The sequence below is a fragment of the Ruegeria sp. BE9 genome (assembly GCF_056538765.1).
In genome coordinates, this window is the sequence record NZ_JBQFTS010000012.1 from 1 (window position 1) to 52667 (window position 52667).

Genomic DNA, 52667 nt, shown 5'->3' on the forward strand with positions numbered 1-52667 from the left:
CGGCAGTGAACGCATAAAGACCCTCGCCAACCTCGGTGAACGAAATCTTCTTTTCCGACATGTCCCCTTGGGACGCGAATGCCTTGGCCATTTCGTGTTCCTTATCGTGCGAATGGGTTTTCAAGAGCAGGAAGGACCGTACCGACGCAATCGCCAAAACCGATTGTGTAGCCGTTTCCTTTGGCCTTGCCGCTTAGTGTCAGAGTGTCACCATCTTCGATGAAGCTGCGGGTTTCGCCGTCATCCAGTGTCAGAGGTTCTTTCCCACCCCAGCTGAGTTCCAGCAGCGACCCTCGTTCAGGTTTGGTCGGGCCCGAAATAGTACCCGAGCCTAACAGATCGCCTGTATTCATTGGGCAGCCCGAAGTGGTGTGGTGCGCAAGTTGTTGAGCCGCCGAATAGTACATTGCGTTATAGTTCGTTCGGGCAATCGTAGTGGCATCCTTGCCATCTGGAGCCATCGTAACCTCAAGGTCGATGTCATACAGCATTGGGCCACAGTCCTTCAGGTGGTCCAACAGTTCGAACTCACGTGCTGGGGTATCACACCGGAACGGTTCCAAAGCGGCTTTGGTGACGATCCAGGGGCTGATTGACGTTGCCGTTGCCTTGGCCTGAAACGGGCCGAGCGGTTGGTATTCCCACGCCTGAATGTCGCGCGCCGACCAATCGTTCAAAAGAACATATCCAAAGATATTGTCGTCTGCCTCTTGTACAGAAATTGGTCCGTCAGACGGTGTGCCGACAATGGCCCCCATCTCCAGTTCGATGTCGAAGCGACGGCTGGGCAGGAAAGCGGGCAACTCTTGATCCGGCGCTTTAAGCTGCCCCCATGGGCGGCGGATATCCGTGCCCGACACGACGACCGACGATGCCCGGCCATTGTACCCTATTGGAATGTGCAGCCAGTTGGGCGGCAGGGCGTTTTCCGGGCCTCGGAACATGGTGCCGACATTCTGGGCGTGATGCCTGCCCGCGTAAAAGTCGGTATACTCACTGACGGCGAAAGGCATATGCATTTCGGCATCGGCTTGTGCGACAAGCAATGGCTCAACTTTGTCCTGTTCTTCGCTGCCCTCGGCCAGCAAGTCAGTCAAACGCTCGCGCAGCGCAGCCCAGACAGCTGGACCTTGCTCCATCAATGGGTTCCAAAAGGGCAGGTCGAACAGCGGTTCGTCGGACAGGGCAATCAGGCCTTTGGCCTCAGCCGCCGTGATGTCTAGGATCATGTCCCCAATCGCAACGCCACAATGCGGGTCAGAACCTTCGGTCGAAAACACTCCGTAGGGCAGGTTGTTCAGGGGAAAAGGGTGATTGGCATCGTTGGCAGAAGCCACCCAGGATTTCATCAAAGGCATCTGTGATCCTTGTGTGTTTGGGTCGTGATTATTGAGCAGACCGAATTGATTTCAATCCCAGCAGAATGGCAGCCAGGATCATGAAACTTCCACCGATCCGATCCAGCCAAAGTCGTGCCGGGCCTTTCAACCGCGACGCCAGCCAGCAGGCGCTGCCGCCATAGGCGGTCAGAAACAAGCCGTCGATGATCAGGTAAGTCGCCGAAAGGATTGCGAATTGCGGCCAGAACGGAAGAGCACCGTCAATGAACAGCGGGAACAGAGCGGCAAAGAAAACGACCGCCTTGGGGTTCGCTGCAGACGTGATAAATCCCTGCGTCCAAAGCGCCCGGGCGCTGGTTTGCGTTGCAGTTCGTTGAGCTTTGCTTTCTGCCTTCAGGATGGTTCGAAGCCCCAAAAAAACCAGATACGCCACACCCAGCCATTTGATAACCGTCAGCGCTGTGCCCGATGCGGCTATGATCGCCGCAAGACCCAATCCCGCGGCCAGCATCTGAAGGAAATTGGCGGTCAGGTCGCCCGCAGCCGTGAACAACCCGCGCTTTAGGCCGTTTGCGGCCGAGTTGGAAAGCATGAGCAACTGGCTGGGGCCGGGTGTACTCATCAACAACAACACGGTTGCGACATAAGTTATCCAGGTTTCTAAGCTCATCTGTCCTCACTTTTTGCCGGGCGTGCCATCGAACTTTTTCTCAAGCGAGGTCCAGCAGTCAATGTAGTCGTCCTGCAGTGGGGCTTCGATTGCAGCAAACGAAGTCAAATGCTGTGGGAACCGTGTTTCGAACATGAAGGACATTGTGTTTTCCAACTTGTCCGGACCGAGATTGGAGTTTGATGCTTTTTCAAAGGCTTCTTTGTCTGGCCCATGAGGCAACATCATGTTGTGAAGGCTCATGCCCCCAGGAACAAAGCCCTGAGGTTTGGCGTCATACTGGCCGTAAATGTTGCCCATCAGTTCAGACATGATGTTCTTGTGGTACCAGGGCGGGCGGAACGTGTCCTCCATCACCATCCAGCGTTCACGGAACAGGACAAAGTCGATATTGGCCGTGCCCGGCTGCCCTGAAGGTGCGGTCAGCACGGTAAAGATCGACGGATCAGGGTGGTCGAACAGGATCGCACCCACAGGGCAATAGGTACGCAGATCGTATTTGTATGGCGCGTAGTTGCCGTGCCACGCCACCACGTCCAGAGGGCTTTGGTCGATCTGCGTGGTGTGGAATTGCCCGCACCATTTCACGGTCACTGTCGACGGCACCTCGCGGTCTTCAAACGCGGCAATCGGCGCCTTGAAGTCGCGTGGGTTGGCCATGCAGTTCGCACCGATCGGGCCGCGCCCGGGTAGTTCAAATTTCTGGCCGTAATTTTCGCAGACAAACCCGCGTGCCGGACCTTCCAGAACTTCGACGCGATATACCAGACCACGCGGAATGATGGCGATTTCCTTGGGTTCCAGATCGATGATTCCCAGTTCGGTCGCAAAGCGCAGGCGGCCTTCCTGAGGCACGACAAGCAATTCGGAATCGGCTGAGTAGAAATAGTCATCCACCATCGAGTCGGTGACCAGATAGATGTGGCTGGCCATTCCGACTTGTGTGTTGACGTCGCCTGCAGTCGTCATCGTCCGCATACCGGTCAACCAAGTTAGCCCCTCTTGCGAATGCGGTATCGCGTCCCATCGGTATTGACCTAAACTGATAACGTCAGGATCAACGCAAGGGGCAGACTTCCAATAGGGAAGGTCGATTTTCTCGTAACGATGTGAATGCTTTACCGAGGGGCGAATGCGATAGCACCATGTCCTTTCAGGTGGGTTGGCTGTAAAGGCCGTGCCGCTGAGCTGTTCGCCATAAAGACCGTAGTTACATTTCTGAGGGCTGTTCATCCCTTGCGGCAAGGCACCCGGTAGGGCCTCGGTTTCAAAGTCATTGCCAAAGCCGGGCATGTATCCTGCGTGGGTGCCCACCGGAGTGCCGGCTTGCGTCATCGTGTGCGGATCCGTCGGATGATTCATTCCGTGTTCCTCCGTTTGTTTCTTGTCGGATAATAGTTGATTTTGTAACTAACAAGAATGACTCAGTATAATTCCACCAAAAATGATGACTTTGATTTGCAGGATTTCCTTCCGTACCTGTTAAACCGTGCGGCCGAGGAAAGCTCGTTGGAGTTTCAGCAGATCTACAAGGACCGCTATGGCCTGCTTCGAACGGAATGGCGGGTGCTGTTCCACTTGGGTAATTATGGCGAAATGACTGCCAAGGAGATTGGCGATCGCGCAAAGATCCACAAGACCAAGATCAGTCGCGCCGTTAGCAAGCTGGAAAAGCGTCGGTTCCTTGAGCGTACTCGAAGCGAAACGGACCGTCGGGTTGAACAATTGACCCTGACCGCTGCGGGCCAGTCAGTTTATCAAGAGCTTCAGGGTATCGCACGGCAATACGACGCGAAACTTGCGCGCCAATTCGAAGAAGAAGATGTCGCGCTTTTACGCAGCATGTTAAGGCGGCTGGCACATATGGGCTAAGCTCTGGTAATTCTTTGCGATAGCCCCCAAATGACATCCACCAATGGACACAGGAATAGCAAATGACGGCCCCGAGCTCCGCCGCAGCGAAATCAAACGATCTGATAGAATGGCTTGTAACGCGCGGCCTTGAAGGGGCAGACAAAGAAGAACTTTTGGATGGGTATTGCAAAAGGTTGATCGACCTTGGTGTGCCATTGATGCGGTTTCATGCAGCGCAATCGGCGTTGCACCCGGTTTACGGTGGCACTGGATACAGCTGGTACAATGGGCAGGGGGGCGAGATTGAAACCTTTGCGTATTCAGAAGAAGCCAGCGAGATGTGGGTGCAAAGCCCGCTTTATGCGTTACTGAACTACGACTTGGACGTCATTCACGAACGTCTTGTCGGAAAGAACGAGCCCAGCCAGTACCCTCTGATCAACGATCTCCGTGAGAACGGCGCCACTGAGTATTATGCAACGGGAGTGTCTTTTGAGACGCCTTCCCACAGCGGGCCCAAAGACGCGAAAAAGGCGGTGGACGGTGTGCTGCTATCTTGGACCAGTGATGCGCCTGACGGGTTTCAGGACACTGACCTTGAGCTAATCAACACGGCATTGCCACATCTTGGGCTCGCGCTGAAATCAGCGGCAAGCACCCGCGTTGCACAGGATCTGATGCGAGTTTATCTGGGCCGCGATGCTGGTCGCCGTGTTTTGTCTGGCGAAATCCGGCGGGGATCGCTGCAGCAGATTGATGCGGTCATCTGGAACTTTGATCTGGAAGGTTTCACCAGCCTGTCCGAGGAATTGCCGGGCACCGAGATCATAGACATGTTGAACGATTATTTGGCGGTCGCTGTTGGTGTTGTGCATGAACACGGAGGCAACATCCTCAAGTTTATGGGTGACGGGCTTATGGCCATGTTCGATGTTGGGGAAATCGATGAGGACGCGCGTGCAGCACTGAAAGCTGTTCCAGCGCTACAAAGTCAGATGAGCAAGCTCAACGAGGACCGAACAGCGGCAGGGTTGCCCGTCGCCAATTTTACTCTGGCTCTGCATTCGGGCGAGATTCTCTATGGCAATATCGGGTCTGATGCCCGGCTGGATTTCACGGTCATCGGGCCAGCGGTCAATCAGGCTGCGCGCATTGCCGGAATGCACCGTTCGCTGGGTCAGCGAATTCTGATCTCGGACGACGTGGCGCGTGCGGCGCAGCCCTGCGGTCAGGATCTTGTTTCCGTCGGGCGATACATGCTGCGCGGTGTACCCGAACCGAAAGAGCTGTTTACGGTGTACAATGAGGCGGGCTCATAACGGAGCTATTTCGACTAACGGCTGTGAGGGTTTCTAAGTCGTTGCTGAGCTTACGGTCGGCAACACTTTGGTTCATTTTTAGCTATTCACGGGTGCCGAAGACCTCTGCCCGCTATAGCATCATCTCGGATTTCTAAACCTCGATGGCTTGGACGATGTTAAGAACAACTACTCGGGTTTTTCTCTACGTGGCTTTGACGGCAATGGCCGTGCCGGCGCAGGCCGATCCTCGTATCAATGTCTTTTTTGGCTTTGATTTCATTTTACATCCCATCGCCATCAAATGGGCTTGCGGCGGAGAGCGAAGTCAGGATTTGGCCGCGATTGAGACGTTGATAGCTGCATTTCCACAAGATGCGGAAAGCGCCGATTTGCAGGGGGCTGTCGACAGAATGCTGCAGGTTTCAGACAGCGAAGCCGCCCTTGCTGAAACTCTTGGGGGAGAGCTGCCTAAAAGACAGACGGAGGAACTATGTGCTGCTGCGCGGCCTCTCAGCATTGTTTGGGCAACGCCGGAGCACCTGACCAACGGCAACGAAGACGAAGTTCCGTCTGACCGAAGTGCGGCATGGGCAGAATTTTACAGGGTCGTTGAAAATTTGCAGTGAATGCTGCTCGAGTCCTGCGATCCGACTAATAAGAACCGAATTAGACGTCTGCCAACCGCTCGCTGCCCGTCATACGAGCGATCCCTTAAAAGTCGATCTCGACGCCCGGCAGGTTCAGCTCTTTCATCATATCACGCAGCTCTTGCCGCGCGGCGATGTTAGAGATGTTAAGCTGTTTGACCCCAATATCCTTGAGGTCCAAAAGCGTCAGCCCGCGCGGGAACAGCTCACGGAAGATAACCCGTTCGGAAAAGCCCGAGGCGACGCGGAAACCGATGCGTTGTGACAGCATCTCAATCGCGCGCTGCATCTTTTCTTTGTTGACCATGCGCTGAGTACCGACACGGTTACGCACAACAACCCAATCGATCGGCTTTAGCCCGGCCTGCGCCCGCAGCTGGCGCGCGTTCCAGACCATTTCGGAGTAAACAGACGGCCCAAGAATTTTCTCACCCTTTGAATCAATTCGCGCCAGCAGATCGAAATCGATAAAGCTGTCGTTCAGAGGTGTGATTAGGGTGTCGGCCAGTGAATGCGCCACTTGGCTAAGGCGGGTGTGTGAGCCAGGGCAGTCGATCAGAATAAAGTCGCTGTCGCTTTCCAGTTCAGCTACAGCTGCCGACAGACGGTGGTCATAGATATTCTCACCGGGCTTCAGCTTGCTTGCGTCGATCTCGGGCAGATCATGATGGCGCGGACTGGGCAGGCTAGCTTCCGAGCCATTAAGGAAATTGCCACGATTTTCAAAGTAACGTCCAAGGCTGCGCTGCCGCAGGTCAAGGTCCAGCGTGCTGACCTTGTGGCCCAGACGCGCCAGTGCGGTGGCCACATGCATCGACACGGTCGATTTGCCTGCGCCGCCCTTCTCGTTCCCCACTACGATGATATGTGCCATGCCTGTATTCCCATGTCCCGCCGTGCTTTCCCACACGTTGTTGTGAGCCACTATATGTTGTGGAAGCCGGGAATGGAAGAACCTCTGAGGGTGATAGCAGGCTCTAATTTGGAAAACCAAGGCATGATCAAGGGTTAAGTTGCAAGCTTGTCAAACAATGCGGCCTGTTTCACTGTTCGATGCAGGGAATTGCGATAGGGGCCACATTTGGACCATCTGTTTTTGAACGTTCTGAACGTGGTCCTGCCCGTACTGATTTGTGCCGGGATCGGCTATATTTTGGCCCTGAGCAAAGCGCCTTTCGACAATAAGGTAATTGGAGGGATTGTATCGCGCGTAGGGTATCCGACGCTGATTATTTCTCATCTGTCGACCACGAAAATAGCTGTAAGCACATTCTTGGATGTAATGGCCGCCGCGGCGCTGGCCATCGCAGGATTTGGCATTTTAGGGTTTGTTGCTCTTAGAGCCATGCGGTTGCCGGTGCGGGCATTTTTAACCCCGCTAATGCATGGCAATGTTGGCAATATCGGATTACCGATCACTCTGCTTGCGCTGGGTGATGCCGGTATGGCCTATACGATGGGCTTTGTGGTCGTCGTCCTTGTCAGTATCTTTACATTGGGCATGTGGATTCCGGCAGGAGAGTTCTCGCCCAAGAAACTTGCGACCTCACCGATTATCTATGCGGTGGTTATTTCGCTGATCCTGATGGCGACCGGGTATAGTCTGCCTCAACCCATCGCCAAGTCCTTTGACATTCTAGGCGGCTTGTCGATCCCACTGATGTTGCTGACCCTGGGCCATACACTGGCAACGCTGCAGATCCAAAGCCTAGGCCGGGCGCTGATGCTGACTGCGCTTCATCTGGCGATGGCAATTGTAATTGCGAGTAGTTTGGTTTGGATTTTCGGATTCACCGGGGCTGAACGCGGTGCCGTGATCCTGTGCTGCCTGATGCCGTCTTCAGTGGCGACGTATCTCTTTATTGACCAACACGTGCCGGAATATGGGCCGGATGTGGCCGGGTTTATTTTGGTGTCGACACTCAGCACGATTTTCGTTTTGCCGATTGCTCTGTCCTACTGGCTCTGACGCGCACCCTATGCTCAGAGGCAAAAATCGCTAAACTGCTGAATAATTGAGTTAAACAACCATAGTTTGAGGGCAAATTGATGGGTGACACGACCTCGGTAGAAGTAACTCCGCAGGCCCGTGCCCGCGTAGTCTTGGCGATGACAGCGATCTGCATGATGGTCGTGGGTTTCAATACAACAGCCGTGGCAACCATCCTGCCTAACCTAAAGGCTGAGTTCGATCTGACACCATCTGGTTTACAGTGGGTGATGGCGACCTACACCGTGGCAAGTGCAACGCTTGTAACGATCGTCAGCCGCTTGGGGGACATCACCGGCAAGATGGGTGTGTTCTTTTTCGGGATGATCGTTTTCGCCATAGGCTCAGCGTCAGTCATGCTGGCGCAGGATGGGGCAATGCTATTGTTCGGTCGCGGTGCACAAGGGGCAGGCGCTGCGGCATTGTTCGGAACCTCTCTATCTTTGTTGACGGCGGCAACACCTGAGGAGCAGCGCGCGAGTGTCACCGGAGCCTGGGGTGCAATCGTTGGTCTGGCCATCGGCGTGGGGCCGATTGTGGGTGGCGCGTTTGGCCACTATGTCAGCTGGCGGGCGGTTTTCGCCGCCGACTTGTTGTTACTGGCTGTCGCCTTCGCAATCGGATTGCACGTTAGCAAGCGGAACTACGTGCCTGATACGCGCCTTGCTGGTGCGAAATTTGATTACACGGGTGCCGTTGCCATCCTGTTGTTTCTGGGACCGCTTTCCTTTGCCCTTAGTAACGGTGAAAGCGGCGGATGGGCTACGCCGCTAACGCTGGTGCCGCTGGCCGTCGCTGCGATGGCAACTGTCGCGTTGGTCGTCGTCTCGCGCCGCGCCGAAGATCCCTTGATCGAGCTACGCTATTTTCGCCATCCACGCTACTTCATGGCAGCAGCAGGGATGTTCTTTACCGGTTTCACGCTCTTCTGCTTCTTTGTCTATTTCAACACCTTCGTTCAGTCGCCCGATGCCTTTGGATATTCATCGATCGGTGCAGGTTTGGCGATCATGCCGCTTAGCCTCAGCATGTTTGTGATCTCGGTCACCGCACCGCGATTTCTGGCCCCCTATAGCTTTCAATGGCCTATTGCGATTGGGCTTGGGGCGATGGGGTGTGGCTTTTTGTTGTTGATGACGACCACGAACACCACGCAATACGCCGAAATCTGGTGGAAGCTGATGATCGTCGGGGTCGGCATGGGCACTTGTTTCTCGCTTTTGCCCCGCCTTGGCTTGCGCCTGCTGCCCGAAGAGCACGTAGGGCAGGGCTCGGGCGTGATAAACGCTTGCCTCTATTTCGGAGCGACCTTGGGTGCCGTGGTAGGCGGGCTGGCCGAATCCATCACTACCCGCCGAGGTTTGTCCGAGGTAATCGATGCGCTGCCGGCCGGATCGACCCAACGCGAAGATTTGGCCCATGCACTGACACACGGGACACCCAGCCAAATTCAGCAACAGATTGCAGGGATGGATCCGTCTACGGGAACTGCTTTGGCCAAAGCATTACGAGACTTGCAGGACAACGCTTTTGACAGCGCCATGTTGGTCGCTGCGGTCGCGGCGCTGGTCGGAATGGCGTTGGCGCTGATGTTGTTGCGTGGACCGGTGCCGCCTTTGCATAGCGCGGCTGATCTGACACGAAAGCCGCAGTGATAAGCTGCGCCTTTTCAGTGAGATCAAACAGAGCTTAACCCCCAAGATAGACCCCTTCTTTGGGGCGATAAAAGACCTTTTGATCGTGCAGTTTACCCAGAAGGTCGTGGATACGACGCAGGGTGTCTTCGCGGTTTGCTTGGCCATCCTCACCCTCTTCCAAAGTGGCCTGAGACAAAGACGCGACCGAGCCGCGCAACGCCGTTTCGATCAGGTCCATGTCCTCTACCGAAAGCTCGATCATGTCATTGTACTGGGGCATTTTCTGAATCTCCGTGGGTTTTTAGCCGGCGTTGGGAGAAGTGTAGCACCTGCTGGTGTCAGACGAAATTGTCTTAAGCGCGCCGCCGCAGGGATGTTATTGATTGAAGGGTCAGAGAAGGGTGGGCAATAGGCGGCTTGGATTGATTGTGGGCCGTCAGACCCGTCGGGTTCATCAGTCACCCGTTTCATTGCTGACAGCCCTTTAAGCAAGGACAGCAGTAATTGGTTTCTATTTTGCAGAAACGAAAAAGACCGCCCCGAGGGACGGCCTTTCGAAATCGAAAAGGGTAAGACTTAGAAGCCCAGACCTTCGTATTTCTTCTTGAACTTCGACACGCGGCCGCCGGCGTCCATCAGGCGCGACGAACCACCGGTCCACGCGGGGTGCGAGGAGGGGTCGATTTCCAGAGCCAGCTGGTCGCCCTCGGCGCCCCAGGTGGATTTCATCTGAACCACGGTGCCATCGGTCATTTTGACGTTGATGACGTGATAATCGGGATGGATGTCTTTTTTCATCTTTCCGCTCCTTACGCCTCGGCGCCAGCCTTGGGCTTGTAGTTGGTGACTTCTGCGATACGCGCGGATTTACCACGGCGCGAGCGCAGGTAGTACAGTTTGGCGCGACGAACGCGACCACGGCGGACAACGGTGATGCTGTCGATGTTGGTCGAATGCAGCGGGAACACACGCTCCACGCCTTCGCCAAACGAAATCTTGCGAACGGTGAACGAACCGGCGATGCCGTCGCCGTTTTTGCGCGCAATGCAGACACCTTCGTAGTTCTGCACACGGGTGCGCGAGCCTTCGGTCACTTTAAAGCCGACACGGATAGTGTCACCGGCTTTGAAATCGGGGATGTCTTTCCCCAGGGCGGCAATCTGTTCCGCCTCAAGCTGTGCGATCAGGTCCATCGCAGTTACTCCTATCTGCTCGTGGTTGTTCCACGAAGTTAAGCACGGCCTGAGAGCTCTTGGTCTTCACCGGGTCCTGCGTACAGCCCGCCAGAGGTCAGATCGAATGTTCCTTTGGTCTGGTTCGCCCTGACACGCCGTGACTGAAGAAAGTCGAGCGTAGCGCCACGATGCAAACCAAAACACCGGAGTCGCGTCACGCGGCACCGGATTGCGCTGCTTTACGGGGTTTGTAATCAGGGATCAAGCTAAAATGCCATATTTTTCAGTGTCGGGCGGTGGGTTTTCGCCGTCTGTTAAATGCATCGTTGCCTTGTGGCGTCGATCAGGCATTCTGGGGGGAATTACAAGAGCAGAATTTAAAACAGGAATAGATCATGCGCACAGCGTTGATGCTGGCCGTCATGGCCTTTGCGACCCTGTCCTGCGGTCGCAGTACCCCTCCGCCTCAACAGGTTGAGGCCAAAGCGTTTTTGGACTCGACTTCGCCGTCGGTTATCTACCCCTCCTTCGGAGACGCTAAACCGCACGAATGGGAAGAGCGGCGACCCGGGCACTATCCAGTGCATGGGTTGGACGTTTCTCGCTGGCAGGGGCCTATAGACTGGAAAACGGCCAAAGCATCCGGCGTCAGCTTTGTGTTTATCAAAGCAACCGAGGGCGGCGACGTCGCAGATCCCATGTTCGAAAACCATCGGCGTGGGGCGCAAGCCGCTGGTGTGCCATGGGGTGCATACCACTATTACTATTTCTGCCGATCGGCTCGGGAGCAGGCTCGCTGGTTTATTGAAAACGTGCCCAAAGGGGCCGACCTGCCGCATGTGCTTGACATGGAATGGACCCCGCATTCCAAAACTTGCACCATCCGCCCGGATGGTCGGACCGTTCGCGCCGAGGCGCAGCGCTTCCTCGACATACTTGAGCGACACTACGGGCGGCGCCCAATTGTCTACACAACCGTAGATTTCTTTAGCGACACCAATATCGACCGGTTACCCAAGACCGAATTTTGGTTGCGTTCTGTTGCGGGCCACCCAAGGCAGGTTTACCCTGGGGCCATCTGGCGGTTTTGGCAGTACACGGGCACGGGGTTAGTGCCGGGCGTACAGGGCAAGGTGGATATCAACACGTTTAACGGCCAGCCCGAAATCTGGGCGCGCTGGAAGGCCGGAGGTTAATCCTTGGCTTTGCGGTAGCTGTCCCATAAATCAGGGCGTCGTTCGCGGGTGATTTGTTCTGACATCTCGTGTCGCCAGTCGGCGATGCGCCCGTGGTGACCAGACATCAGGATATCGGGGATCGGGCGGCCCTTCCATTCGGCGGGGCGAGTGTATTGTGGGTGCTCCAGCAGGCCTGAGGAGAAACTTTCTTCCTCAGCCGAGGCCTGATTGCCCAACACACCGGGGATCAGCCGTACCGTCGCGTCGATCAGTGCCTGCGCGGCGATTTCACCGCCGGTCATGACGAAGTCGCCCAAGCTCACCTCTTGAACGCCGTAATGCTCCAGTACCCGCTCATCAACGCCTTCGAAACGGCCGCAGAGCAAGGTCATGCCATCGCAGCGCGCCAGATTCTGCATCATACGTTGGTCCATCCGGCGGCCCCGTGGGCTGAGATAGATCAGCGGCCAGTTTCCACTAACGCCTGCCATCGTGTGTTCGATTGCCTCGCCTAACACATCGGCACGCAGAACCATGCCCGCGCCGCCGCCAGCTGGGGTATCATCGACATTGCGGTGTTTGCCGATACCGAATTGACGCAGATCGACGGTTTCTAACTGCCACAGCCCCTCTTGCAACGCTTTCCCGGTCAGGCTTTCGCCCAGAACACCCGGAAACGCAGAGGGAAAAAGCGTTATGATCTTAGTTTTCCAAACACCGTGCAGATCCGGCGTAGGTGTCATGAGTTCGCGTGGCTTCAGGGTCGGACGGATCGCCTTTCGACCATGTGATTTAATGGGTTTGTCAGTCATGTCGTGCCGATCAGCGCTTCTTTCGCGCGTTCTATTATCGCTGTCTTTTGAGCCGTCACAGTGGCCTCATCCAACCGCGAGCGGTTCAGGTCCAGTAACTCTGCCAGAACGTCCTCGGGCAAGCGGTTATTGAATTTTGAAGGCGGTACAAGGAGTTTTGCCTTGTCGCGGGGCAGGTCCAGAAAATCCGAAAACGGCGTGCCGGGCCCATACTTGCGAAGTTGCAGCTCTTCCAGCCAATCCGAAGTCACGGTGACAGTGGGCAGTCTCTCTTTAACCTGGATCACCGTCTCTTCTAGTGAAGGCAGGTGATCCATACTCGATTGGAAGGTCTCGAAATCCTGTACCTGCCGAATTCGTTCCAGATCGTGTGCCCAGAGGCTGCGCAGCCAGCCGCCGCGCTGACGAAGCGACAGGTAAATGGTGATGTCGATTTGCTGTCCAGAAAAACGATTGCGGATTGCGTCAACCAGACAGGCCGCAAGTTCTGGCGTTGCTGCATATCCTTGTTCGATATTCCGGCTTGGGCGCAGGCCGGAGAAGTTTTCTTCGCTAAGGACCAGCCCGCGTTTATCGCCGAATTCAAGCGTATCCAGAAACCTGCGCAACTGGGTGCCAAAGTCTGAAAGCGTACCAACAGTGCCATAGATCGAGTGGTTGGTTGCCGCCCGGCTCAGGCCTGAGTTTCGTGTCCGATAGGGCAGAACCAGCGCAAAATGAGGCCAGATCAGCTCGCGGTTATCATAGAGGAAGGATTGCGCTGCTGTTGTCCCGGTTTTGTGCAAACCGAGGTGAAGCAGGATCCGTCGCATCAGATTAACCCTTCGGGCGGGTCTGCAACGATGCGGCCTTTGTCCAGATCAACTGTCGGAACCGCCTCAAGTGTGAAAGGCAGCAACACGGTGGCCTTCAAGCCCGGCCCGTGCAATTCCAGCAGGTCAGCAGCGCCGTGGTTCTGCACGGATTTGACCCGACCCAGTAGTGTGCCGCCGGTGTCGTATACCTCAAGCCCGATCAGGTCCGTGTGGTAGAATTCGTCGTCCGGCAGAGACGGCAGCTGATCGCGACGTGCAAACAGGCGAAGACCCTTCAGTGCGTCGGCTTCTTCTTTGGTTTCGACACCGCCAACCCGTGCGGCAAAACCATTTTTGATCGTGCGGGTCAGGACCAATGGATAGCGTTCGTTGCCAGCCTCATCTGTCAGAGGAGAATAGGCCTCGATATCTTCGGGAATTGCGCAGTAGCTTTTCAGACGTACTTCGCCGCGAACACCGTAAGAGCCAGCAATGCTGCCTACACAGATCAGATCACTCATTTGGCTTGTCCATTGTCACACATAGCCCATCCTGCCAATCACCTCGCGCCTCGCAGGCCTCGCGTTGATTGCTGCGTTCGAAAAACACTCCCACAATAAATGCGATCAGCAGCAGGATGGGAAGGCGGATTAGTCCCAGCATCTACTATCGCACCTCAACCGGTAGGGTGTCGTCGCGGCATTCCCAGCCGGCGCGCTCCAGTTCGGGTGTGTCTGACATTTCTTCGGGCCAACCGACGCAGAAATAACCGATCAGGCGCCAATCTTCGTGTACATTTAAGTCGTGGTTCATCTGCTCGGGATCCAGAATGGACACCCAACCCAGCCCCAGTCCTTCGGTTCGCAAGGCGAGCCAGAATAGCGTGATCGCTGATACGACCGAATAGCGCCGCATCTCGGGCATCGTACCTGCGCCCAGACCCTGGCCTTTGTCAGTGGCATCGTCACAGAAAACGGCCAGTTGCACCGGGGCTTCTTGCATGCCCGACAGTTTGAGACCGCTATACAGCTGCGCTTTCTCTCCGGAGTACCCGGCCAGAGCTTCGGCATTTGCTGTCTGAAAATTCTTCAGTGCCGCGTCGCGCGCGGCAGCGCTTTTGATGCGGATTACGCGCCAAGGTTCGCTGAGCCCCACGGAAGGGGCCAGTCGAAATGCGTCGAGGCAGCGCGTCAGCACTGCCTCGTCCACGGGATCGGTGCGGAACCGGCGCACGTCGCGCCGGAGCCGCATCAACAGATCGAACTGCGTGCGAAAATCGTCGGTGAAAGTCTGATCCTGCACGCGCCCGCCTGCTTACTCTTCTGCAGCCGCTTCTTCAGCCGGTGCAGCAGCCGCTTCGGCAGCTTCAGCGGCCTTTGCAGCTTTCTCTTCAGCGCGTTCCTGAGCTTTCTTGCCAGGGGTGCCTTTGTTCGGGTTGTTGCGCTCGGCCTTGTCACGGGTACCGGCTGCTTCCAGCATGCGTGCGATACGGTCGGTAGGTTGCGCGCCTTGGTCCAGCCAGTACTGAACGCGCTCCATGTCCATTTTAACGCGCTCTTCGCTGTCTTTCGGCAGCAGCGGGTTGTAGGTGCCCAGTTTCTCGATGAAACGGCCGTCGCGAGGCATGCGGCTGTCAGCAGCTACGATGCGGTAGAAAGGACGCTTTTTCGAGCCGCCGCGGGCGAGACGAATTTTCATTGCCATGGTGGTATCTCCTTTGGATGGCGTTTACCGGAGCAGCTCCGGTTAGTTCTGATGTTTCTTGTGGTGTCGGATGACTTCCTGAATGATGAAATTCAGGAAAGCCTTGGCGAAGTCAGGGTCCAGATCGGCCTGTTTCGCCAGGTCTTCTAGCCGAGCGATCTGCGCTGCTTCGCGCGAGGGATCGGACGGGGGAAGGTCGTGTTCGGCTTTGAGCTTGCCAACAGCCTGTGTGTGCTTGAAGCGTTCGCCCAGCGTGTAGACAAGGATCGCGTCCAGCCGGTCAATGCTTTCGCGATGCTCTTTCAGCAGCGCAGCGGCGCGCGTCACGGGGTTGGTCATTGGCCGGTCCTCTTAGCGTTCAAAGCGGTGTGGATCATGCGTAGGCCTCCATTCCGCCATTCACCAGATCGGCTGGGGCAGGGTGGCGCCAGATTTCGGTGGTGCCGAATTTTGGGTGCTCGTAGTGATAGTCAAGCTCGGCCCCCAACCGTTTGGCGACTGCTTTGCTAGCCGCGTTTTCCGGGTCGATCAGAGAGATCGCGGTATCCCAGCCCAGCACGTCATATGCATGGGCGCGCGCGGCCAATGCGGCCTCGGTCGCATAGCCTTTGCCGGTGGCATAGCTCATCAGCGTCCAGCCAACCTCAGGCTCCGGCCACCCCTCGGGGAACCAAAGACCGACACGACCGACATATGTGCCGGTGTCTTTTTCTTCGACTCCCCAAAACCCAAAGCCGCGAATTGCCCAATGGCCCAGCAGCATTGCAATCGACCGCCATGTCTCATCCCGACGCAATGGACCGCCGACATATTTGGCGGCGTCCGAGGCGAAAAACTCGGCCTCAGCGTCAAGATCGGCCACAGACGGTGCGCGCAAGATCAGGCGCTCGGTCTCAAGCCGTGGGATATGAGGGTCAAGGGCAGACATGATTACTTTTTCTTGCCAAATCCGCTAAGGCCCGGAGGTAACGCCATACCGCCGCCCATTCCAGGCATTCCGGGCATCTTGCCGCCCATCGCTTTGGCCGCCTGTTCCAGCGCCTTGGGGTCCATGCCCGCTGCCATTTCCTCGGGCGACGGGCCGCCTTTGCCGAACATGCCCTTCATGGCCTGTTTAAGCATCTTGCCTTTGCCCATCTTGCCCATCTTCTTCATCATGTCCGACATCTGCCGGTGCATCTTGAGCAGCTTGTTAAGGTCGCTGACTTCCATCCCGGAACCCGCTGCAATCCGTTTCTTGCGGCTGGCTTGCAGCAGCTGAGGGTTGGCGCGTTCACGTTTGGTCATGGATTGGATCATGGCGATCTGGCGCTTGAGCACCTTGTCATCCATGCCTGCCTCTTCGACTTGTTTGGCCATTTTGCCCATGCCCGGCATCATGCCCATCATGCCCTGCATACCGCCCATCTGGATCATCTGTTCCAGCTGCATTTTCAGGTCGTTCATGTTGAACTGACCTTTGACCATGCGCTTCATCATGCGCTCGGTCTGTTCAATCTCCATCGTTTCCTGGGCTTTTTCGACCAAGGCGACGATGTCGCCCATGCCCAGAATACGCCCGGCGATCCGGTCCGGCTCGAAGGTTTCGAGCGCGTCCATCTTCTCGCCCAAACCGACAAAGCGGATTGGCTTACCAGTGACTGCGCGCATCGACAGCGCCGCACCACCGCGGCCGTCACCGTCCATCCGGGTCAGGACCACGCCCGAGATGCCGACTTTGGCGTCGAACTCCTCGGCAACTTCAACAGCGACCTGACCGGTCAAGCCGTCTACGACCAGCAGGGTTTCGCGCGGATCGACCACGTTGCGAACCTGCTCGACCTCGTTCATCAGAACTTCGTCGATGTGCAGACGGCCCGCGGTGTCGAGCATGTAGACGTCATAGCCGCCCAGCGTCGCCTGCTGTTTGGCGCGTTTGGCGATATCGACCGGGGATTGGCCGGGCACGATCGGCAGCGTATCGACGCCAACCTGAGTACCCAGAACAGCAAGCTGATCCATCGCCGCTGGGCGATAGACGTCCAGCGAGGCCATCAGGACCTTCTTGCCCTCTTTCTCTTTCAGACGTTTGGCGAGTTTACCGGTGGTGGTCGTCTTACCCGAGCCCTGCAGACCGACCATCAGGATCGGTGCTGGCGGGTTGTCGATCTTCAGCTTGCCGGGGTCTTCTTCGCCGCGCAGAGTGTCGACAAGCGCGTCATGCACGATCTTAACGACCTGCTGACCGGGGGTGATCGACTTGGTCACCGCCTGGCCGGTGGCCTGTTCCTGTACCTTTTTGACGAACTCACGGGCTACTGGCAGCGAGACGTCAGCCTCAAGCAGAGCAACGCGGACTTCGCGCAGAGCGGTTTTAACGTCCTCCTCGGACAGCGCGCCTTGTTTCGTCAGCCGATCAAAGACGCCAGAGAGGCGTTCGGATAGATTTTCAAACATGCCTTCGGCCTCCTTAGCCGGTTATCTGATGGCCCTTCCTAAGTAGGAAACGCCGGTTAAATGCACAATTGCCCCCACGGGCGAAACTCGCTGGTGGGGGGCGATCCCTGAACGACTCAAGGGACCGGAAGGGTCGTCTCTTCCGGATGTTTGGATGGGGCTTTAGGCGGATTGGCTGTCAGAGTCAACCTTGCGCACCGGAAGCCAGTCATTGACCGCATCAACCATTCGCTGCGCGCCGCCTCCGCTGACATAGGCTTCGACAATCGGGTGTCGACCAGCACTCATTCCTTTTTCCAGGATCAGAACGGGACGATGCATTTTTGACGTGGTCCTGTCTCGGGGTGAGGTGGTGGTTTCTACCTCGGCATGGGACAGGTTCGATAGCTCATGTTCCACGGTGTCATATCCAAAGACCGATTGGCGACGGATCAAAATGCTATTGCTGTTGCGGTCCAATATGACCTGAACGCGGCGCACAAAGACGCAGAAAGCGCCGATCCCCATCCCGCCACCGAACAGGGCAAAGAAGAGGCCGAACAAAATGCCCTCACCGCCTTCGCTGACCATGAACAAGCCGACACCGACAAAGACTAGGATGAAGAAGACCAGTGAGATGCCGATGAACCACGGCGTGTTGGACAGGATCAGTTGGTTGGGTTTATTGCGCGTAACTTTCATGGCGGCACGCTAGCATCGAACTCCATGGCTGTCGTGGCTTGAATTTACCTGCGTGTTGCGCGATGAGCGCGCCAAACAGGAGGTTCTAATGGACGCATCATCGGCTTTTCAGGACACACTACCACTCAGCTCTGACGCGCTGTTGGCGCAGTTGGATGATTGGGGTCTGACTTATCGTCTGCACACCCATGTGCCGCTGCGCACGGTTGAGGACTCCAAGTCGGTTGAAGATCAGTTCATGGTGCCGGGCGAAAACGCCCTGCGCCTAAAGAACCTGTACCTGCGCGATAAGAAAAAGCGGAATTATCTGGTGACGCTCGAGCAGAGCCGCGAGATTGATCTAAAGGCTTTGGAGGCTGAGCTAGGTGTTGGCAACCTGTCCTTTGGATCAGCGGATCGGTTGCTGCAGAATCTTGGAATTCGTCCGGGCGCCGTTAGCCCCCTTGCGATGATCAATGGCGTTCAGAACAACGTGCGGTTTTTCATGGACGGCGCCGCTAAGCAGGCGGACGTCATCTATATGCACCCGCTTGTGAACGATCGCACGGTGGCTATGGCGCGCGCCGATCTGATGGCGTTCTTTGACCGGATTGGGTGCGAAGTAACCTGGCTACCTTAATTCGGTGTGCATATAAAAAGATGCGCCCAGCCTTGGCAGGCCGGGCGCATCTGGTTCAATAGGATTGAGAAAGATCAGGCGGCCAGTTCGGAAACGGCCTTTTGAGCGTTCGCCAATGTAGTTTCTGCATCCAATGCCATCTGATCCGCGGCGACAACGTCTACGTTGTGGATGCCGATAAAGCCCAGCACGTGTTTGGCGTAGTTTGTGGCAAAGTCGATCTCGGATCCTACGGCCGTACCACCTGAAGCAATCGCAAGAACCGCGCGTTTACCTTCCAGCAATCCCTTGGGACCGTTTTCCGTGTAGGAAAAGGTCAAACCCGCGCGGGCAACCAAATCGATCCAGGCCTTGAATGCGGCCGGTACCGAGAAGTTATAAATCGGAAGACCAACAACAATCGTATCGGCCTGTTGCAGTTCGTTCACCAGTGTATCCGACAGTGCCAGTTGATCCCGCTGGGTCTCGTCCCGCTGTTCGGCGGGGGTGAAATTGGCATTGATCCAATCTTCAGTCAGCAGGGGAAGGGGGCTTGCCAGATCGCGGCGAATGATGCGTGCGGCGCCAAGGTGCTTGACGATGCGGTCAGACAGATCGCGAGTTGCCGAACCTTGGCGGCGGGCTGAGGCGTCAATGTGCAGGATGGTGCTGGTCATTTTATATGGTCCTTGTGGATAGGGAATTCTCGTCTGGTCCCAATATGTATGTTGCGTACATGAACAAAACTCGGATACATCAACAGTTGATGTTGGAATTTGCACAGTAAGGTGGCGACGTGGACAATTGGGACGAAGTGAGAACCGCCTATCAGGTGGCCCGTATGGGAACGGTCAGTGGAGCTGCCGAGGTATTGGGTGTGCACCATGCAACGGTAATCCGTCACATTGATGCAATTGAGGCGCGGCTGGGTACCAAGCTTTTCCAGCGTCATGCGCGTGGATACACACCCACCGAGGCCGGAGAAGACCTGTTGCGCGTCGCACAGGCGACCGAGGATCAGTTCAACCAGTTGGTTGGGCGGATGAAGGGGCGCGGAGATGATGTATCGGGCGAGCTTGTGGTCACATCGCTTTCGTCCTTGGCGCCGTTGATTGTTCCAGTGCTCAGCGAATTCCAACGCCTGCACCCGGACCTTATCGTTCGTTACCTGACCGGTGATCGCTTGTTCCGGCTCGAATATGGTGAGGCGCATGTGGCTATTCGGGCCGGCTCTGCTCCGGACCAACCTGACAACGTAGTACAACCGTTTATCACACAAGAGGTCGGTCTTTACGCAAGTACGGCTTACGTTGAACGCAATGGCAAGCCGTCAGGTGTTGCGGACTTTGAGAACCATCATTTTGTAAGCACTGATGATGAAAGCAGTCGCGCGCCGTTTTCCCGGTGGTTGCGAGAAACGGTTCCTGCAGAGAACATCACTTTTCGCTGTACCAACAACTTCTGTATCCGCGAGGCGGTTTTGTCCGGTGCCGGTATCGGCTTTATGGCCCGTTGGGAGGCGGCCCGGGACGACAATTTGGTTGAGGTGATCGACCCAATGCCCGAGTGGTTTGGTAACCTCTGGCTTGTGACCCACGTGGACCTACACCGCACAACCAAGGTTCAGAGCTTCCTTACCTATCTCAAGGAACAATCCAAAGGCTGGCTGGCGTGAGTCCTCAGGCGCAGGGCCATTTGGCCATGCTAGCTTTTTCGGCGCTGGTGGCGGGCAGCTTCTCGCTCGGCTCGCTGATTGCTAACGAGATCGCGCCAGAAGCGATAACGGCTGCGCGGTTTCTGATTGCTTCGGTAGTGATTGGAGTTGCGGCGCTGGTTACAACCGGTTTACCCCGCAGCGCGGCTCAGGCTCCGTGGCGTTACGTGGTGCTTGGTGGGCTGTTTGCCAGCTACTTCGTCCTGATGTTCCACGGGCTTAAGACCGCGCCTCCGGTCAGCGCTGCGGCTGTTTTCACGCTGACCCCAGTAATGTCTGCGGTAGCAGGATGGGTTTTGCTGCGGCAGATCACGACCCCGCGAATGGCATTGGCTTTGACGGTCGGCGCGGTCGGTGCGTTGTGGGTCATTTTCCGAGCGGACTGGCAGGCTTTTGCGGCATTTGAGATTGGGGCGGGCGAAATAACCTATCTATGGGGCTGCGTCGCTCATGCCATTTATACTCCTATGGTGCGCAAGCTGAACCGGGGCGAGCCGGCGGTCGTATTTACATTTGGCACACTGGTCGCTGGGTGTGTTCTGCTGACGCTTTATGGCTGGTCCGATATTCGAGCGACCGATTGGATGAACCTGCCGCTCATTGTGTGGATAGGTTTGCTATACGTGTCCATCTTCGCCACTGCGGCCAGTTTTGTTCTAGTGCAGTTCTCGACCTTGAGGCTGCCTTCGGCCAAGGTAATGGCCTATACCTACCTAACGCCCAGTTGGGTGATCCTTTGGGAAGTAGCGCTCGGTCAGCAGCCGCCCCCGGTATTAGTGGTGGTCGGGGCAATTTTAACCGTTGTCGCGCTCGTTCTGCTCCTGAAAACTGAAGACCAATCCGGACCTGTAACGAAACCTGTACCGGAATAGCGGTGCAGGCTTTTAAACCAATATTTCTGAGGTGTGGTGGTCGGACGTCAGGGCGGTGCGCGCTTGAGGCAGGTCAAGGTAGGGCTAACTATCCTTGTTTACCGTAAGGGTAAGGAGGAGGATGTCATGTTCACCCACATTATGTTTCCAGTGGATCTTCATTTACCCCCTGAGGTCAAAAAGGCTCAGGGCGTTGCAACACAGGTCGCTCAGTGGCAGGGGGCCAAAATAACGGTTGTAAGTGTGACCGGAACCCAGCCGGGTGATCCGGTTCAGTCGGATGCTACCACCGAAAAGGAATTGGCAACCTTTGCAGAACAATTGGCCAAAGACAGCGGGGTTGAGGTCGGAAGTCTCAATATCCATTCAGTCGACGTTGCCGCTGAGGTCGACGGAGATCTGATGCGCGCTGCCGAAGAAATCGGTGCCGATCTGATTGTTGTAGGCACTCATGCGCCTCGGATCACCGACTATATCTTTTCAAGCCACGCGGGATACCTGGCCAATCACGCCAAGGTTTCCGTTTTTGTGGTGCGCTGAAACTAAGGCTCGTCGGACGCTGGCAACTCGATTTCCAGAAACCGTTCGAACGCATCCAGATTAACCGGTTCGAATTGCCCGAACCCCTGCATCCACACCGACGCTGCGCGTAGCGCGTCGGGCTCCAGCTTGCACCATTTCACACGTCCGCGCTTTTCCTGGCTGATCAGACCGGCTTTGGTCAGAATGACGAGGTGCTTAGAGATCGCCGCTAGCGACATCGCGAACGGTTCGGCCACATCTGTGACGGCCATGTCATCTTCAAGCAGCATCGCAAGGATGGCTCGGCGGGTCGGGTCAGCAAGGGCTGCGAAGACGGTATCAAGGTCGTTTGACATGGTTTTAGTCCTAAATCACTTTGCAGCGTAACAGATCCCAGTGCTTGTCCACCTGCGCAGCCTTTAGGGCCATAGCTAGGCGATCACTCAGGACTGGAGCGAATAAAATCGCTGGATCAAACCATATGTCCGGACCAGCCAAGACACTTTTAGAGAATACCAAATCCCCATCTTTTACATGGTCATTGTTGCTGACCATAAAGAGGTCATCGTCCGCTCCAAGCGGTATTACACCTTCAGAAACCTTACCGTCGAAGCAACGCTTGCCATCACCCAAAACGAGATAGAACCAGTCGTGGTCTAACTTGGTTTTCTGATCTGGTTGAAGGAGGTCAACTGGCACCAATCTGGATGCTCCCATTTCGTGGGCGCGCAAGACTTCAGCAGAAGTAGACGATATGACCAACAACCCGCCAGTACTGAAGATATGACGTTTGGGTTGTTTGTGATGAGCCCATCTCTTTACAGCATAGAGCTGTCTTGGCAGTTCATGGTTTTCGACGGGCAAGTGCTTTTCTTGTCGCTCTATCACGGCGCTGAATGAGATGCCAATTTCATTGTCGCGCGGCGGGTTAACTACGTCCGGATACCCAACCGGCCTGTACCCGCGCTCGCCATTTGGGTTTCGGTGCACATTGCTGAGCCAAACCACTTCACTCATTCTCTGCCCTCATTTTTTCAGGCATATCTTGGTCCAAATGTGCCCTCTTTGAGGGCGCAGAATCAATGCCATTTCATTGTCGGTTGGCCTGAGTTCGGCAGTGCCACCCAAGGCGAATTTATCGTCAGCGCTCTGCGCAAGCTACTGATGGGCGGACAAAGATCAACCAAAAGGTTGAATATGCGGATTCCAAGCCTTTGGGTGGATTGAGCGCCGGGCTCAGAATAATGATCGGGTAAGGAGCGCAATTAAAGTATTTAAAAACAATAATTTAGACTGCGGCAAATCGAACACTCAACGCCGTTGACTCTGCGCCTTCTGGCCCTTAGCACCATGCCCAAGACTGTGCGAGGAAAACGCCCGTGACCGATGATGACCAAAAGCAGCGTATGGCGCAGCTGGAGGCCAAGATCGAAGCTGCGAAAAAGGCCAAAAAGCCTGAGACCCGCTCAGACGCCGACATATCCGGGGGCGAGCTTGCCTGGAGGATGGTCATCGAAATGGTATCCGGTCTGGGGATCGGATTTGGCATCGGATACGGGCTGGATAGCCTGCTCGGGACAATCCCGATTTTTCTGGTGCTGTTCACATTGCTGGGCCTTGTCGCGGGCGTGAAGGTTATGCTCCGCAGCGCGAAAGAGGCTCAAGAGAAACAAATGGCAGCGACGGCTGCCGAGAAGGACGAGAGGGACTGAACGTGGCAACTGAGACCACCGCAGCAGAAGGCAGCAGCCTGGTATTCCACCCAATGGATCAGTTCATCGTAAAACCGCTGTTTGGCGACGGCGCGGTTGGCATGTTCACAGTGACCAACGTGACCCTGTGGCTGTTCCTGGCGATTGTCGCCGTGGTACTGCTGTTGGTTCTGCCCACATCAAAGCGTGCGATCGTGCCTACACGTATGCAGTCGATCGCGGAACTGACCTACGGTTTCGTCTATAAGATGCTGGAAGACATCTGCGGTAAGGAAGGCGTTAAGTTCTTCCCCTATGTCATGACCCTGTTCATGTTCATCGTCTGTGCCAACTTCTTGGGCCTGATCCCGACCTCGTTCACCACAACCTCGCACTTCGCGGTAACCATTCCGCTGGCGCTGGCTGTGTTCCTGACTGTGACAATTCTGGGCTTCGTTAAGAACGGTGCCGCATTCTTGGGCCTGTTCTGGGTTTCCAGCGCGCCTCTGGCACTGCGCCCGATCCTGGCGATCATCGAGCTGATCTCGTACTTCGTACGCCCCGTCAGCCACTCCATTCGTCTTGCCGGTAACGTCATGGCTGGCCACGCGGTTATCAAGGTTTTCGCAGGCTTTGCCGCGGTTGCCGTGATCTCGCCCGTGTCTGTTCTGGCGATCACCGCAATGTATGGTCTTGAGGTCTTGGTGGCCTTCATTCAGGCCTACGTATTCACCATTCTGACCTGTGTTTATCTGAAAGATGCGCTGCATCCTTCGCACTAAGGTCTGATACCCCAACATCGAAACTTCCAATTCGTAAGGAGATACATCATGGAAGGCGATCTCGCACACATCGGCGCAGGCCTGGCAGCAATCGGTTCCGGCGCAGCCGCAATCGGGGTGGGCAACGTAGCAGGCAACTTCCTGGCCGGCGCTCTGCGCAACCCTTCGGCGGCTGCTTCGCAGACCGCAACCCTCTTCATCGGTATCGCGTTCGCAGAAGCCCTGGGGATCTTCGCATTCCTGGTCTCGCTGCTGCTGATGTTCGCCGTATAATCTGCGGAACCTGATCCTTACGCGCAGGTGGGCCCAAGCCATAGCGGCCCACCTGTTGTAAAGACAAGTTTCCGACGGAGGATATCATGGCGACTGAACCCCTTACAAAAGAGGTAGCTGGCTCGTGCGTCGACTCCTATGGCTCTGCCATCGGGATGCCGCAGCTCTGCTTCGATTGGTTCCCCAACCAGATTTTCTGGCTGGTCATTACGCTGGTCGTCATCTTTCTGGTCCTGTCTCGCGTGGCTCTGCCCCGCATCGCGGCAATCCTGGCTGAACGTCAGGGGACCATTACAAATGACCTGGCTGCGGCCGAAGATCTGAAGGCCAAGGCGGTCGAGGCCGAAGAGGCCTACAACAAGGCGCTGGCCGATGCCCGTGCCGAAGCGCAGCGTATCGCTGCCGAAGCACGCGCAGAGATCCAGTCTGGTCTGGATGACGCGATTGCCAAGGCGGATGCTGAAATCGCTGCAAAGGCGGCTGAATCGGAAAAGGCAATTGCCGAAATCCGTGCCGGTGCGCTGGAAAGCATTCAAGTGGTTGCCAAGGATACGGCAGCTGAACTGGTGACTGCACTGGGCGGTGAGGCGGATGCTTCAACAATCGACAGTGCCGTTGACGCGCAGATGAAAGGATAAGTGACATGCGTAACACTCTTGCTCTTATCCTGACCGTCGGCGCAGCCAGCCCGGCATTCGCTGCAAGCGGTCCGTTCTTCTCGCTTGGCAACACAGACTTTGTCGTCCTTCTGGGCTTCATCGTTTTCATCGCGGTCCTGTTCTACTTCAAGGTCCCCGGTATGATCGGTGGCGCGTTGGACAACCGAGCTGAAGGCATCAAGTCCGAACTGGACGAAGCCCGTACTCTGCATGAAGAAGCGCGTAGCTTGCTCGCCTCGTACGAGCGCAAGCAACGTGAAGTGCAGACGCAGGCAGACGCCATCGTGGCAGCAGCCAAAGACGATGCCGTTCTGGCAGCCGAGCAAGCCAAAGCTGATCTGGAAAAATCCATCGCGCGTCGTCTGGCGGCCGCACAGGATCAGATCGCGTCGGCTGAAGCTTCCGCTGTCAAAGAGGTCCGTGACCAAGCCATCACCGTTGCCGTATCTGCGGCCAACGCTGTGCTGGCCAAGCAGATGAGCGCTGCTCAGGCGAACAAGCTGATCGATGCTGCGATCGCCGACGTTGGTGAAAAGCTGCACTAAATCTTGGTTGATACCCGACCTTTAGCGACCCGGCAGAAACCTGCCGGGTTTGCTGTTTTAATAGATATCCAGATGCAACAGTAAGCACCGAGTTTTGGGCGCCTATTGCCTGAACAGAGGATTTGGTTAGTTTAGTTGGATACTTAGTGACCGCCGATCCATTCACGGCTCGAGTTGATTTAAGAAGAGAATACCATGACTGACCTGCCAATGATCAGTGTCGTAATTCCAAACCTGAATTGCGCCGAATTTCTGGAAAGGACGATAAATTCTGTACTGGAGCAGAATTATCCAAACCTTGATCTGATCTTGTCTGATGGTGGAAGTACAGACGGTTCAATGGACATCGTTGAACGCTATCGCGATGAGTTTTCGCACATCATTTCAGAACCCGATACAGGTCAGGCAAATGCCTTGAACAAAGGTTTTGCCGTCTCGCGTGGCGAGGTGATGGGTTGGATCAATTCTGACGATATGCTGATACAGGGCGGGCTGTCTGTAGTTGGATCCCTGTTTGCCCTGAATAAAGAAATCGAATGGTTGACGGGGCGCGTCACTTGTTTGGACGAACAGGACAACGTTGTGAGCGTCCGCCGTCCCAAGCTGCTGTCTCGTGCTCGGTTATTAGCTGGCGATTACCAATGGGTGCAGCAAGAGTCGACCTATTGGCGCCGCAGCCTATGGGATTGCGCAGGGGGCGAGATTGACGAATCCCTGAAACTGGCAGTGGATGGCGAGTTGTGGCTTCGGTTTTCGCGCCACGCTGAACTGGTCCCTGTCCATGCGCAGATTGGAGCGTTCCGGTATCGCGAGGGGCAACGTTCGGAAGCTATCGATGAGTACCACTCCGAGATGCTTGAAGCCATCCGACGTGAACGACGTCTGGAGGCCAATGCAGATGCACTGACGCGGTCTATTCTCGACACTCCTGTTGAACTGCGAAGTGACGCTGAGGCGGAAGTCAGCTTCCCGGAACTAAGTGCTGTGGACCCGCAGCCTTTGAAACGTCTTCAACTTTGGAAACACGGGGTTATGCGGTTGTTGCACGGTATTTAAAATACCATGACCAAGTTGCTTAGTTTGCCCGTGCCGCATGTCTCAGTGATCTAAGCCAGACGATCAAGGCCAATGTAGTAATCCCGATTTCCACGGCAAAAGTCCAATGGCTGAGGAAAGACAGTATCCAGTTTGCGTGTGTCGCCTGAACGGTGATTAGCGGGTGAGTAAAGTCTGAAAAGGGCCACCCCCAAGCTATTTCGCCAACTATAGAATCCAACAACATATGCACGAGGCCACCTGCACCGAAAAAGGCCAGTACCTGACCCTCTCGAGGACGCCAGAACCTGAGTGCGAGGCCCGCAAGTAGAATGCCAGCCCACAAGATCGGTCGGTGAGTCAGGTAGGAGTGGTGATGGTGACCGCGGTCGTCGACCAGATAGAACCACAACATGTCCAGATCTGGCGCGACCGCTCCGAGCATTGCAGCGGCAAAGGCGAGTTTGCCAATTTTTGGTGTCGCGGCTCGAAAGACCAGATACGCGCCGGGCAGATGGCCGATAAACATCAGGCCTGTCTTGTCTCGTGCTGCAATCTCTGCTGCGCAATGGCTTCGTTTCGGGCGGCTTTTTGATGGTCTTCCATGCAACTGCGAACAAAGCTTAGATGTTCATAAACTGCATCGCGGGCCCCCTTGGGGTCACGCTCTTGGACGGCGACATTAATAGCTCGGTGCTGGTCCAAAATGGCCTCACGGGTTGCGCGCTGTTGGAACATGATTTGGCGGTTGTAAAACACGCCTTGTTGCAGCAAATCGTACATCGAACGCATCATGTGCAGCATCACAACATTATGGCTGGCTTCGACAATTGCCATGTGGAAATCAGCGTCTAGTTGCGACTCTTCCTCGGTTGCATTTCGGGCGTGAGCTGCTTCCATTTTGTCAAAGATGGCCTGCACCACTTTCAGATCGCTGTCTGATCCTAGCCGTGCGGCTCTTTCTGCTGCTAACCCCTCCATGTCACGCCGGAAGGAGATGTAGTCAAATACAGCCTCTTCGTGGCTTCCAAACAGCTTGATCAAGGCCGGCGAAAAGGCCGAGCCCAGAACTTCGGCCACATAAATTCCTGAACCGGCCTTGGCGGTCAGCAACCCCTGTTCCTGCAATTCGGCAATCGCTTCACGAAGAGAGGGCCGGGAAACACCCATTCTGTCAGCCAACTCGCGTTCGGCCGGAAGACGTTCTCCGGGGCGTAAAATCCCGCGCAGGATCAGCAGTTCGATTTGCCGTACCACAGCGATGGACAGCTTTTCGGTCTGAACTTTTTGAAAGGGCATGCGGCTATCGTTCTGAAATTGGTCAAATCATATGACCATGTAATCCAGGTCGGTTCAAGAATGGGAAGTATCATACTTATGAAGAATTAGGTCAGAATTGTTGACTTTTATAATGACAGGTCTAGGGTGCGGGGCAAGTGAGTGGAGGAGAGCCATGTCAACCAAAGAACTGTTTGCCACGCGGACCTCGCGAATGAAGGCGTCAGAGATACGTGAATTGCTCAAATTGTTAGATCAGCCGGGGATCATTTCGTTTGCCGGTGGAATTCCTGATCCGACACTGTTTCCGGCAGATGGCTTTGCTGAGGCGTTTCAGAGTGCGCTTAGTCCGCAAAGCCAGGCGCAAGCGTTGCAGTATTCGCTTAGCGAGGGTTACGTACCGTTGCGCGAGTGGTTGCTCGATCACATGCGTGAGATCGGCATAGAATGCGAACTGGATAACATCCTGATCACTTCGGGATCTCAGCAGGCGCTGGACTATCTGGGCAAATTGTACTTGTCGCCGGGCGATACGGCGCTGGTGGGATGGCCCACCTACCTGGGCGCACTTGCGGCGTTTAACGCATATGAACCGCGCTTTGACCAACTCAGCATAAACGGCAACCGGGGTGCCGCGGAATACAGCGCGGCTGCGGGTCAGGGGGCGGTGAAATTCGCCTACCTGTCGCCGGACTTTGCAAACCCAACTGGCGAGACAGTTGACCTCCGCGGTCGTGAAGCCTTTTTGGACCTGGCAGAAGATTTGAACTGCGCCGTGATCGAGGACGGAGCCTATCAGGCCCTGCGCTTTGACGGCGAGGCGATCCCTCCGGTTTTGGCACTGGAAATGGCGCGCAAGGGCTCGATTGAAAAATGTCGTACGGTCTATTGCGGGAGCTTCTCGAAAACACTGTCTCCGGGCTTGCGTGTTGGATGGGTTGTCGCGGCAAAACCAGTGATTTCGCAGCTTGTGTTGATGAAGCAAGCCTCTGATCTCCACTCTGCGACCATCAATCAAATGGCGATCAACGAAGTGGCGCGCACTTGCTTTGATACTCATATCCCCATGCTGCGCAGCGTTTACAGTGCCAGACGTGATGCGATGTTGGAGGCCTTGCAGCAGCACATGCCCGAAGGCGTGAGCTGGACCGAACCTGAAGGCGGTATGTTTGTTTGGGTCACACTGCCAAAGGATGTGAGCGGCGCCGACTTGTTGGCGCGTGCGCTCGAGACGGTCAAAGTGGCCTTTGTACCCGGCCAGGCTTTCTTTCCTGACGGGAGCGGGACCAATACAATCCGGCTGAGTTTCTCAAACTCGGACGAGGCCACCATCCGCGAAGGTATCCGTAGGTTGGGTGAGGTACTGAACGCCTAATCTGGGAAAGGTTCTGTTAACCAAATTGCGGCAAAGCTGGCCGAATGATCCGGTTCCTGTCCTTGCTTTTGCTGGCCGCCTGTTCGGCTGGCACCTCCTACTTCCACGACGTGCCGGCCACTCGTATCGCGGTGAACGGCAGTGTTTTCGACGTGCGCGTGCGTGGAGAGCTGGCTGAAGCTGTCCGGATCAACACCCAGTACGCCCCACGGCTGGGTCCAATTCGTGACCGGGCCGGACTTGCCATGGCGCAGGTCTCGGGCTGTCCGATTTTGGATGTGCTGGGTGATGCGGCAGTGACAGTCGGCGTTTTGGGCTGCAATCCCAAGGCAGCTGAGCGGCTACTGCTGACGGCTGTTTCTACACCGGACTATGAATGTGTGGACTATGGCGTCTACGAAGGTGTTGGAAAGGAATCCGGTTATCAGGTTTTTGAGTGCACGCCCTACTGATTTACGCGTATTCCTGCGCATTTCGGCAAGATATTGTGGATAAGTCGGGCTGATATCCCATATCCTGCGCAACTCCGTTGACTCAACCCCAATCGGTTGCGCAGACTTCCAGATATAGGAATCACGGGACCAATTGCCTTTGCGCTTTAGCAAACTCAAACTCACTGGCTTCAAAAGCTTTGTTGATCCGACCGATCTGATTATTGCGGATGGGTTGACCGGTGTGGTGGGTCCAAATGGCTGCGGCAAGTCCAATCTTCTGGAGGCATTGCGTTGGGTAATGGGTGAAAATCGCCCTAAGTCCATGCGTGGTGGCGCCATGGAGGATGTCATTTTTGCAGGGGCTGCAACGCGCCCCGCCCGCAACTTTGCCGAGGTTGTCCTGACCATGGACAACTCGGAACGCCTGGCTCCTTCGGGCTTCAACGACTCGGATCAGTTGGAGATCGTGCGGCGTATCACACGTGACGTCGGCAGCGCCTACAAGACCAACGGCAAAGATGTACGTGCCCGCGATGTGCAAATGCTGTTCGCTGATGCCTCGACGGGTGCGCATTCACCGGCACTGGTCGGACAGAACCGCATTGCGGAACTGATCAACGCAAAGCCCCGTGCCCGTCGCCGTATCCTGGAAGAGGCTGCAGGTATCTCGGGGCTTTACCAGCGTCGCCACGAAGCTGAGCTCAAGCTAAAGGGCACTGAGTCCAATTTGACCCGTGTTGATGACGTGCTGGAGCAACTGGGGACTCAACTTGCTCAGCTTGCGCGTCAGGCGCGCCAAGCTTCGCGGTATCGTGAGATTGGCGAGCAGCTGCGTCAAGCCGAAGGGATGTTGCTATACCGCCGCTGGAAAGAGGCTGACATGGCCCGCCAGCAGGCTGAGGAGAAACTACGCGAGCGGATAACCGAGGCGTCCCGCGCTGAGGCAGAAGCCCGTGAAGCCGCCGCTAAACGCGCGGAGATCGAAGAAACCCTGCCACCCCTCCGGGAGGAAGAGGCCATCGCCGCTGCCGTTCTGCAACGCCAGCAGGTGCAGCGTGACCAACTGTCTGATCAGGAAACCCGTGCGCGTCAGACCATCGAAACGCTGAACAACCGGATTCAACAACTCGGCAACGATATCGAGCGCGAGACTGGTCTGAATCGCGACGCTGGCCAGATGATAGAACGTTTGGAATGGGAAGCCCGCGAATTGGCCAAGGCCGCTGAGGGACACGATGATAAGGTGGCTGAGGCTGCCGAAATCGCCCGGGAAGCCGCTTCTGTTCTGCAGGATCGCGAAGACCACCTCTCACAAGAAACCGAGGACATGGCTCGACTGGTCGCCCGCCATCAATCTGGCCAGCGTTTGGTTGAAGACAGCCGAAAGACGCTGGCCCGGTCCGAGGCAGAAGAGGAAAAAGCACGAGGTGCTGTGGAAGAGGCACGCGATGCGCTGACCCGCGCCAGCGAAGATTTTGAAGCTGCGCAGAAGGGTGAAGAGGAGGCACGCGAAGCTGCTGAGGCCGCAGAAGAGGCGTTAGCCGCTGCGGATGAGTTGCGCAATGAGACGCAGGCACGCGAGGCTGAGGCTCGCGCCCAGCGGTCAGAAGCCGAAGGTGAGTTGGGGGCCATTCGCGCCGAAACGACGGCGCTTGCTAAGCTCGTTGAACGAGACACTGCCGAAGGTGGTCAGGTTCTGGATCTGCTTCGTGTTGCTCCGGGCTTTGAAAAGGCTCTGGGCGCGGCGCTTGCTGACGACCTGCGCGCCCCGCTTGTCGAGGGCGATGGGCCGTCCGGTTGGGTTCAGGTGGCAGGATATGAGGCCGATCAACCGCTACCAGACGGGGTAGAACCACTTGCGCTACACGTTTCCGGACCCGATCGTCTGAGCCGTCGGATCGCTCAAATCGGTTTGGTGGATGCTGATCAGGGCGCGCGCCTGCAGGCGTCATTGAAGCCAGGCCAGCGATTGGTCTCGCGTTCTGGTGATTTGTGGCGCTGGGACGGTTTCCGCGCCTGGGCCGAAGACGCGCCAAGCGCGGCGGCACTGCGGTTGGAACAGCTTAACAAGCTTGAGGCGCTGAAGCAGGAACTTGCCCGGACCGAAGCACAGGCTGACGGTGCCCGGGCTGCGCACGAGGCTCTTTCACAGCAGTTGGCGGACGTGACCGAAGCCGACCGCCGCGCGCGCGAAGCCCGCCGCGCTGCCGATCAACGGATGGCCGAAACCGCGCGGCAGCTGAGCCGGGCTGAGGCCGATCGAAATCTGGCACAAGGCAAGCTCGAAACTCTGACCCTTGCCGTAGACCGCCACAAGGAAGACGCCATGTCCGCCCGCGCGCAACTGCGCGAGGCCGAAGGGGCGCTGAATGGGCTGGGTGACCTCGATAGCGCCCGCGCGCAGGTCGAAGATATCAAACAGACGGTCGAGGCTGCGCGTATCACCATGCTGACGCACCGCTCGACCCATGATGAGTTGCGTCGCGAAGGCGAGGCCCGTACGCGCCGCGCTCAAGAGGTGACCAAGGATCTCAGCGGCTGGAAACACCGTTTGGAAACAGCTGAAAAGCGGATTTCGGAGCTGGCGGAACGAAAGGAAAGCTCGGAAGAAGAGCTGACTGAGGCTATGGCCGCCCCCGCCGAGATTGCCGAGGCGCGTGAAGAGCTGAACGAGCTTATCGAAGCCGCCGAAGGGCGCCGGGCCGAGGCTGCGGACAAGTTAGCCGAAGCTGAAACTCAGCAACGAGAGCTCGTGTTGGCCGAACGTGATGCAGAGCGTATGGCATCAGAAGCGCGTGAGTCCCGCGCTGCGGCTGAGGCGCGTTGCGATGCAGCGAAGGAAAGCGTGACGGCTGCAGCGGAACGCATCGCCGAAGATCAGCAATTGACCCCGAACCAGCTTCTGAACCAGCTGGATGTGAACCCGGACCAGATGCCTGCGGCTGATGCACTTGAAGCCGAAGTGAACCGGCATAAGCGTCAGCGAGATGCGATGGGCGCAGTGAATCTGCGGGCCGAAGAAGATGCCAAGGAAGTTCAGGAAGAATTCGACACGCTGAACACTGAAAAGGCGGATCTGGAAGAAGCAATCAAAGCCCTTCGCAGCGGGATTGCCAGCCTCAACCGAGAAGGCCGTGAGCGCCTTTTGACGGCCTTTGAGCAGGTGAACTCGAACTTCGCGATGCTGTTCAAACATCTTTTCGGAGGTGGCGAAGCCAATCTGGTCATGGTCGAAAGCGACGACCCGCTGGACGCGGGGCTTGAGATCATGTGCCAGCCGCCGGGCAAAAAGCTCTCGACCCTCAGCCTGTTGTCGGGCGGAGAACAGACCCTGACAGCTACGGCGCTGATCTTTGGCGTGTTCCTCGCGAACCCTGCGCCGATCTGTGTGCTGGACGAGGTCGATGCGCCTCTGGACGACGCCAACGTGACCCGCTTTTGCGATCTGCTGGACGAGATGTGCCGCCAGACCGACACGCGGTTCCTGATCATCACCCACCACGCGGTGACAATGGCGCGGATGGATCGTCTGTTCGGTGTTACCATGCAGGAACAGGGCGTCAGCCAGTTGGTCTCGGTCGACCTGAAAAAGGCCGAACAGATGGTCGCCTGACCGCTCACTGCAACGTTATGATGATATCGCGTTGCGACAGGGTAGGCTGGCAGCATGAAACGTTGCCTTACACTTGCCTTGCTGCTTGCCACTCCGGTCACCGCTGCTGAATGGCGTACCAAGCCCGGGGATGCCCCTCTTTCCCCTGCTGAATTAGAAGCATTGGCAGGCCGCACGCTGACCTTTTACGATGACGGTCAGGCCAAGTTCTCGGCCGGAGGGGCCTACTCCTACACCTACGCCAGCGGAGACGCAGCCTTTGGGACCTATAGCTTCGCAGAGGATGGCAGCGTTTGTATCGCCTATCGCAACGGGTTCAGCCGCTGCGATCTGTATGTGCGCAGTGGCGAGCGGTTGGTGCTGATTGATGAGAAAGGGGATCGGTATCCTGTGCGGCCGGAGTGAGGTGCCTTTGAAACTTCGTTGGGTTTGGAGCAGCCGATTTCGTGAGTGAACTAAACGGACACTTGCTCTGAACGACTTTAGTCGAGAGTACAGTTCTCGGAACGCGGGAATGAGCGTCTAAAGTCTACTCCAACACTCTCAAGGGGTTTCGCGCTTTTTCGCAGTGTAGATTGAACAAACGCATTAATATCCTTTTGTTTCAATTCAGATCCGTCAGCGAGTTCGAAGGTCTCCACGATCTTTTGCCGGATCATCGGTACGGCAGCTTCACGCCCTCGTGTATGGTACACTTCAAGATCAGCAATGGTCCAAACAACAGAAACGGTAACTTCGCAGCCATCAATCAACTTGGGGCTCGTTACACTTTCATATCTTTCTGAAGTGGTTTCCTCCACTATGACCTGTTCAAAATACGGCGTGCAAGAGCGAAGTCCGGGTTGCAATACTCGCTTAACGTTACCGTTTCGATCAAGCACCAGCGCTTCACTTTGGGGCGGGACGACTACGCGTCCGCAGCCGGATACTATCGTTTGTGCAAGTCCCTGAAACGGTACAAGCAAAGTAGTAAACAACACAAAACAAAGCCGCAAAACTGAAAGATCCCTAATTTCCACCTGCAATAAGTACACTTAGGGTTGTATGCCCACTTTTGATAGACCAGGCAATCGACCGAGTTGTGAAAGCGTCTTTTCAGTACTTTTGAAAAGAGTCCTGGGACGAATGCCTATGTTGATTTGCATATTGGAATTGGTGGCATATTCACAGCCGCCCCAGCAACTCGGCCGTCGGCCACGCATCCGCTGGTAGCCCGAGCCGAGTCTGTTCGGCTTGAACTGCAGCTCGCGTTCCAGCCCCCAGAATGCCGTCGACCTTGCCCACGTCATACCCACGCGCCTGTAGCTTGGTCTGCAGCTGTTTCATCTGCGCGCCCGACAATCCCTGCGTGGGGTTGCCCGCGTCGTAGATTTGTGCGCCCTCTAGCCGCGTCCCGAAATAGGCGGCAGTCAGGACGTAGGTAAAGCTCTGGTTCCATTCGAAATAGACGTCGAAATTCGGATAGGCCAAAAACGCAGGGCCTTTGTGCCCTTGCGGTAAAATAAGCGAGGCTGGCAGGTTTGCCAAAGACCCGCTGCGCGCTTGCACGCCCATGGCCTGCCATTCCGAAACGGACCGAGGCTTGCCGGGGCCGGACAAAGACCAGTCCATACTTGCGGGTACTGTGACCTCCTGTAGCCACGGTTGGCCCGGTTGCCAGCCCAAATGGGACAGCATCTTGGCCCCTGACATCAGCGCGTCAGGCGCTGAGGTCTTCAAAGAAACCTTGCCATCACCGTCTGCGTCGACTCCGTTCTCCAGAATGTCACGGGGCAGCATCTGAACCATGCCGATCTCTCCAGCCCATGCGCCGGTTGTTCGGGCGGGGTCGAAATTGCCCCGGCTGTACAGTTCGATCGCGGCAAAAATCTGCGGACGGAATAGCTCTGGACGGCGGCAATCATGGGCCAGCGTTACCAACGCGTTGCGGGTGTTGAAATCGCCTTGGAATGAGCCGTAGTCGGTTTCGAACGCCCAGAAGGCCAGAAGAACCCCGCGCGAGACGCCATATTCAGCCTCAATCCTGTCAAATACTGCATCGTATTTGCGCGACATGGCCTGACCGCGGTCAATCCGATTTTGCGAGATCAAATGGCGTGAGAAGTCGATGAACGGCTTTTGGAAAACGCCCTGAGCGCGGTCGGCTTTCAACACGGCTCCGTCTTGTTGCACACCTTTGAAGAATGCATTGACGGTTGCCTTGTCGTACCCTTGCTGGACGGCTTCGGTCTTTAGCCCCTTTACGAACGAGTTGAAGCTACCACCACATTGGGCCAGTGCAGGCGAGGCGAACAGTGCGGCGGCGAAAAGGCCAGAAAGAAAGCGCATGAGCGGGTCCGTCAGAAAATAAAGTTGACCCCAACCCACACCGACACGAGGCCAAGCGCAAGCCCCCAAACTCTCCAAAGCATGTCACATGCGCGAAAAACCTCCGGCGCACCGATTTCGCGCGGGGCTCCGCCGTTTACCCACGCCAGATCGCGGATTTTCCCGTCATAACTGCGGGGGCCTGCAAGGGCTACGTTCAGGGCGCGTGCCATCGCTGCTTCGGGCCATCCCGCGTTGGGTGAAATATGCCGATGTGCGTCCGATACCATTTCGGACCAACGTGCCCATTGGCCGGACAACGCTACAATCATCAAAAATGTCAGGCGTGCAGGGATCAAGTTCAGCAAGTCGTCAAAACGGGCGGCTGCCCAGCCAAACTCCCGGTATTTATCAGAGCGGTAGCCAATCATGCTATCGGCAGTGTTGACAGCCTTGTAAATCAGAAGACCCGGTAATCCTGCGACCAGAAACCAGAAAGCTGGCGCAATGACCCCATCACTCAGGTTTTCTGCAGCGCTTTCGATCGCCGAACGGGCCACCTGCGCTTCGGTCATGTCGCGCGTATCGCGAGAGACAATCATAGCAACTTTGGCGCGCCCTTCTGCAAGCGAGGTGCAAAGCCCGTCGCCTACGTCGCGCACGTGCTTAACCAGAGATTTCTGAGCTAAAAGGATGGCGCAAATGATGATTTCCACTACTGGTCCCAGAGCGGTCAAAAGAAGCCCTAGGATCCACGCTCCACACACCAGTAGCAGTACAACCGCGGCCCCTTTGAGTCGGCGATGGGTCTTGCGGTTCAATGTGTTGTCCAGCCAGCTGATTACGTTTCCAATCATCACCGCCGGGTGTTTGACTCTGGACCACAGCCAGTCCGGCTCGCCAAGGGCCGCGTCCAGGCATAAGGCGCAGACCAACAGGAAAGCCGCACTCATAATGCGGTCTCCAGCCTGCTCCACCCGTCTGAAGCGGGCAGCCCGAGGCGCAGGAAGGTTTTTGAGTAGGGGAAAACACGGCTCCAGATATGCGCGCGGGCCAGACGGTCCTGCCATGCAGCGGCGTCGTCTACCTCATAGAGGCGGAATAGCGTGGTTCCCCCAACAAGCTCAGCACCTTTTGAGATCATGAGTTGGTCCAACCGTTCGGTGTCGACTGACAGGCGCTGGCGTGTGGCTTCGGCCCAAACCGTATCGTTCAAAGCGCGCTCACCAATCCGCAGGGCAGGGCCTGAGACGGCCCAGGGTCCAGTCAGATTGTTCAACTTAGCGATCATATCGGGTTGGCCGATGGCAAAGCCCAATCGTAATCCGGCCAGTCCCCAGAATTTTCCAAAGCTCTTTAGCACGACGACACCGGGTCGTGTCGCGAGATGGATTAAAGACGCGTCGGGGCAGACATCACAAAAGCTTTCATCGACTACAGTCATTGGTGCGTCCGCGTCGGATTCGGTCCAGATCCGTCCATCAGGATTGTTTGGATGAACGATTACCCGTGCGTCGGCTGGACTATCAGGTTGAACAGTCCAGCCCTGCGCGGCGAAGGCTGCGGCATGTTCGTTGTAGGTGGGAGTTGTAATCTGTACGCGGCCCTTAGGAGCCAGAGCAGGAATACGGGCAATCAGGGCAGAGGCACCGGGGGAAGGCAGGATTGCAGCGTTTTGTGGCACTGACCAAAAGAGGCGTGCAGCTTTTGTCAGACGTTCAAACGCGCCGTGATCAGGCAGCTCGGCCCAATCCGACGGGCTCAGTCCGGAAACCTCATATGGGTGTGGGTTGATCCCAGTGGAAAGGTCCAGCCAATCGGCGCGCGTTCCACCATAAGTGGCGATGGCGCCATCCAGCCCTCCGCCGTGATCGCGTGCAGCGCGTGGGTTCAAATCATCGTTTTGGCTTGCCATCGGGTTTCTCGCCGGAATCGCTCGTTTCGGCCTGCTTCAAGCGGATTTTTGCCGTTTACACAAGCAAATCCGCCAGTTCGGGGGCGTTGGGGGGAGTCGTTAACGCTTTGTTAAGGAATAAGCGTGATCACGAATACGGGGGACGGCACCAGATGCTTACCATGTGCCGAGGTTGTTGCAAATGAAGGTTTTGATTGTTGAGAGTAACCCCGATCTTGGTCGGGTTTGGAAAAGACATCTTGAGCGGCATGGCGCTGAAGTGACGCTGGTGGCTGGGCAAGAGGCTGCAATTCTTGCGCTATACGGCCAGGACTTTGAGATCATCGTTCTGGATTTGGTTTTGGAAACCGGCAGTGCGCTGGCGGTGGCCGATTTCGCCAGTTATCGCCGCCCCGAAGCCAGGGTGATCTTTGTCACGAACACCACCTTTTTCTCGGACGGATCGATTTTTGCTCACAGCCCAAACGCGTGTGCGTATGTGCAAAGCGCAACGCCGCCAGAAGATCTGGCGGCGATGGTCGAGCACTATGCAGCTGGGCGTTGATCGCGCCTGTGTGGTTCTAGATAATCCAGTTCCGGGTTCACCGGGATAATCCGGTTCGGGTTTATCGTCTCGTGACTGTAGTGGTAGTGACGCACGATATGGTTCATGTTCACGGTCTTGGCCACTCCCGGCCATTGATAAAGCTCGCGGGTGTAGGCCCATAGGTTCGGGTAATCGATGAGCCGCCGCTTGTTGCATTTGAAATGCAAATGATAAACCGGGTCAAATCGGATCAGGGTTGTGAACAACCGCCAGTCGGCCTCGGTTACACGATCGCCCATCAAATAGCGCTTTCCGGCCAGTCGATCCTCGAGCCAGTCCAAAGTGTCAAACAGCGGTTCGATAGCCGCGTCATATGCCTGTTGAGTTGTAGCAAAGCCCGACTTGTAAACCCCGTTGTTGACGTCTGAATAGATGCGCGCGTTGACCTCTTCGATCGCATCCCGCATCGCCACTGGCCAATAATCGTCAGTGTTGCCCGTTATTCCATCGAAGGCTGAGTTGAACATGCGGATAATCTCGGAGCTTTCGTTCGAGACGATAGTCTGCTGCTCTTTGTCCCAAAGAATGGGTACAGTTACGCGTCCAGAATAATCAGAATCTGCCTTGGTGTAGACTTGGTGCGCATAGTCGAGCCCATACAGTGTATCGCCAGTTGCACCGTGTTCGTCAGTTTCGAAAGTCCAACCTTTATCCAGCATGTCGGGATGTACAACCGAGACCGAAATCAGGTCGCTCAGTTCTTTCAGCTCACGAAAAATCAGTGTGCGGTGTGCCCAGGGGCAGGCGTGACTGACGTAAAGATGATAGCGGCCGGCTTCTGCCTTGAAACCGCCTTTGCCAGAGGGGCCTGCGCTCCCGTCTGCGGTCAGCCAGTTGCGAAACTGGGCAGCGCTGCGCTTGAATGCACCGCCAGTTGATTTGGTGTCATACCAAGTGTCGTGCCATTCGCCGTCGACCAATAGGCCCATTGCAAGTCCTCCGCATTGCGTTTCGGTCAAAATAGGCAGGGTCGTATGGGGTTCCTATCCAACGGCGCGCGCATTTGCCCTGCATCTGCGCACAGTTTGCGGTGGGATTTCCGCGCAACAGGTTGATTTCGAACATGTCTGTGTGGCGAGCTTCACTGGATTTTTACGATTGAGAGCGCACAATAGAGAGCATTACGGGGGAAGAATTGATATGAGTACCTATGTTTCTAAGGAAATAAGCGCTGAACTGCATGCGGCACGAATCGCCGGGCTTAAGAAAACCAGCCGCCTTCGTGTGGAGTATGGCGACAATACCTTCAAAATTCTCAGATTGTGGAAAGATGGCTTCACGGTTGAGGCTGAAACTACGCCTCAGCTGCGTGGGTTGGTCGATATCTACGACGGTGCGCGTCATCTGTACCAGTGCCTGATCATCGCAGATGACGAGGACTCGGGTGAGATGCGGTATGATTTCAAACGCAGTACTGCCGCTGCGGATAAGGCTCCGCTGGATTTCTACCGTGCACCAGACGCTCCGATTGCTTTGTTGGGGCACGAGGAGTAAGGGCGGATTGCCGTTATTGTGCCTGTAGCAGCCCGCCTTCAAACGCGGGTTATTTTGGCACTTAACAATGCAACCTGATCGGCAGTCTAATCTCCGGTTTGAGCTTGGCCTGAAAAGCCGTTTGATTGCTCACAGTTGAACATGCTGCCGGGATCAGTGTTCTGATTGGGGCCCGGGATTTGTCTACTGGAAGAAGAAAGTTGATCTCGAGCGACAGGTGGCGCGCACAGTGTGGGTCGCTCCGGTCGATCTGCAAATATCCCGTTTTAGGTTTCCTAAGTCTGTCGCCTACTGGTTTGAACACTGGCGGTACCTCCGCCGGCATGGCAACCGCACCGTTCGGCGAGGACGTCAACAAACGAGCGGTTCACTCAATCTGGAAGTGACTAAACTAAGGTGCCCCTGCGGGGTGGGCGGACTTTGACCAAAGTGGTTTCAGCCAGCCCACACCGCAGCAAAAAAGACAGACAAGCAGGGCAATATGTGCAACCTGCCGAAGGTTTCATTGAAGATCGGCAAACGCATGTTTCAGTCGGGCGCAGGCCTCTTCTACCCGGGCGCGTTGAGTGGCGAGGTTGAACCGCTCAAAGGTTTCTCCGCCCATTCCGAAGCCCGGCCCCGATGAGGTGGCAATCTTTGCATCCGTCCGCAGACGTCGAACGAATTCATCGTGATCCATGCCAGTACCCGAGAAATCGACCCAAGCTAGATATGTCGCCTGTAACGGCATCGACCACAGACCGGGGATTTCTGAAATCGCAGCATCGAAAAGTTTTCGGTTGCCATCTAGATGCGCGACCTGCTCGTCGACCCATGCCGCACCTTCGGGTGAATAGGCTGCGGTGATCATGGCGACTCCCAGCGCGCTGGGATCATAATCAAGGGTTTGTATCCGGTGCCGCATGGCTGCCCGCAGCTTAGCGTCGGGGATGATCATGTTGCCTGTGCGTTGACCTGCAATGTTGAAGGTCTTGGATGCTGCAGTCAGCGTTACAGTCCAAGGGCGGGCGTCGGGGGCCGCCACATCCATGGGAACGAAGGTGTTTCCGGGATAAACCAGATCATGGTGGATTTCGTCGGACACGAGGATCAACCCATTGCGTTCAGCAAAAGCCGCTACTGCGCGTAGCTCGTCCGGTGTCCAAACCCTGCCCGATGGGTTCTGCGGAGAGCACCACAGCAGCATCTTTTCGGACCCATCCAGCCGAGATTGTGCATCGTCCAGATCAAGGCCATAGCTGTCGCCTTCGCGGACCAGAGGGCACTCTACCACGCGCCGACCGGACTTGTTCACCTTGTGCGCAAACTCATGGTAGACGGGCGTAAAGATCACAACGCCATCTCCAGGTTTGGTCCAGACATCGAGACACAGGGCGATTGCGTTGCCCAGACCTTGAGAAGTCAGCACCCAATCAGTGTCGATTGACCATCCATGGCGGTTCTGCATCCACCATTGGACCGAAGCCAGATAGTCCGGGTGCATCCACGAATATCCAAAGACTCCGTGATCGGCAGCCTCACGGACTGCTTCGATTACACAAGGTGCTGTGGTGTAATCGGAATCTGCCGTCCACATGGCCAACCCGTCCTTGGGCGATACGCCATAGAGCTTTTCCATTTTATCCCATTTGGAACTGTTTGTTCCCCGGCGGTCGGTCATGTCGTTGAAAGTCATGTCTTCTCCATCTGTCCAGCCGAAAGCTAGCCACAATTCCAGTAGGTGCAAGGGGGGCGTTGCGGCGGGGGGCGGGATGGCCTAAATCAACCCCATGAAACGCAATATCCTGATCCATCCCGACCCTCGCCTGAAAAAGGTCTGTACCCCTGTGGCTGACCTGTCGGACGAGTTGCGCACACTGGCTGACGACATGCTTGAGACGATGTACGATGCCCCCGGCATTGGTCTGGCGGCGCCGCAGATCGGCATTCTGGATCGCCTGATCGTGATGGACTGTGTTAAGGAAGAGGGCGAGGAACCGCGCCCTTTGGTCATGTTCAACCCTGAAATCATTGCTTCTTCGGACGAAACCAATGTGTACGAAGAAGGCTGCTTGTCTATCCCAGAGCAATTCGCCGAAGTCACGCGACCTAAGGTAGTGGATGTGACATGGATGGATCGCGACGGTAACCTACAACAGGACACCTTTGATGGTCTCTGGGCTACCTGCGTGCAGCATGAGATCGACCATCTGAATGGCAAGCTGTTCATAGACTATCTTAAGCCACTGAAGCGTCAGATGATTACGCGCAAGATGCAAAAGCTTAAACGCGAGCGAGCACGCACATGACCGTCCGCACCTGCCTGCCATGGCCCGACAAACGTCTGCGGACAAAGGCCGAGGATGTGGTCGAAATCACCGACGAAATCCGCGCCATCTGGGACGACATGATCGATACGATGGAGGCAATGCCCGGTGTCGGCCTCGCAGGGCCACAGATCGGAGTGATGCTGCGATTGGCGGTCGTCGATGGCTCGACCGAGAGGGGGCGAGCCGTGCGATTGGCGAACCCTGAAATCCTCCACAGTTCGATAGAATTGCGTGAGCATGACGAAGCCAGTCCGAACCTTCCCGGCGTATCGGCCAAGGTAAAGCGCCCTCGCGCAGTGACGGTAAAGTTCCTGAATGAGCAGGGCATGATTGACCGTCGCGATTTCGTGGGGATCGAGGCGACCAGCGTGCAGCATCAGATCGACCATCTGAACGGACGGATGTATTTTGACCGGCTCAGCAAGGTCAAACGCGACATGCTGCTGCGCAAAGCTAAAAAGCAGGGGTAACGATGCGCGTCATCTTCATGGGTACGCCCGACTTCTCGGTGCCGGTGCTTGATGCGCTGGTCAACGCGGGGCATGAGATCGCCGCTGTGTATTGTCAGCCGCCTCGCCCCGCAGGCCGCGGTAAAAAGGACCGCCCGACTCCTGTCCATGCTCGGGCTGAGGCGCTGGGCCTGACTGTACGCCATCCGGTATCCCTGAAGTCGGTCGAAGAACAAAACGCTTTTGCGGCGTTAAACGCGGATGTGGCTGTAGTCGTGGCTTATGGTTTGCTGTTGCCTCAACCCGTTCTGGATGCACCGACGCATGGGTGCCTGAACATTCATGCCAGCCTTTTACCGCGCTGGCGCGGGGCGGCCCCGATCCATCGTGCGATTATGGCGGGTGATGCACAGACTGGTATCTGCATTATGCAGATGGAGGCTGGCTTGGACACAGGCCCCGTTCTCATGCGCGAGGCAACGGATATCGGGGCGCAGGAAACAACAGACCAACTGCATGATCGCCTGTCGGCAATGGGTGCCGAGCTGATCGTCGCGGCGCTGGGCTGTTTGACTGATTTGACACCCGAACAACAGGCAGAAGAGGGCGTGACCTACGCCACCAAAATCGACAAGGCTGAGGCCAGGGTGGATTGGACCCGCCCGGCGGTTGAGGTCGACCGGCAGATTCGTGGGCTGTCTCCATTTCCTGGAGCCTGGACAGAAGTCCAAGGAGATCGCGTAAAGCTGCTGGCATCGAAACTGGCAGATGATCAGGGCCCTGCAGGCGAAGTTCTGAATGATGCTTTGCGCGTAGCATGCGGGGAAGGGTCCGTTGACCTGCTGCGCCTGCAAAGGGCAGGCAAAGGTGCGCAGGATGCGGAAACATTTTTACGGGGTTGGCCCATTCCGGCCGGAACCCGCCTGATCCCGGAGTAAGCCTGATGTTCATGGTCCTGATGGGTACTGTTGTGGTTGCAGCAATCGTTGGCTACATCGCTGAAAAGTCCGGGTTCACCCACAACGGATACCTGCCGTCGATTATCATTTGTGTGGGCGGGGCGTTCTTGTTCTACTTCGTGCGCATAATGTTTGGGATAAGCTTTGGTTCGCCCGGACTAAACGCAATTCTGTCTTCCATCGGTGCGTTGATCATCGTGCCGACGCATTGGAGGAAATAGCATGCCCGTAATCGCCCTGATCGTCATCGGTGCCGCCGCTGGATTTCTGGCCACCCGCCTGATGCGGATCGAGGCTGACATCCCCACTACCATGTTGATCGGCATCGTGGGTGCGCTGGTGGGCGGGTTCCTTCTGCGCGCGCTGGTCACGATGATGGGCTGGTTGTCGGGCTTTGTTGGTGCCGTGTTGGGCGCGTTGCTGGTCATCTGGATTTGGCAGACCTATCTCCGCCGCTAATGTCTTGACCTTCGGGCAGTTTACCGGCCAGATCGCCGAAATTCTCAACCCGAAAGATACGCCATGTCTTATGATCTGAAATCCGGTGACGTCGCCCTGATGGGGGTGCCGCTGGATCTGCACTCGTCCTTTCTGCAAGGCCCTGCCTTTGCGCCGGGCCGTATTCGTGAGGCACTGCATTCCGGGGCGGCCAACCTGACCGCCGAGGATGGTACCGATTTGGGGGCGGCCGATCGGTTCAAGGATACAGGCGATCTGGATGTGTTCGAGATGATGGGGCAGGAGCCGATCGATCGCATCGAAGCCGGGGCCACTGACCGCATCGCGACCGGCGCGCGGCTGTTGTCTCTGGGCGGCGACCACTCGGTGGCCTATCCGCTGATCAAGGCTCATGCCGAGCGGTATGAGGGGCTGAACATCCTGCATATCGACTCACACCCGGACCTCTATGACAGTCAGCAAATCGGTCCGCTGGGTCACGGCTGCCCTTTTGCGCGGGTGATGGAGACCTGTCAGATCAATCGACTGGTTCAGGTCGGCATTCGCACCATGAACAAGCATCAGCAGGAACAGGCCGACAAGTTCGGTGTCGAGGTGATCGACATGCAGAGCTGGCACCCCGATCTTGAGATCAGCTTTGACGGCCCGGTCTATCTGTCGCTGGATCTTGACGCGCTGGACCCGGCTTTTGCGCCGGGCGTGTCGCATCACGAACCCGGTGGGCTCAGCACGCGGGAGGTGATCAACCTGATCCATCGGTTTCAAGGGCAATTGGTCGGCGCGGATATTGTCGAGTTGAACCCGCACCGCGATCCGAACGGGATGACCGCGATGGTTGCGGCCAAATTCGTCAAGGAAATCGGTGCGCGGCTGTTGTCTCGCTGACGTTAGCGTTCATCGCAGGTAGCGGGCGAACCAAGGCGAGGTGATTTGCCGGTGGTCATGTCGAATTGATCCACCTCAGAGGCCGTCATCCAATGCATATCCTCGGCAGGGGCGGCAGCGAGGGTATACCAGTAAAAATCCTCGCTGACGCCAATATCGGCGAAGTAGTCGAGATAGCGATCATGCTCTTCGTCGTTCCTCGGTAGTTCGGTGGCGACAATATTCCAGCCGCTCCAACTGTGGACGCCGACACAAGCACCTGCTTGGAGGGTGCGTTGGTTGCCTGCCAAGAACAGATCGGTTCCACCAGATGCGACTAATCCATTGGAAGGGACGATAGTATCAAAGCCCTGTTCGCGAACCACTCGGGCAAAGACAACATTGGAGTCATCATCCTCTGACCCTTCGATATACTGCAACACCAGGGTTTTTATCTGTGGATTTTGCGCGGTTACCTCTTCGAAGGCCGGGAGTGTGGTGTGATCGATGACCCCGGTGGCTATGATCTGATCCCCACGTGCTACAAACTGAACCGGAACATACGAAGACGTACACGAGGTCAGAAAACCTAAGGCCAGTGTGGTGATGAGCAGATTTTGTTTCATTCTTTAAGCTGACAGATTGGCTGAGCGGAATAAATGACGACGTGTCTTTCGATTTTAGCTGCGCGGAGGGCGGCTTTTGTACACGGGCAGCCGCCAACCGAACATCAGTGACCCTGCCCGCAAAGCCCAACAGATTAAAGCACAGCTTGCCAGTGCGGCCAGTTGATCGAACCCAAGGCGGGTCGCGAATACGGCTGCCAAGGCCCCTGCGAATGCACACGAAACATAAAGCTCGCCCTGTTTCAGAACCAAGGGCACCTCATTGCACACCACATCGCGCATCAACCCGCCCAGACAGCCCGTGGAAATTCCCATCAGTACGACGATTACACCCGATTGGTCCAATGACAACGCGGCGCCAGTGCCAGCGGCCACAGCGACCGACAACGCAAAACTATCCAGCCAGACTAGCCAGTTGTATCGGCTTTCCACAAGGTGAGCGGTAAAGAAAACGAGTACGGCAGCTGCGACGGCAATCAGGATATAGTCAGGTTGGCCAACCCAGAACACCGGATGGCGGTTCAGCAAAAGATCCCGAACCGTGCCACCGCCAACGGCTGTAAGGCAGGCGATAAAGGCAAATCCCACTAGATCTAATTGCGCACGACTGGCCACCAAAGCACCCGTCAGGGCAAAGACCAAAACCGAGGCATAATCCAGCAGGGCGAGTCCGCTCACGCTTGTGCCTTTTTGGGCTTGAACGGAGCCATACCTGCGCGAGCCAGCTCGTCAGCTTTTTCGTTCTCCGGGTGGCCCGCATGGCCTTTGACCCATTCCCACGTCACGTCGTGCCGGGTTTGAGCTTCATCCAACCGTTGCCAAAGGTCGACATTTTTGACGGGCTTTTTGTTCGAAGTTTTCCAGCCGTTCCGCTTCCACCCGAATATCCATCCGGTCACGCCGTTCTTTACATAGGCGCTGTCGGTGACAACGGTGATCTTCGACGCGCGCTCCAGCGTTTCGAGTGCGCTGATCGCAGCCAGCAGCTCCATGCGGTTGTTTGTAGTCTCGGCCTCGCCGCCGTTTAGTTCGCGCTCTTTAAGGACGGTGTCGCCATCCATCGCACGTAACAACACTCCCCAGCCGCCAGGGCCGGGATTGCCGGAACAAGCGCCATCGGTATAGGCAAACAATTCAGGCATGAGACAACACCAAGATGAACCCGTCATAGGAACCGGCTAGACCCGTTCCCATACCGGTTGTGATCTGATCGACGGTAAATCCGGCCGTTTCCAAAGCGTCTTCAATCTCGGTTTGCGAAAAATAGGTGTAATAGCGATCCAGATCGTCTCGATGATCGCCAGTTCCCAGTTTTAGGCCAAGGAAAAAGATGCCGTTGGGCTTAAGAGCCCGGTGAATAGCGGCCAAGTGCCGAGGAAAATCTTCGCGTGGGGCATGCAGCAAAGAGAAGCTGGCGTAGACTCCATCATACTCGTCTTCTTCGGTCACATCATCAAATGTGCCCAGATGCGCGTCTACACCAATTTCACGGGCGTATTCGACAAATGCTGGGGTTGCGTCCAATGCACGAACCGACAAACCCTCACGCAGAAAGAACGCACTGTCCGAGCCCGGGCCCGCGCCAAGATCCAGAATGTGTCCCGACCCGACGGCTTCGGCGAACGCCATGCGCGCTTCGATCTGTTCTGGGGGCAGGGGAACGCTCAGGTACTCGGCTACCCGAGTGGTGTAAGCGTCGATCGTTTTCTGGTCGGTCACAGGTAAACTCCGACAGCTAGGCATGACAGGACTATGGCGGTTAACAGCAAGCGCAGCTTCATCCACCACGTTGGGGTCAATCTCCAATACCAGAACATGGCGTCCAGCAACAGCAACCCAGTGAAACCATACATCAGGTTGATGCCTGTACTGATCGGTCCACCGCCCGTCATAAAGAACGCCCAAAGGGCAGGCAGAACCGACAGAAAATAGCAGGTCGCGGCCTTGCTGCCCGATGTCTTAGTTGCAAAGCCCCACAGTACACCGGACATAAAACTCAGGATGACAGATCCGTAAAACAGTTGAATGTACGGCCCTACAAACCGGGAGCCCAGTTCTTGTTGACCCCAGTCATGCAGGCCATCGTTTAAGTAAGTCAAAGCCCCCCAAACAAAGGGGATCAGCCCAGCAAGCCCTAGGTATAGGGGCGCCTTTGGAATTCCTCTCACGCGGGTTGCCTCAGCACGCGCGGAACTTTGAATTCCACGTTTTCAATAGCGGTCTCAACCATCTCAACGGTCACGTCGTAGTGATCGCGGAAAGCGTCGATTACTTCATTGACCAAAACTTCTGGGGCGGAGGCACCTGCAGTGATGGCGACCGATTTGATGCCCTCCAACGAGCGCCAATCAATCTCGGTCGCGCGCTGGACCAATTGGGCGTAGTTGCACCCCGCACGCGAGGCGACCTCGACCAAACGGCGTGAGTTGGAGGAGTTCGGCGCACCAACAACCAACAGCGCGTCCGACTTTGGTGCCACGGCTTTGACGGCCTCTTGTCGGTTCGTAGTGGCGTAACAGATGTCTTCCTTGTGTGGGCCAACGATAGACGGGAACCGCGCCTCAAGCGCCGCAATGATATCCTTGGTGTCATCTACCGACAGGGTGGTCTGGGTCACAAAAGCAAGGCGTTTTGGGTCACGCACCTGCACGGTGGCGACATCATCGACCGTTTCGACAAGCAAAACTTCACCTTCGGGCAACTGCCCCATAGTGCCAACTGTCTCGGGATGGCCTTTGTGGCCGATCATAATCATCTGCAGCCCGGCATCGGCATGGCGCTGTGCTTCAACATGGACCTTGGACACCAGCGGACAAGTGGCGTCGACGTAGACCATTTCGCGCTGGGCGGCTGTGAAGGGAACGGATTTCGGGACGCCGTGAGCCGAAAATATCACCGGACGATCATCCGGACATTCGTCCAGTTCTTCGACAAACACGGCCCCTTTGGCGCGCAATCCATCGACGACGAATTTGTTGTGAACGATTTCGTGGCGCACGAATACTGGCGCGCCCCATTTCTGCAGCGCCATCTCGACGATCTTGATCGCCCGGTCAACGCCGGCGCAAAACCCTCGCGGGGCGGCAAGGTAAAGGGTCAGAGGTGGCTTGTTCATTTCGCAGTCTCCATGCGGCCACAGGTAAGTCTTTTCCCCGTCCTGGTCCAGACAGGAGAGTGTCATTTCCCTGACATGAAACAGAGTTAGTGAGTACGTGTTTCAGTACCTGTCCTTAGTTAAAAAAGGCGCGGTCTGGATGTTCTGTCCAGACCGCGCCGATTTCTTCCCCCGATTGTAGTGAGTGGTGGGGGATTATTGTGCGCCAGCTGCGACGCTGCGTGGCTCCATGGGCATTTCCCGTGGGGGGCGGCCAATTACGTCGCGCAAGTCTTCAAGCTCGATGAAGTTGTCGGCCTGGCGGCGCAGTTCGTCCGAGATCATCGGCGGCTGGCTGCGAATCGTCGAAACGACCGACACACGCACGCCCTGACGTTGCAGGCTGGCAATCAGCGGGCGGAAATCCCCATCGCCCGAGAAAAGCACGATATGATCGACACGTGGTGCCAGTTCCATGGCATCGACGGTCAGTTCGATGTCCATGTTCCCCTTGACCTTCCGACGCCCCATACTGTCGGTGTATTCCTTTGCCGGTTTCGTCACCATGGTGAAGCCGTTGTAGTGCAGCCAGTCAACCAGAGGACGGATCGGCGAATACTCGTCGTTTTCAAGTAGCGCTGTGTAGTAGAAAGCACGAAGCATTTTGCCGCGGCGCATGAACTCTTGGCGCAGCAATTTGTAGTCTATGTCAAACCCCAGTGCTTTTGCGGCTGCATAAAGATTCGAGCCGTCGATGAACAGCGCTAGCCGTTCGTCTTTATAAAACATAAATAGATCCTTCCGGTACAAACCAATACGCCGGGTGTTACGTGAGTGAGTTAAAAAATAGGCGGCGCATTGATAGTTCTATAATTAGGGCTTTTAAGATGTATCGCAAGCATGCAATTCACCGAATATAGGGAGTGAAATGAGCAATTTTCCGTTGGAAGCGGTGATAGCACTTGGTGCAAATCTCAGTTTGAGAGGTTGTGAGCCCAAGGTGACACTTCAGAACGCGCTTGACGCGATTTCGCGTCATGGGGTGGTGATTCGCGCGGTCAGCCGCTTTTTTGAGACCCCGTGTTTTCCCGCTGGTGCCGGGCCTGATTACGTTAATGCGGCTGCTGTGATCGAAACGGAAAAGTCTCCGGTGGACTTGTTGCAGATCCTTCACGCCGTCGAGCACGAGTATGGCCGCGAGCGGATCCAGCGTTGGGGGATGCGAACACTGGATTTGGATCTAGTGTGCTACGGAGATCACGTGCTGCCGAACAGTGCCGAATTTGACAGGTGGCTGAAACTGCCACCAGAAACTCAAAAGAAGGAGGCTCCAGAGCAGCTCATCCTGCCGCATCCTCGTCTACAGGATCGCGCGTTTGTGTTGGTGCCGATGGCAGACGTAGCGCCGGATTGGCGCCATCCTGTGTTGGGTCGAACGGTTGCTGAAATGTTGGCGGACCTGCCTGCGGAAGAGATCGCGGCAGTAACACCCCTGTGAAACATGCATTTGCAGCATTTCTTGCTTGTCAAGGCGAGGATTCGCCCTTAGATAAACCCCTTCCTGACATGGATTCAGTAACGGAGAGCGCCCAATGGCCCGCGTGACGGTAGAAGATTGCGTAGACAAGGTACAAAACCGGTTTGAACTGGTGATGCTTGCCGCCCATCGTGCGCGTGAGATTTCCGCTGGTGCAGCGATCACTGTCGACCGTGACAATGACAAGAACCCCGTCGTTTCTCTGCGCGAAATCGCAGATGAGACCCAGAGTGCGGATGAGTTGCGCGAACGTCTGATCGAGGCCAACCAGACTCAGATTGAGGTGGACGAGCCGGAAGAAGATCAAATGGCTCTGCTTATGGGTGCAGAATCCGACAAGCCTGCGGATGACGATATGTCCGAAGAGAAGCTGCTGCGCGCTCTGATGGAGGCTCAAGGCCAGGGGTAAGCCCCAAAGACGAAGGTGCGGACCGGATGATTTCTGCAGACGACCTGATTGCGCTGGTCCGCAACTACAACCCAAAGACAAATGCTGAACGCATCGCCCGAGCTTATGAGTTCGGAAAAGAGATGCATGAAGGGCAGTTCCGCCATTCCGGCGAGCCCTACTTTACACATCCTGTAGCCGTGGCCGCCATCCTGACCGAACAGCGTCTGGATGATGCGACGATCATCACGGCGTTGCTGCACGACACGATCGAAGACACTAAGGCTAATTACAGCAAGGTGTCCGAGTTGTTTGGTGAAGAGGTCGCCAAGCTCGTTGACGGTGTCACCAAGTTGACCAACCTGCAGCTTTCAAGCCGTGAGACCAAGCAAGCGGAGAACTTCCGCAAGCTGTTCATGGCCATGTCTAAGGACCTGCGGGTCATTCTGGTCAAACTCGCTGACCGTTTGCACAATATGCGGACGATCAAGGCGATGCGCCCCGAGAAGCAAATCGTCAAAGCACGCGAGACGATGGACATTTATGCGCCACTCGCGGGCCGGATGGGTATGCAATGGATGCGCGAGGAACTGGAAGACCTTGCTTTCCGAGTCCTTAATCCCGAAGGTCGCCAGTCGATCATCCGCCGCTTTATCACTCTGCAACGTGAAACCGGGGATGTGATTCATCGTATTACGGGTGACATGCGGTTCGAATTGGAAAAGGCGGGGATCGAGGCCGAGGTTTTTGGCCGTGCCAAGAAACCCTATTCAATTTGGCGCAAGATGCAGGAGAAAGATCAGGGGTTCTCGCGCCTGTCTGATATCTATGGTTTCCGCATCATTACCCAATCCGAGGAAGACTGTTACCGAACCCTTGGCGCGATTCATCAGCGCTGGCGCGCGGTGCCTGGGCGCTTCAAAGACTATATCAGCCAGCCGAAATCGAACGGTTATAGATCTATTCACACTACTGTATCGGGGCGCGACGGAAAGCGGGTCGAAGTGCAAATCCGCACCCGTCAGATGCATGACGTGGCCGAAACTGGCGTGGCAGCCCACTGGTCGTACCGTGATGGCGTGCGTTCGGAAAACCCGTTCGCGGTTGATCCTGCCAAATGGATTGCCAACCTGACCGAACAGTTTGACAGCGAGGATGATCACGAAGATTTCCTCGAGGCCGTGAAGCTTGAGATGTATTCGGACCAGGTGTTTTGCTTCACGCCCAAGGGCGATGTAGTGAAGCTGCCTCGAGGAGCTACGCCGATTGACTTCGCGTATGCCATCCACACCCGCATCGGGCATGCCTGCGTTGGCGCAAAAGTGGACGGAATTCGAGTTCCGCTGTGGACACGGATCAAGAACGGGCAATCGGTGGATATCATTACCGCCGATGGACAGACGCCGCAGGTCACGTGGCTTGAAATCGCGGTGACAGGCAAGGCCCGTACCGCGATCCGTCGCGCTCTGCGTGAGGTCGATCGAGAGCGGTTCATCAAGCTGGGCAAAGAACTCGCCCGCTCGGGTTTTGAAAACGTCGGGCGCAAGGCCACGGATAAAGCGCTGGACACCGCCGCCAAACACCTGCGTCTCAAGGATCGCCATGAATTGTTGGCGCGCCTCGGCAGTGCCGAACTTACCGCGCACGATGTGGTTACGGCGGTTTACCCGGAACTGACCCAAGACGAAGGCGATGCAATCCCGTTGCGTCGTGCGGTGATCGGCCTTGAGCCCGGTCAGAAGTTTGACCGGGCGCCGTGTTGCCAGCCCCTGCCGGGTGAGCGCATCGTTGGTATCACTTACCGCGGTAAAGGCGTTGTGGTGCATGCGATCGACTGTGACCGCCTGTCAGAGTACGAAGGCGAGCCAGACCGTTGGGTTGACTTGCACTGGCATTCCGGGACGCACCCGGCCGTCTATGGCGTGACGCTCGATGTCACAATTGGCAATGATGCCGGTGTGCTGGGGCGTATTTGCACATTGATCGGCGAGAAAAAGGCCAATATCTCGAACCTGGAATTTGTTGACCGCAAACCTGATTTTTACCGGCTTCTGGTCAGCGTCGAACTGC

The 52667-nt window shown here is 56.3% G+C and carries 66 protein-coding genes (1 of these 66 running past the window's edge); 31 read left to right on the plus strand and 35 right to left on the minus strand.

What is annotated here, in order from left to right:
• Positions 1-101: 101 nt before the first annotated feature.
• From fahA to hmgA, 3 genes are read right to left on the minus strand one after another with little or no spacing between them, the layout of a single operon-like run.
• On the minus strand, positions 102-1358 hold the full coding sequence (gene fahA, locus ACR0EO_RS21275; RefSeq protein ID WP_480692919.1) for a fumarylacetoacetase: 1257 nt from the start codon (positions 1356-1358) through the stop codon (positions 102-104).
• A 28-nt stretch (positions 1359-1386) separates the two neighbouring features.
• Complete coding sequence (locus ACR0EO_RS21280; protein WP_480692920.1) at positions 1387-2010, minus strand: LysE family translocator; 624 nt, start codon at positions 2008-2010, stop codon at positions 1387-1389.
• Positions 2011-2016: 6 nt separating this feature from the next.
• Positions 2017-3372 (minus strand): homogentisate 1,2-dioxygenase, encoded by a 1356-nt coding sequence (hmgA, locus tag ACR0EO_RS21285; RefSeq protein WP_480692921.1) that lies wholly within the window; start codon positions 3370-3372, stop codon positions 2017-2019.
• 57 nt (positions 3373-3429) lie between these two features.
• On the opposite strand from hmgA, the gene ACR0EO_RS21290 reads away from it, so the two are divergent.
• The 3 genes from ACR0EO_RS21290 (at position 3430) to ACR0EO_RS21300 (ending at position 5791) form a co-directional block, all read left to right on the plus strand.
• Complete coding sequence (locus ACR0EO_RS21290; RefSeq protein WP_480692922.1) at positions 3430-3882, plus strand: MarR family winged helix-turn-helix transcriptional regulator; 453 nt, start codon at positions 3430-3432, stop codon at positions 3880-3882.
• 62 nt (positions 3883-3944) lie between these two features.
• Positions 3945-5183 (plus strand): adenylate/guanylate cyclase domain-containing protein, encoded by a 1239-nt coding sequence (locus ACR0EO_RS21295; RefSeq protein WP_480692923.1) that lies wholly within the window; start codon positions 3945-3947, stop codon positions 5181-5183.
• Between the two features lie 143 nt (positions 5184-5326).
• Positions 5327-5791, plus strand: coding sequence for a hypothetical protein (locus tag ACR0EO_RS21300; protein WP_480692924.1), 465 nt, complete (start codon positions 5327-5329; stop codon positions 5789-5791).
• An 85-nt stretch (positions 5792-5876) separates the two neighbouring features.
• Here ACR0EO_RS21300 and ACR0EO_RS21305 read toward each other — a convergent pair whose 3' ends face one another.
• Positions 5877-6686: a division plane positioning ATPase MipZ gene (locus tag ACR0EO_RS21305; protein ID WP_480692925.1), complete on the minus strand. Its 810-nt coding sequence runs from the start codon at positions 6684-6686 to the stop codon at positions 5877-5879.
• Between the two features lie 207 nt (positions 6687-6893).
• On the opposite strand from ACR0EO_RS21305, the gene ACR0EO_RS21310 reads away from it, so the two are divergent.
• Together ACR0EO_RS21310 and ACR0EO_RS21315 are read left to right on the plus strand one after the other, a co-directional pair.
• Entirely contained in the window at positions 6894-7781 is an 888-nt protein-coding gene (locus ACR0EO_RS21310; protein WP_480692926.1) for an AEC family transporter, read from the plus strand.
• Between the two features lie 80 nt (positions 7782-7861).
• On the plus strand, positions 7862-9457 hold the full coding sequence (locus ACR0EO_RS21315) for an MFS transporter (protein WP_480692927.1): 1596 nt from the start codon (positions 7862-7864) through the stop codon (positions 9455-9457).
• 34 nt (positions 9458-9491) lie between these two features.
• Here the strand turns inward: ACR0EO_RS21315 and ACR0EO_RS21320 are convergent, their stop codons facing one another.
• The 3 genes from ACR0EO_RS21320 to rplS form a co-directional block, all read right to left on the minus strand.
• Positions 9492-9719, minus strand: a complete 228-nt coding sequence (locus ACR0EO_RS21320) for a hypothetical protein (RefSeq protein ID WP_480692928.1) — start codon at positions 9717-9719, stop codon at positions 9492-9494.
• 296 nt (positions 9720-10015) lie between these two features.
• Positions 10016-10237: a 50S ribosomal protein L31 gene (rpmE, locus tag ACR0EO_RS21325; protein ID WP_170428949.1), complete on the minus strand. Its 222-nt coding sequence runs from the start codon at positions 10235-10237 to the stop codon at positions 10016-10018.
• 11 nt (positions 10238-10248) lie between these two features.
• On the minus strand, positions 10249-10632 hold the full coding sequence (gene rplS, locus ACR0EO_RS21330; RefSeq protein WP_155149156.1) for a 50S ribosomal protein L19: 384 nt from the start codon (positions 10630-10632) through the stop codon (positions 10249-10251).
• Between the two features lie 377 nt (positions 10633-11009).
• Between rplS and ACR0EO_RS21335 the strand changes: the two genes are divergently transcribed.
• Positions 11010-11810, plus strand: coding sequence for a glycoside hydrolase family 25 protein (locus ACR0EO_RS21335; protein WP_480692929.1), 801 nt, complete (start codon positions 11010-11012; stop codon positions 11808-11810).
• Here ACR0EO_RS21335 and trmD read toward each other — a convergent pair.
• From trmD to ACR0EO_RS21385, 10 genes are all read right to left on the minus strand, one after another.
• Positions 11807-12604, minus strand: a complete 798-nt coding sequence (gene trmD / locus ACR0EO_RS21340; protein ID WP_480692930.1) for a tRNA (guanosine(37)-N1)-methyltransferase TrmD — start codon at positions 12602-12604, stop codon at positions 11807-11809. The genes ACR0EO_RS21335 and trmD overlap by 4 nt on opposite strands.
• Positions 12601-13416, minus strand: coding sequence for a hypothetical protein (locus ACR0EO_RS21345; protein WP_480692931.1), 816 nt, complete (start codon positions 13414-13416; stop codon positions 12601-12603). Before ACR0EO_RS21345 ends, trmD begins: the two co-directional genes overlap by 4 nt.
• The gene (gene rimM, locus ACR0EO_RS21350) at positions 13416-13919 is read right to left on the minus strand and encodes a ribosome maturation factor RimM (protein WP_480692932.1); all 504 of its coding nucleotides are present in this window, start codon (positions 13917-13919) and stop codon (positions 13416-13418) included. Before rimM ends, ACR0EO_RS21345 begins: the two co-directional genes overlap by 1 nt.
• Complete coding sequence (locus ACR0EO_RS21355; protein WP_480692933.1) at positions 13912-14061, minus strand: hypothetical protein; 150 nt, start codon at positions 14059-14061, stop codon at positions 13912-13914. Before ACR0EO_RS21355 ends, rimM begins: the two co-directional genes overlap by 8 nt.
• Positions 14062-14064: 3 nt before the next feature.
• Complete coding sequence (bluB, locus tag ACR0EO_RS21360) at positions 14065-14700, minus strand: 5,6-dimethylbenzimidazole synthase (RefSeq protein ID WP_480692934.1); 636 nt, start codon at positions 14698-14700, stop codon at positions 14065-14067.
• 12 nt (positions 14701-14712) lie between these two features.
• A complete protein-coding gene (rpsP, locus tag ACR0EO_RS21365; RefSeq protein ID WP_170575548.1) occupies positions 14713-15102 on the minus strand; it encodes a 30S ribosomal protein S16 in 390 nt (129 codons plus the stop codon).
• Positions 15103-15144: 42 nt separating this feature from the next.
• Positions 15145-15441: a chorismate mutase gene (locus tag ACR0EO_RS21370; protein ID WP_480692935.1), complete on the minus strand. Its 297-nt coding sequence runs from the start codon at positions 15439-15441 to the stop codon at positions 15145-15147.
• Positions 15442-15475: 34 nt separating this feature from the next.
• Positions 15476-16030 (minus strand): GNAT family N-acetyltransferase, encoded by a 555-nt coding sequence (locus ACR0EO_RS21375; RefSeq protein ID WP_480692936.1) that lies wholly within the window; start codon positions 16028-16030, stop codon positions 15476-15478.
• A gap of 2 nt (positions 16031-16032) precedes the next feature.
• Positions 16033-17538 carry a signal recognition particle protein gene (gene ffh, locus ACR0EO_RS21380; protein WP_480692937.1) on the minus strand — a complete coding sequence of 502 codons (1506 nt, stop codon included), beginning with the start codon at positions 17536-17538 and terminating at the stop codon, positions 16033-16035.
• Positions 17539-17700: 162 nt separating this feature from the next.
• The gene (locus ACR0EO_RS21385; RefSeq protein WP_480692938.1) at positions 17701-18219 is read right to left on the minus strand and encodes a hypothetical protein; all 519 of its coding nucleotides are present in this window, start codon (positions 18217-18219) and stop codon (positions 17701-17703) included.
• Positions 18220-18307: 88 nt separating this feature from the next.
• On the opposite strand from ACR0EO_RS21385, the gene ACR0EO_RS21390 reads away from it, so the two are divergent.
• Positions 18308-18838 carry a prolyl-tRNA synthetase associated domain-containing protein gene (locus tag ACR0EO_RS21390; RefSeq protein WP_480692939.1) on the plus strand — a complete coding sequence of 177 codons (531 nt, stop codon included), beginning with the start codon at positions 18308-18310 and terminating at the stop codon, positions 18836-18838.
• 74 nt (positions 18839-18912) lie between these two features.
• Here ACR0EO_RS21390 and ACR0EO_RS21395 read toward each other — a convergent pair whose 3' ends face one another.
• Positions 18913-19494: an FMN-dependent NADH-azoreductase gene (locus tag ACR0EO_RS21395; protein ID WP_480692940.1), complete on the minus strand. Its 582-nt coding sequence runs from the start codon at positions 19492-19494 to the stop codon at positions 18913-18915.
• Positions 19495-19613: 119 nt separating this feature from the next.
• Between ACR0EO_RS21395 and ACR0EO_RS21400 the strand changes: the two genes are divergently transcribed.
• The 3 genes from ACR0EO_RS21400 to ACR0EO_RS21410 all read left to right on the plus strand — a co-directional run bounded on the left by ACR0EO_RS21400 (position 19614) and on the right by ACR0EO_RS21410 (position 21943).
• The gene (locus ACR0EO_RS21400) at positions 19614-20492 is read left to right on the plus strand and encodes a LysR family transcriptional regulator (RefSeq protein WP_480692941.1); all 879 of its coding nucleotides are present in this window, start codon (positions 19614-19616) and stop codon (positions 20490-20492) included.
• A 26-nt stretch (positions 20493-20518) separates the two neighbouring features.
• Positions 20519-21403 (plus strand): DMT family transporter, encoded by an 885-nt coding sequence (locus ACR0EO_RS21405; RefSeq protein ID WP_480692942.1) that lies wholly within the window; start codon positions 20519-20521, stop codon positions 21401-21403.
• 126 nt (positions 21404-21529) lie between these two features.
• Entirely contained in the window at positions 21530-21943 is a 414-nt protein-coding gene (locus ACR0EO_RS21410; protein WP_480692943.1) for a universal stress protein, read from the plus strand.
• 2 nt (positions 21944-21945) lie between these two features.
• On the opposite strand, the gene ACR0EO_RS21415 is transcribed toward ACR0EO_RS21410, so the two are convergent.
• Both ACR0EO_RS21415 and ACR0EO_RS21420 read right to left on the minus strand, forming a co-directional pair.
• Positions 21946-22281 (minus strand): ArsR/SmtB family transcription factor, encoded by a 336-nt coding sequence (locus tag ACR0EO_RS21415; protein ID WP_480692944.1) that lies wholly within the window; start codon positions 22279-22281, stop codon positions 21946-21948.
• A 10-nt stretch (positions 22282-22291) separates the two neighbouring features.
• On the minus strand, positions 22292-22942 hold the full coding sequence (locus ACR0EO_RS21420) for a hypothetical protein (RefSeq protein ID WP_480692945.1): 651 nt from the start codon (positions 22940-22942) through the stop codon (positions 22292-22294).
• Between the two features lie 362 nt (positions 22943-23304).
• Here ACR0EO_RS21420 and ACR0EO_RS21425 point away from each other — a divergent pair, with 362 nt between their 5' ends.
• The 6 genes from ACR0EO_RS21425 to ACR0EO_RS21450 all read left to right on the plus strand — a co-directional run bounded on the left by ACR0EO_RS21425 (position 23305) and on the right by ACR0EO_RS21450 (position 26931).
• Complete coding sequence (locus ACR0EO_RS21425) at positions 23305-23637, plus strand: AtpZ/AtpI family protein (RefSeq protein ID WP_480692946.1); 333 nt, start codon at positions 23305-23307, stop codon at positions 23635-23637.
• Positions 23638-23639: 2 nt separating this feature from the next.
• Positions 23640-24398 carry a F0F1 ATP synthase subunit A gene (locus ACR0EO_RS21430; RefSeq protein WP_480692947.1) on the plus strand — a complete coding sequence of 253 codons (759 nt, stop codon included), beginning with the start codon at positions 23640-23642 and terminating at the stop codon, positions 24396-24398.
• Positions 24399-24446: 48 nt separating this feature from the next.
• On the plus strand, positions 24447-24671 hold the full coding sequence (locus ACR0EO_RS21435; protein ID WP_005981269.1) for a F0F1 ATP synthase subunit C: 225 nt from the start codon (positions 24447-24449) through the stop codon (positions 24669-24671).
• A gap of 86 nt (positions 24672-24757) precedes the next feature.
• On the plus strand, positions 24758-25309 hold the full coding sequence (locus ACR0EO_RS21440) for a F0F1 ATP synthase subunit B' (protein WP_480692948.1): 552 nt from the start codon (positions 24758-24760) through the stop codon (positions 25307-25309).
• Between the two features lie 5 nt (positions 25310-25314).
• Positions 25315-25875 carry a F0F1 ATP synthase subunit B gene (locus ACR0EO_RS21445; protein WP_480692949.1) on the plus strand — a complete coding sequence of 187 codons (561 nt, stop codon included), beginning with the start codon at positions 25315-25317 and terminating at the stop codon, positions 25873-25875.
• 195 nt (positions 25876-26070) lie between these two features.
• A complete protein-coding gene (locus ACR0EO_RS21450) occupies positions 26071-26931 on the plus strand; it encodes a glycosyltransferase family 2 protein (RefSeq protein ID WP_480692950.1) in 861 nt (286 codons plus the stop codon).
• Between the two features lie 19 nt (positions 26932-26950).
• Here the strand turns inward: ACR0EO_RS21450 and ACR0EO_RS21455 are convergent, their stop codons facing one another.
• Positions 26951-27439 carry a metal-dependent hydrolase gene (locus ACR0EO_RS21455; protein ID WP_480692951.1) on the minus strand — a complete coding sequence of 163 codons (489 nt, stop codon included), beginning with the start codon at positions 27437-27439 and terminating at the stop codon, positions 26951-26953.
• Positions 27439-28209: a FadR/GntR family transcriptional regulator gene (locus tag ACR0EO_RS21460; protein WP_480692952.1), complete on the minus strand. Its 771-nt coding sequence runs from the start codon at positions 28207-28209 to the stop codon at positions 27439-27441. The genes ACR0EO_RS21455 and ACR0EO_RS21460 overlap by 1 nt, the downstream gene beginning before the upstream one ends.
• A 154-nt stretch (positions 28210-28363) precedes the next feature.
• On the opposite strand from ACR0EO_RS21460, the gene ACR0EO_RS21465 reads away from it, so the two are divergent.
• From ACR0EO_RS21465 to ACR0EO_RS21480, 4 genes are all read left to right on the plus strand, one after another.
• Positions 28364-29563 carry an aminotransferase-like domain-containing protein gene (locus tag ACR0EO_RS21465; protein WP_480692953.1) on the plus strand — a complete coding sequence of 400 codons (1200 nt, stop codon included), beginning with the start codon at positions 28364-28366 and terminating at the stop codon, positions 29561-29563.
• Positions 29564-29607: 44 nt separating this feature from the next.
• Positions 29608-30015, plus strand: a complete 408-nt coding sequence (locus ACR0EO_RS21470; protein WP_480692954.1) for a hypothetical protein — start codon at positions 29608-29610, stop codon at positions 30013-30015.
• A 139-nt stretch (positions 30016-30154) separates the two neighbouring features.
• Positions 30155-33610: a chromosome segregation SMC family protein gene (locus ACR0EO_RS21475; protein ID WP_480692955.1), complete on the plus strand. Its 3456-nt coding sequence runs from the start codon at positions 30155-30157 to the stop codon at positions 33608-33610.
• A 54-nt stretch (positions 33611-33664) separates the two neighbouring features.
• Positions 33665-34015: a hypothetical protein gene (locus ACR0EO_RS21480; protein ID WP_480692956.1), complete on the plus strand. Its 351-nt coding sequence runs from the start codon at positions 33665-33667 to the stop codon at positions 34013-34015.
• 77 nt (positions 34016-34092) lie between these two features.
• Here ACR0EO_RS21480 and ACR0EO_RS21485 read toward each other — a convergent pair whose 3' ends face one another.
• The 4 genes from ACR0EO_RS21485 to cobD all read right to left on the minus strand — a co-directional run bounded on the left by ACR0EO_RS21485 (position 34093) and on the right by cobD (position 37832).
• Positions 34093-34629: an SPFH domain-containing protein gene (locus ACR0EO_RS21485; protein WP_480693011.1), complete on the minus strand. Its 537-nt coding sequence runs from the start codon at positions 34627-34629 to the stop codon at positions 34093-34095.
• A 145-nt stretch (positions 34630-34774) separates the two neighbouring features.
• Positions 34775-35938, minus strand: a complete 1164-nt coding sequence (locus ACR0EO_RS21490; RefSeq protein WP_480692957.1) for a lytic murein transglycosylase — start codon at positions 35936-35938, stop codon at positions 34775-34777.
• A gap of 11 nt (positions 35939-35949) precedes the next feature.
• Positions 35950-36870 carry an adenosylcobinamide-phosphate synthase CbiB gene (gene cbiB / locus ACR0EO_RS21495; protein ID WP_480692958.1) on the minus strand — a complete coding sequence of 307 codons (921 nt, stop codon included), beginning with the start codon at positions 36868-36870 and terminating at the stop codon, positions 35950-35952.
• Positions 36867-37832 (minus strand): threonine-phosphate decarboxylase CobD, encoded by a 966-nt coding sequence (gene cobD, locus ACR0EO_RS21500; RefSeq protein ID WP_480692959.1) that lies wholly within the window; start codon positions 37830-37832, stop codon positions 36867-36869. Before cobD ends, cbiB begins: the two co-directional genes overlap by 4 nt.
• Positions 37833-38013: 181 nt before the next feature.
• On the opposite strand from cobD, the gene ACR0EO_RS21505 reads away from it, so the two are divergent.
• Positions 38014-38376, plus strand: coding sequence for a response regulator transcription factor (locus ACR0EO_RS21505; RefSeq protein WP_480692960.1), 363 nt, complete (start codon positions 38014-38016; stop codon positions 38374-38376).
• Here ACR0EO_RS21505 and ACR0EO_RS21510 read toward each other — a convergent pair.
• Positions 38358-39347 carry a glutathione S-transferase family protein gene (locus ACR0EO_RS21510; protein WP_480692961.1) on the minus strand — a complete coding sequence of 330 codons (990 nt, stop codon included), beginning with the start codon at positions 39345-39347 and terminating at the stop codon, positions 38358-38360. The genes ACR0EO_RS21505 and ACR0EO_RS21510 overlap by 19 nt on opposite strands.
• A gap of 211 nt (positions 39348-39558) precedes the next feature.
• On the opposite strand from ACR0EO_RS21510, the gene ACR0EO_RS21515 reads away from it, so the two are divergent.
• Positions 39559-39912 carry a hypothetical protein gene (locus ACR0EO_RS21515; RefSeq protein WP_480692962.1) on the plus strand — a complete coding sequence of 118 codons (354 nt, stop codon included), beginning with the start codon at positions 39559-39561 and terminating at the stop codon, positions 39910-39912.
• 502 nt (positions 39913-40414) lie between these two features.
• Here the strand turns inward: ACR0EO_RS21515 and ACR0EO_RS21520 are convergent.
• Complete coding sequence (locus tag ACR0EO_RS21520) at positions 40415-41587, minus strand: MalY/PatB family protein (RefSeq protein WP_480692963.1); 1173 nt, start codon at positions 41585-41587, stop codon at positions 40415-40417.
• A 94-nt stretch (positions 41588-41681) separates the two neighbouring features.
• Here ACR0EO_RS21520 and def (ACR0EO_RS21525) point away from each other — a divergent pair, with 94 nt between their 5' ends.
• The 6 genes from def (ACR0EO_RS21525) to speB all read left to right on the plus strand — a co-directional run bounded on the left by def (ACR0EO_RS21525) (position 41682) and on the right by speB (position 44973).
• A complete protein-coding gene (gene def / locus ACR0EO_RS21525; protein ID WP_480692964.1) occupies positions 41682-42200 on the plus strand; it encodes a peptide deformylase in 519 nt (172 codons plus the stop codon).
• Positions 42197-42691: a peptide deformylase gene (def, locus tag ACR0EO_RS21530; RefSeq protein WP_480692965.1), complete on the plus strand. Its 495-nt coding sequence runs from the start codon at positions 42197-42199 to the stop codon at positions 42689-42691. Before def (ACR0EO_RS21525) ends, def (ACR0EO_RS21530) begins: the two co-directional genes overlap by 4 nt.
• A 2-nt stretch (positions 42692-42693) precedes the next feature.
• On the plus strand, positions 42694-43608 hold the full coding sequence (gene fmt, locus ACR0EO_RS21535) for a methionyl-tRNA formyltransferase (protein ID WP_480692966.1): 915 nt from the start codon (positions 42694-42696) through the stop codon (positions 43606-43608).
• 5 nt (positions 43609-43613) lie between these two features.
• On the plus strand, positions 43614-43850 hold the full coding sequence (locus ACR0EO_RS21540) for a hypothetical protein (RefSeq protein ID WP_480692967.1): 237 nt from the start codon (positions 43614-43616) through the stop codon (positions 43848-43850).
• A 1-nt stretch (position 43851) separates the two neighbouring features.
• Complete coding sequence (locus ACR0EO_RS21545) at positions 43852-44088, plus strand: GlsB/YeaQ/YmgE family stress response membrane protein (protein WP_480692968.1); 237 nt, start codon at positions 43852-43854, stop codon at positions 44086-44088.
• Positions 44089-44151: 63 nt separating this feature from the next.
• Positions 44152-44973 (plus strand): agmatinase, encoded by an 822-nt coding sequence (speB, locus tag ACR0EO_RS21550; RefSeq protein WP_480692969.1) that lies wholly within the window; start codon positions 44152-44154, stop codon positions 44971-44973.
• Positions 44974-44975: 2 nt separating this feature from the next.
• Here speB and ACR0EO_RS21555 read toward each other — a convergent pair whose 3' ends face one another.
• The 7 genes from ACR0EO_RS21555 to ACR0EO_RS21585 form a co-directional block, all read right to left on the minus strand.
• Entirely contained in the window at positions 44976-45578 is a 603-nt protein-coding gene (locus ACR0EO_RS21555; protein WP_480692970.1) for a COG3904 family protein, read from the minus strand.
• A gap of 54 nt (positions 45579-45632) precedes the next feature.
• Positions 45633-46256: a trimeric intracellular cation channel family protein gene (locus ACR0EO_RS21560; protein ID WP_480692971.1), complete on the minus strand. Its 624-nt coding sequence runs from the start codon at positions 46254-46256 to the stop codon at positions 45633-45635.
• The gene (gene rnhA / locus ACR0EO_RS21565) at positions 46253-46720 is read right to left on the minus strand and encodes a ribonuclease HI (RefSeq protein WP_480665692.1); all 468 of its coding nucleotides are present in this window, start codon (positions 46718-46720) and stop codon (positions 46253-46255) included. The genes ACR0EO_RS21560 and rnhA overlap by 4 nt, the downstream gene beginning before the upstream one ends.
• Positions 46713-47297 carry a class I SAM-dependent methyltransferase gene (locus tag ACR0EO_RS21570; RefSeq protein WP_480692972.1) on the minus strand — a complete coding sequence of 195 codons (585 nt, stop codon included), beginning with the start codon at positions 47295-47297 and terminating at the stop codon, positions 46713-46715. Before ACR0EO_RS21570 ends, rnhA begins: the two co-directional genes overlap by 8 nt.
• A complete protein-coding gene (locus ACR0EO_RS21575; protein WP_480692973.1) occupies positions 47294-47746 on the minus strand; it encodes a DUF3429 domain-containing protein in 453 nt (150 codons plus the stop codon). The genes ACR0EO_RS21570 and ACR0EO_RS21575 overlap by 4 nt, the downstream gene beginning before the upstream one ends.
• On the minus strand, positions 47743-48693 hold the full coding sequence (gene ispH / locus ACR0EO_RS21580) for a 4-hydroxy-3-methylbut-2-enyl diphosphate reductase (RefSeq protein WP_480692974.1): 951 nt from the start codon (positions 48691-48693) through the stop codon (positions 47743-47745). The genes ACR0EO_RS21575 and ispH overlap by 4 nt, the downstream gene beginning before the upstream one ends.
• Positions 48694-48888: 195 nt before the next feature.
• A complete protein-coding gene (locus ACR0EO_RS21585; protein ID WP_480692975.1) occupies positions 48889-49461 on the minus strand; it encodes a LabA-like NYN domain-containing protein in 573 nt (190 codons plus the stop codon).
• 139 nt (positions 49462-49600) lie between these two features.
• Between ACR0EO_RS21585 and folK the strand changes: the two genes are divergently transcribed.
• The 3 genes from folK to ACR0EO_RS21600 form a co-directional block, all read left to right on the plus strand.
• Positions 49601-50170, plus strand: a complete 570-nt coding sequence (folK, locus tag ACR0EO_RS21590; RefSeq protein ID WP_480692976.1) for a 2-amino-4-hydroxy-6-hydroxymethyldihydropteridine diphosphokinase — start codon at positions 49601-49603, stop codon at positions 50168-50170.
• A gap of 94 nt (positions 50171-50264) precedes the next feature.
• Positions 50265-50618, plus strand: coding sequence for a DNA-directed RNA polymerase subunit omega (gene rpoZ / locus ACR0EO_RS21595; protein ID WP_170356736.1), 354 nt, complete (start codon positions 50265-50267; stop codon positions 50616-50618).
• 26 nt (positions 50619-50644) lie between these two features.
• Positions 50645-52667, plus strand: partial view of a RelA/SpoT family protein gene (locus ACR0EO_RS21600; RefSeq protein WP_480692977.1) — the 5' portion only. It continues 110 nt past the right edge of the window; only the first 2023 of its 2133 coding nucleotides appear in the window; the start codon lies at positions 50645-50647; the stop codon falls past the right edge of the window.

What these genes read in the sequence shown, in the direction of transcription:
- ACR0EO_RS21420 (WP_480692945.1), bottom strand. Translation starts at nt 22,942, where the DNA reads ATGAGTGAAGTGGTTTGGCTCAGCAATGTGCACCGAAACCCAAATGGC.
- ACR0EO_RS21405 (WP_480692942.1), top strand. Translation starts at nt 20,519, where the DNA reads ATGCTAGCTTTTTCGGCGCTGGTGGCGGGCAGCTTCTCGCTCGGCTCG.
- ACR0EO_RS21520 (WP_480692963.1), bottom strand. Translation starts at nt 41,587, where the DNA reads ATGACTTTCAACGACATGACCGACCGCCGGGGAACAAACAGTTCCAAA.
- ffh (WP_480692937.1), bottom strand. Translation starts at nt 17,538, where the DNA reads ATGTTTGAAAATCTATCCGAACGCCTCTCTGGCGTCTTTGATCGGCTG.
- ACR0EO_RS21545 (WP_480692968.1), top strand. Translation starts at nt 43,852, where the DNA reads ATGCCCGTAATCGCCCTGATCGTCATCGGTGCCGCCGCTGGATTTCTG.
- ACR0EO_RS21290 (WP_480692922.1), top strand. Translation starts at nt 3,430, where the DNA reads ATGACTCAGTATAATTCCACCAAAAATGATGACTTTGATTTGCAGGAT.
- rpsP (WP_170575548.1), bottom strand. Translation starts at nt 15,102, where the DNA reads ATGGCAATGAAAATTCGTCTCGCCCGCGGCGGCTCGAAAAAGCGTCCT.
- rpmE (WP_170428949.1), bottom strand. Translation starts at nt 10,237, where the DNA reads ATGAAAAAAGACATCCATCCCGATTATCACGTCATCAACGTCAAAATG.
- ACR0EO_RS21315 (WP_480692927.1), top strand. Translation starts at nt 7,862, where the DNA reads ATGGGTGACACGACCTCGGTAGAAGTAACTCCGCAGGCCCGTGCCCGC.
- ACR0EO_RS21355 (WP_480692933.1), bottom strand. Translation starts at nt 14,061, where the DNA reads ATGCTGGGACTAATCCGCCTTCCCATCCTGCTGCTGATCGCATTTATT.
- rimM (WP_480692932.1), bottom strand. Translation starts at nt 13,919, where the DNA reads ATGAGTGATCTGATCTGTGTAGGCAGCATTGCTGGCTCTTACGGTGTT.
- ACR0EO_RS21345 (WP_480692931.1), bottom strand. Translation starts at nt 13,416, where the DNA reads ATGCGACGGATCCTGCTTCACCTCGGTTTGCACAAAACCGGGACAACA.
- def (WP_480692964.1), top strand. Translation starts at nt 41,682, where the DNA reads ATGAAACGCAATATCCTGATCCATCCCGACCCTCGCCTGAAAAAGGTC.
- ACR0EO_RS21480 (WP_480692956.1), top strand. Translation starts at nt 33,665, where the DNA reads ATGAAACGTTGCCTTACACTTGCCTTGCTGCTTGCCACTCCGGTCACC.
- ACR0EO_RS21515 (WP_480692962.1), top strand. Translation starts at nt 39,559, where the DNA reads ATGAGTACCTATGTTTCTAAGGAAATAAGCGCTGAACTGCATGCGGCA.
- ispH (WP_480692974.1), bottom strand. Translation starts at nt 48,693, where the DNA reads ATGAACAAGCCACCTCTGACCCTTTACCTTGCCGCCCCGCGAGGGTTT.
- ACR0EO_RS21540 (WP_480692967.1), top strand. Translation starts at nt 43,614, where the DNA reads ATGTTCATGGTCCTGATGGGTACTGTTGTGGTTGCAGCAATCGTTGGC.
- ACR0EO_RS21305 (WP_480692925.1), bottom strand. Translation starts at nt 6,686, where the DNA reads ATGGCACATATCATCGTAGTGGGGAACGAGAAGGGCGGCGCAGGCAAA.
- speB (WP_480692969.1), top strand. Translation starts at nt 44,152, where the DNA reads ATGTCTTATGATCTGAAATCCGGTGACGTCGCCCTGATGGGGGTGCCG.
- ACR0EO_RS21295 (WP_480692923.1), top strand. Translation starts at nt 3,945, where the DNA reads ATGACGGCCCCGAGCTCCGCCGCAGCGAAATCAAACGATCTGATAGAA.
- ACR0EO_RS21370 (WP_480692935.1), bottom strand. Translation starts at nt 15,441, where the DNA reads ATGACCAACCCCGTGACGCGCGCCGCTGCGCTGCTGAAAGAGCATCGC.
- ACR0EO_RS21440 (WP_480692948.1), top strand. Translation starts at nt 24,758, where the DNA reads ATGGCGACTGAACCCCTTACAAAAGAGGTAGCTGGCTCGTGCGTCGAC.
- ACR0EO_RS21280 (WP_480692920.1), bottom strand. Translation starts at nt 2,010, where the DNA reads ATGAGCTTAGAAACCTGGATAACTTATGTCGCAACCGTGTTGTTGTTG.
- fmt (WP_480692966.1), top strand. Translation starts at nt 42,694, where the DNA reads ATGCGCGTCATCTTCATGGGTACGCCCGACTTCTCGGTGCCGGTGCTT.
- rpoZ (WP_170356736.1), top strand. Translation starts at nt 50,265, where the DNA reads ATGGCCCGCGTGACGGTAGAAGATTGCGTAGACAAGGTACAAAACCGG.
- fahA (WP_480692919.1), bottom strand. Translation starts at nt 1,358, where the DNA reads ATGCCTTTGATGAAATCCTGGGTGGCTTCTGCCAACGATGCCAATCAC.
- ACR0EO_RS21510 (WP_480692961.1), bottom strand. Translation starts at nt 39,347, where the DNA reads ATGGGCCTATTGGTCGACGGCGAATGGCACGACACTTGGTATGACACC.
- ACR0EO_RS21300 (WP_480692924.1), top strand. Translation starts at nt 5,327, where the DNA reads ATGGCTTGGACGATGTTAAGAACAACTACTCGGGTTTTTCTCTACGTG.
- ACR0EO_RS21470 (WP_480692954.1), top strand. Translation starts at nt 29,608, where the DNA reads ATGATCCGGTTCCTGTCCTTGCTTTTGCTGGCCGCCTGTTCGGCTGGC.
- rplS (WP_155149156.1), bottom strand. Translation starts at nt 10,632, where the DNA reads ATGGACCTGATCGCACAGCTTGAGGCGGAACAGATTGCCGCCCTGGGG.
- ACR0EO_RS21320 (WP_480692928.1), bottom strand. Translation starts at nt 9,719, where the DNA reads ATGCCCCAGTACAATGACATGATCGAGCTTTCGGTAGAGGACATGGAC.
- ACR0EO_RS21490 (WP_480692957.1), bottom strand. Translation starts at nt 35,938, where the DNA reads ATGCGCTTTCTTTCTGGCCTTTTCGCCGCCGCACTGTTCGCCTCGCCT.
- ACR0EO_RS21375 (WP_480692936.1), bottom strand. Translation starts at nt 16,030, where the DNA reads ATGTCTGCCCTTGACCCTCATATCCCACGGCTTGAGACCGAGCGCCTG.
- cobD (WP_480692959.1), bottom strand. Translation starts at nt 37,832, where the DNA reads ATGGCAAGCCAAAACGATGATTTGAACCCACGCGCTGCACGCGATCAC.
- ACR0EO_RS21585 (WP_480692975.1), bottom strand. Translation starts at nt 49,461, where the DNA reads ATGTTTTATAAAGACGAACGGCTAGCGCTGTTCATCGACGGCTCGAAT.
- ACR0EO_RS21435 (WP_005981269.1), top strand. Translation starts at nt 24,447, where the DNA reads ATGGAAGGCGATCTCGCACACATCGGCGCAGGCCTGGCAGCAATCGGT.
- ACR0EO_RS21335 (WP_480692929.1), top strand. Translation starts at nt 11,010, where the DNA reads ATGCGCACAGCGTTGATGCTGGCCGTCATGGCCTTTGCGACCCTGTCC.
- rnhA (WP_480665692.1), bottom strand. Translation starts at nt 46,720, where the DNA reads ATGCCTGAATTGTTTGCCTATACCGATGGCGCTTGTTCCGGCAATCCC.
- ACR0EO_RS21555 (WP_480692970.1), bottom strand. Translation starts at nt 45,578, where the DNA reads ATGAAACAAAATCTGCTCATCACCACACTGGCCTTAGGTTTTCTGACC.
- hmgA (WP_480692921.1), bottom strand. Translation starts at nt 3,372, where the DNA reads ATGAATCATCCGACGGATCCGCACACGATGACGCAAGCCGGCACTCCG.
- ACR0EO_RS21390 (WP_480692939.1), top strand. Translation starts at nt 18,308, where the DNA reads ATGGACGCATCATCGGCTTTTCAGGACACACTACCACTCAGCTCTGAC.
- folK (WP_480692976.1), top strand. Translation starts at nt 49,601, where the DNA reads ATGAGCAATTTTCCGTTGGAAGCGGTGATAGCACTTGGTGCAAATCTC.
- ACR0EO_RS21465 (WP_480692953.1), top strand. Translation starts at nt 28,364, where the DNA reads ATGTCAACCAAAGAACTGTTTGCCACGCGGACCTCGCGAATGAAGGCG.
- ACR0EO_RS21385 (WP_480692938.1), bottom strand. Translation starts at nt 18,219, where the DNA reads ATGAAAGTTACGCGCAATAAACCCAACCAACTGATCCTGTCCAACACG.
- ACR0EO_RS21450 (WP_480692950.1), top strand. Translation starts at nt 26,071, where the DNA reads ATGACTGACCTGCCAATGATCAGTGTCGTAATTCCAAACCTGAATTGC.
- cbiB (WP_480692958.1), bottom strand. Translation starts at nt 36,870, where the DNA reads ATGAGTGCGGCTTTCCTGTTGGTCTGCGCCTTATGCCTGGACGCGGCC.
- ACR0EO_RS21505 (WP_480692960.1), top strand. Translation starts at nt 38,014, where the DNA reads ATGAAGGTTTTGATTGTTGAGAGTAACCCCGATCTTGGTCGGGTTTGG.
- ACR0EO_RS21445 (WP_480692949.1), top strand. Translation starts at nt 25,315, where the DNA reads ATGCGTAACACTCTTGCTCTTATCCTGACCGTCGGCGCAGCCAGCCCG.
- ACR0EO_RS21410 (WP_480692943.1), top strand. Translation starts at nt 21,530, where the DNA reads ATGTTCACCCACATTATGTTTCCAGTGGATCTTCATTTACCCCCTGAG.
- ACR0EO_RS21395 (WP_480692940.1), bottom strand. Translation starts at nt 19,494, where the DNA reads ATGACCAGCACCATCCTGCACATTGACGCCTCAGCCCGCCGCCAAGGT.
- ACR0EO_RS21415 (WP_480692944.1), bottom strand. Translation starts at nt 22,281, where the DNA reads ATGTCAAACGACCTTGATACCGTCTTCGCAGCCCTTGCTGACCCGACC.
- def (WP_480692965.1), top strand. Translation starts at nt 42,197, where the DNA reads ATGACCGTCCGCACCTGCCTGCCATGGCCCGACAAACGTCTGCGGACA.
- ACR0EO_RS21455 (WP_480692951.1), bottom strand. Translation starts at nt 27,439, where the DNA reads ATGTTTATCGGCCATCTGCCCGGCGCGTATCTGGTCTTTCGAGCCGCG.
- ACR0EO_RS21460 (WP_480692952.1), bottom strand. Translation starts at nt 28,209, where the DNA reads ATGCCCTTTCAAAAAGTTCAGACCGAAAAGCTGTCCATCGCTGTGGTA.
- trmD (WP_480692930.1), bottom strand. Translation starts at nt 12,604, where the DNA reads ATGACTGACAAACCCATTAAATCACATGGTCGAAAGGCGATCCGTCCG.